General features: G+C 58.1%; 56 protein-coding genes, 1 tRNA gene and 1 pseudogene (2 of these 58 only partly in view). 23 read left to right on the top strand and 35 right to left on the bottom strand.

The features are described from left to right. The 12 genes from NQ490_RS08170 to NQ490_RS08115 all read left to right on the top strand — a co-directional run. Positions 1-67: the 3' end of a hypothetical protein gene (locus NQ490_RS08170; protein WP_007047919.1), read on the top strand. Its footprint begins 197 nt before the window's first position; 67 of the gene's 264 nt are visible here — the last part of the coding sequence; the start codon falls outside the window, past its left edge; it ends in the stop codon at positions 65-67. A 70-nt stretch (positions 68-137) separates the two neighbouring features. Then, on the top strand, positions 138-506 hold the full coding sequence (locus NQ490_RS08165) for a hypothetical protein (protein WP_007047920.1): 369 nt from the start codon (positions 138-140) through the stop codon (positions 504-506). 620 nt (positions 507-1,126) lie between these two features. Further along, positions 1,127-1,744, top strand: a complete 618-nt coding sequence (locus NQ490_RS08160) for a helix-turn-helix domain-containing protein (protein ID WP_050764731.1) — start codon at positions 1,127-1,129, stop codon at positions 1,742-1,744. Positions 1,745-2,229: 485 nt separating this feature from the next. After that, positions 2,230-2,676, top strand: a complete 447-nt coding sequence (locus NQ490_RS08155) for a restriction endonuclease subunit S domain-containing protein (protein WP_242655012.1) — start codon at positions 2,230-2,232, stop codon at positions 2,674-2,676. Then, positions 2,673-4,202, top strand: coding sequence for a type I restriction-modification system subunit M (locus tag NQ490_RS08150; RefSeq protein ID WP_007047924.1), 1,530 nt, complete (start codon positions 2,673-2,675; stop codon positions 4,200-4,202). Before NQ490_RS08155 ends, NQ490_RS08150 begins: the two co-directional genes overlap by 4 nt. After that, the gene (locus NQ490_RS08145; protein WP_007047925.1) at positions 4,199-5,194 is read left to right on the top strand and encodes a virulence RhuM family protein; all 996 of its coding nucleotides are present in this window, start codon (positions 4,199-4,201) and stop codon (positions 5,192-5,194) included. Before NQ490_RS08150 ends, NQ490_RS08145 begins: the two co-directional genes overlap by 4 nt. Positions 5,195-5,210: 16 nt before the next feature. After that, complete coding sequence (locus NQ490_RS08140; RefSeq protein ID WP_007047926.1) at positions 5,211-5,801, top strand: DUF6680 family protein; 591 nt, start codon at positions 5,211-5,213, stop codon at positions 5,799-5,801. Next, positions 5,798-7,048 (top strand): restriction endonuclease subunit S, encoded by a 1,251-nt coding sequence (locus NQ490_RS08135; protein ID WP_084759161.1) that lies wholly within the window; start codon positions 5,798-5,800, stop codon positions 7,046-7,048. Before NQ490_RS08140 ends, NQ490_RS08135 begins: the two co-directional genes overlap by 4 nt. Position 7,049: 1 nt before the next feature. Further along, entirely contained in the window at positions 7,050-7,709 is a 660-nt protein-coding gene (locus NQ490_RS08130; protein WP_007047929.1) for a DUF6338 family protein, read from the top strand. Then, positions 7,706-7,864, top strand: coding sequence for a hypothetical protein (locus NQ490_RS08125; RefSeq protein WP_007047930.1), 159 nt, complete (start codon positions 7,706-7,708; stop codon positions 7,862-7,864). The genes NQ490_RS08130 and NQ490_RS08125 overlap by 4 nt, the downstream gene beginning before the upstream one ends. A 26-nt stretch (positions 7,865-7,890) precedes the next feature. Next, complete coding sequence (locus tag NQ490_RS08120) at positions 7,891-10,980, top strand: type I restriction endonuclease subunit R (RefSeq protein WP_259951058.1); 3,090 nt, start codon at positions 7,891-7,893, stop codon at positions 10,978-10,980. A gap of 5 nt (positions 10,981-10,985) precedes the next feature. Continuing rightward, positions 10,986-11,717, top strand: coding sequence for a M48 family metallopeptidase (locus NQ490_RS08115; RefSeq protein WP_007047933.1), 732 nt, complete (start codon positions 10,986-10,988; stop codon positions 11,715-11,717). A gap of 330 nt (positions 11,718-12,047) precedes the next feature. On the opposite strand, the gene NQ490_RS08110 is transcribed toward NQ490_RS08115, so the two are convergent. The 4 genes from NQ490_RS08110 to NQ490_RS08095 all read right to left on the bottom strand — a co-directional run bounded on the left by NQ490_RS08110 (position 12,048) and on the right by NQ490_RS08095 (position 14,525). Beyond that, the gene (locus NQ490_RS08110) at positions 12,048-12,620 is read right to left on the bottom strand and encodes a hypothetical protein (protein WP_007047934.1); all 573 of its coding nucleotides are present in this window, start codon (positions 12,618-12,620) and stop codon (positions 12,048-12,050) included. 433 nt (positions 12,621-13,053) lie between these two features. After that, positions 13,054-13,326, bottom strand: coding sequence for a helix-turn-helix domain-containing protein (locus NQ490_RS08105; RefSeq protein WP_007047935.1), 273 nt, complete (start codon positions 13,324-13,326; stop codon positions 13,054-13,056). Between the two features lie 277 nt (positions 13,327-13,603). Then, positions 13,604-13,957, bottom strand: coding sequence for a type II toxin-antitoxin system RelE/ParE family toxin (locus NQ490_RS08100; RefSeq protein WP_007047937.1), 354 nt, complete (start codon positions 13,955-13,957; stop codon positions 13,604-13,606). 61 nt (positions 13,958-14,018) lie between these two features. Then, positions 14,019-14,525 (bottom strand): SLOG family protein, encoded by a 507-nt coding sequence (locus NQ490_RS08095; RefSeq protein WP_007047938.1) that lies wholly within the window; start codon positions 14,523-14,525, stop codon positions 14,019-14,021. A 131-nt stretch (positions 14,526-14,656) separates the two neighbouring features. Between NQ490_RS08095 and NQ490_RS08090 the strand changes: the two genes are divergently transcribed. Then, positions 14,657-14,968: a helix-turn-helix domain-containing protein gene (locus tag NQ490_RS08090; protein WP_007047939.1), complete on the top strand. Its 312-nt coding sequence runs from the start codon at positions 14,657-14,659 to the stop codon at positions 14,966-14,968. Between the two features lie 67 nt (positions 14,969-15,035). Here NQ490_RS08090 and NQ490_RS08085 read toward each other — a convergent pair whose 3' ends face one another. Beyond that, positions 15,036-15,617 (bottom strand): helix-turn-helix domain-containing protein, encoded by a 582-nt coding sequence (locus tag NQ490_RS08085; RefSeq protein ID WP_040918389.1) that lies wholly within the window; start codon positions 15,615-15,617, stop codon positions 15,036-15,038. A 232-nt stretch (positions 15,618-15,849) separates the two neighbouring features. Between NQ490_RS08085 and NQ490_RS08080 the strand changes: the two genes are divergently transcribed. From NQ490_RS08080 to NQ490_RS08065, 4 genes are all read left to right on the top strand, one after another. Continuing rightward, positions 15,850-16,122 carry a helix-turn-helix domain-containing protein gene (locus NQ490_RS08080; RefSeq protein WP_050764732.1) on the top strand — a complete coding sequence of 91 codons (273 nt, stop codon included), beginning with the start codon at positions 15,850-15,852 and terminating at the stop codon, positions 16,120-16,122. Positions 16,123-16,391: 269 nt separating this feature from the next. Beyond that, positions 16,392-17,606, top strand: coding sequence for an AAA family ATPase (locus NQ490_RS08075; protein WP_050764733.1), 1,215 nt, complete (start codon positions 16,392-16,394; stop codon positions 17,604-17,606). Then, a complete protein-coding gene (locus NQ490_RS08070) occupies positions 17,603-17,872 on the top strand; it encodes a plasmid mobilization protein (RefSeq protein ID WP_007047944.1) in 270 nt (89 codons plus the stop codon). The genes NQ490_RS08075 and NQ490_RS08070 overlap by 4 nt, the downstream gene beginning before the upstream one ends. A gap of 27 nt (positions 17,873-17,899) precedes the next feature. Beyond that, positions 17,900-19,255 (top strand): relaxase/mobilization nuclease domain-containing protein, encoded by a 1,356-nt coding sequence (locus NQ490_RS08065; RefSeq protein ID WP_007047945.1) that lies wholly within the window; start codon positions 17,900-17,902, stop codon positions 19,253-19,255. A 178-nt stretch (positions 19,256-19,433) separates the two neighbouring features. On the opposite strand, the gene NQ490_RS08060 is transcribed toward NQ490_RS08065, so the two are convergent. Both NQ490_RS08060 and NQ490_RS08055 read right to left on the bottom strand, forming a co-directional pair. Beyond that, complete coding sequence (locus NQ490_RS08060) at positions 19,434-20,321, bottom strand: ParB/RepB/Spo0J family partition protein (protein WP_050764734.1); 888 nt, start codon at positions 20,319-20,321, stop codon at positions 19,434-19,436. Beyond that, the gene (locus NQ490_RS08055; RefSeq protein WP_040918390.1) at positions 20,278-21,099 is read right to left on the bottom strand and encodes a ParA family protein; all 822 of its coding nucleotides are present in this window, start codon (positions 21,097-21,099) and stop codon (positions 20,278-20,280) included. The genes NQ490_RS08060 and NQ490_RS08055 overlap by 44 nt, the downstream gene beginning before the upstream one ends. 301 nt (positions 21,100-21,400) lie before the next feature. Here NQ490_RS08055 and NQ490_RS08050 point away from each other — a divergent pair. Then, positions 21,401-21,592: pseudogene (locus tag NQ490_RS08050) on the top strand (tyrosine-type recombinase/integrase); the annotation flags it as partial. A gap of 12 nt (positions 21,593-21,604) precedes the next feature. On the opposite strand, the gene NQ490_RS08045 reads toward NQ490_RS08050, so the two are convergent. The 3 genes from NQ490_RS08045 to NQ490_RS08035 all read right to left on the bottom strand — a co-directional run bounded on the left by NQ490_RS08045 (position 21,605) and on the right by NQ490_RS08035 (position 23,111). Next, positions 21,605-22,165 carry a zeta toxin family protein gene (locus NQ490_RS08045; protein ID WP_007047949.1) on the bottom strand — a complete coding sequence of 187 codons (561 nt, stop codon included), beginning with the start codon at positions 22,163-22,165 and terminating at the stop codon, positions 21,605-21,607. 76 nt (positions 22,166-22,241) lie between these two features. Beyond that, positions 22,242-22,333 (bottom strand) — tRNA-Ser (locus NQ490_RS08040). A gap of 259 nt (positions 22,334-22,592) precedes the next feature. Continuing rightward, positions 22,593-23,111 (bottom strand): hypothetical protein, encoded by a 519-nt coding sequence (locus tag NQ490_RS08035; RefSeq protein WP_007047950.1) that lies wholly within the window; start codon positions 23,109-23,111, stop codon positions 22,593-22,595. Between the two features lie 251 nt (positions 23,112-23,362). On the opposite strand from NQ490_RS08035, the gene NQ490_RS08030 reads away from it, so the two are divergent. Beyond that, entirely contained in the window at positions 23,363-24,544 is a 1,182-nt protein-coding gene (locus NQ490_RS08030) for an IS110 family RNA-guided transposase (protein WP_040917863.1), read from the top strand. 238 nt (positions 24,545-24,782) lie between these two features. On the opposite strand, the gene NQ490_RS08025 is transcribed toward NQ490_RS08030, so the two are convergent. From NQ490_RS08025 to NQ490_RS07935, 19 genes are all read right to left on the bottom strand, one after another. Further along, on the bottom strand, positions 24,783-25,334 hold the full coding sequence (locus tag NQ490_RS08025) for an ECF transporter S component (RefSeq protein WP_007047951.1): 552 nt from the start codon (positions 25,332-25,334) through the stop codon (positions 24,783-24,785). Between the two features lie 94 nt (positions 25,335-25,428). Then, complete coding sequence (locus NQ490_RS08020) at positions 25,429-26,025, bottom strand: uridine kinase family protein (protein ID WP_007047952.1); 597 nt, start codon at positions 26,023-26,025, stop codon at positions 25,429-25,431. Next, positions 26,022-26,447: a DUF3842 family protein gene (locus NQ490_RS08015; RefSeq protein WP_007047953.1), complete on the bottom strand. Its 426-nt coding sequence runs from the start codon at positions 26,445-26,447 to the stop codon at positions 26,022-26,024. The genes NQ490_RS08020 and NQ490_RS08015 overlap by 4 nt, the downstream gene beginning before the upstream one ends. A 370-nt stretch (positions 26,448-26,817) precedes the next feature. Beyond that, positions 26,818-26,985 carry a DUF362 domain-containing protein gene (locus NQ490_RS08010; RefSeq protein WP_040918392.1) on the bottom strand — a complete coding sequence of 56 codons (168 nt, stop codon included), beginning with the start codon at positions 26,983-26,985 and terminating at the stop codon, positions 26,818-26,820. Positions 26,986-27,160: 175 nt separating this feature from the next. Then, complete coding sequence (locus NQ490_RS08005) at positions 27,161-28,000, bottom strand: PSP1 domain-containing protein (protein ID WP_007047955.1); 840 nt, start codon at positions 27,998-28,000, stop codon at positions 27,161-27,163. Between the two features lie 18 nt (positions 28,001-28,018). Continuing rightward, positions 28,019-28,933, bottom strand: coding sequence for a hypothetical protein (locus tag NQ490_RS08000; protein WP_259951049.1), 915 nt, complete (start codon positions 28,931-28,933; stop codon positions 28,019-28,021). Continuing rightward, positions 28,933-29,256, bottom strand: coding sequence for a cyclic-di-AMP receptor (locus NQ490_RS07995; RefSeq protein WP_007047957.1), 324 nt, complete (start codon positions 29,254-29,256; stop codon positions 28,933-28,935). The genes NQ490_RS08000 and NQ490_RS07995 overlap by 1 nt, the downstream gene beginning before the upstream one ends. 35 nt (positions 29,257-29,291) lie before the next feature. Continuing rightward, positions 29,292-29,951, bottom strand: a complete 660-nt coding sequence (locus tag NQ490_RS07990) for a rhomboid family intramembrane serine protease (protein WP_007047958.1) — start codon at positions 29,949-29,951, stop codon at positions 29,292-29,294. A 93-nt stretch (positions 29,952-30,044) separates the two neighbouring features. Further along, a complete protein-coding gene (locus NQ490_RS07985; RefSeq protein ID WP_259951048.1) occupies positions 30,045-31,442 on the bottom strand; it encodes an aminotransferase class I/II-fold pyridoxal phosphate-dependent enzyme in 1,398 nt (465 codons plus the stop codon). A 468-nt stretch (positions 31,443-31,910) separates the two neighbouring features. Next, a complete protein-coding gene (locus NQ490_RS07980; RefSeq protein WP_259951046.1) occupies positions 31,911-34,406 on the bottom strand; it encodes an AAA family ATPase in 2,496 nt (831 codons plus the stop codon). Next, entirely contained in the window at positions 34,403-35,533 is a 1,131-nt protein-coding gene (locus NQ490_RS07975) for an exonuclease SbcCD subunit D (protein ID WP_007047964.1), read from the bottom strand. The genes NQ490_RS07980 and NQ490_RS07975 overlap by 4 nt, the downstream gene beginning before the upstream one ends. 4 nt (positions 35,534-35,537) lie before the next feature. Next, complete coding sequence (locus NQ490_RS07970) at positions 35,538-36,038, bottom strand: GNAT family N-acetyltransferase (RefSeq protein WP_007047965.1); 501 nt, start codon at positions 36,036-36,038, stop codon at positions 35,538-35,540. A gap of 16 nt (positions 36,039-36,054) precedes the next feature. Beyond that, on the bottom strand, positions 36,055-36,405 hold the full coding sequence (locus NQ490_RS07965) for a NusG domain II-containing protein (protein ID WP_007047966.1): 351 nt from the start codon (positions 36,403-36,405) through the stop codon (positions 36,055-36,057). Further along, entirely contained in the window at positions 36,402-37,307 is a 906-nt protein-coding gene (locus tag NQ490_RS07960) for a ribonuclease Z (RefSeq protein WP_259951043.1), read from the bottom strand. Before NQ490_RS07960 ends, NQ490_RS07965 begins: the two co-directional genes overlap by 4 nt. A 381-nt stretch (positions 37,308-37,688) precedes the next feature. After that, the gene (locus tag NQ490_RS07955) at positions 37,689-38,060 is read right to left on the bottom strand and encodes a RidA family protein (RefSeq protein WP_007047970.1); all 372 of its coding nucleotides are present in this window, start codon (positions 38,058-38,060) and stop codon (positions 37,689-37,691) included. Between the two features lie 70 nt (positions 38,061-38,130). Further along, positions 38,131-39,126 carry a 2-hydroxyacid dehydrogenase gene (locus NQ490_RS07950; RefSeq protein ID WP_007047971.1) on the bottom strand — a complete coding sequence of 332 codons (996 nt, stop codon included), beginning with the start codon at positions 39,124-39,126 and terminating at the stop codon, positions 38,131-38,133. Between the two features lie 175 nt (positions 39,127-39,301). Next, on the bottom strand, positions 39,302-41,767 hold the full coding sequence (locus NQ490_RS07945; protein WP_040918394.1) for an LPXTG cell wall anchor domain-containing protein: 2,466 nt from the start codon (positions 41,765-41,767) through the stop codon (positions 39,302-39,304). Positions 41,768-42,509: 742 nt separating this feature from the next. Then, positions 42,510-43,316 (bottom strand): tyrosine-type recombinase/integrase, encoded by an 807-nt coding sequence (locus NQ490_RS07940; RefSeq protein ID WP_040918397.1) that lies wholly within the window; start codon positions 43,314-43,316, stop codon positions 42,510-42,512. 336 nt (positions 43,317-43,652) lie between these two features. After that, positions 43,653-44,399: a tyrosine-type recombinase/integrase gene (locus NQ490_RS07935; RefSeq protein ID WP_007047974.1), complete on the bottom strand. Its 747-nt coding sequence runs from the start codon at positions 44,397-44,399 to the stop codon at positions 43,653-43,655. 332 nt (positions 44,400-44,731) lie between these two features. On the opposite strand from NQ490_RS07935, the gene NQ490_RS07930 reads away from it, so the two are divergent. Further along, positions 44,732-45,913 (top strand): IS110 family RNA-guided transposase, encoded by a 1,182-nt coding sequence (locus NQ490_RS07930; protein WP_040917863.1) that lies wholly within the window; start codon positions 44,732-44,734, stop codon positions 45,911-45,913. A gap of 232 nt (positions 45,914-46,145) precedes the next feature. On the opposite strand, the gene NQ490_RS07925 is transcribed toward NQ490_RS07930, so the two are convergent. From NQ490_RS07925 to NQ490_RS07910, 4 genes are all read right to left on the bottom strand, one after another. After that, positions 46,146-47,267, bottom strand: a complete 1,122-nt coding sequence (locus tag NQ490_RS07925) for a metallophosphoesterase (protein ID WP_007047975.1) — start codon at positions 47,265-47,267, stop codon at positions 46,146-46,148. A gap of 84 nt (positions 47,268-47,351) precedes the next feature. Continuing rightward, complete coding sequence (gene gltA, locus NQ490_RS07920; RefSeq protein ID WP_040918399.1) at positions 47,352-48,749, bottom strand: NADPH-dependent glutamate synthase; 1,398 nt, start codon at positions 48,747-48,749, stop codon at positions 47,352-47,354. Positions 48,750-48,751: 2 nt separating this feature from the next. Next, on the bottom strand, positions 48,752-49,594 hold the full coding sequence (locus tag NQ490_RS07915) for a sulfide/dihydroorotate dehydrogenase-like FAD/NAD-binding protein (protein WP_040918401.1): 843 nt from the start codon (positions 49,592-49,594) through the stop codon (positions 48,752-48,754). A 102-nt stretch (positions 49,595-49,696) separates the two neighbouring features. Further along, on the bottom strand, positions 49,697-51,472 hold the full coding sequence (locus NQ490_RS07910; protein ID WP_007047978.1) for a hypothetical protein: 1,776 nt from the start codon (positions 51,470-51,472) through the stop codon (positions 49,697-49,699). A 153-nt stretch (positions 51,473-51,625) separates the two neighbouring features. On the opposite strand from NQ490_RS07910, the gene NQ490_RS07905 reads away from it, so the two are divergent. The 3 genes from NQ490_RS07905 (at position 51,626) to scfB (ending at position 55,036) form a co-directional block, all read left to right on the top strand. Beyond that, positions 51,626-52,810, top strand: coding sequence for a hypothetical protein (locus NQ490_RS07905; RefSeq protein WP_040918402.1), 1,185 nt, complete (start codon positions 51,626-51,628; stop codon positions 52,808-52,810). A 542-nt stretch (positions 52,811-53,352) separates the two neighbouring features. Continuing rightward, entirely contained in the window at positions 53,353-53,499 is a 147-nt protein-coding gene (gene scfA, locus NQ490_RS07900; RefSeq protein WP_007047982.1) for a six-cysteine ranthipeptide SCIFF, read from the top strand. An 82-nt stretch (positions 53,500-53,581) separates the two neighbouring features. Beyond that, a complete protein-coding gene (gene scfB / locus NQ490_RS07895) occupies positions 53,582-55,036 on the top strand; it encodes a thioether cross-link-forming SCIFF peptide maturase (protein ID WP_007047983.1) in 1,455 nt (484 codons plus the stop codon). A gap of 219 nt (positions 55,037-55,255) precedes the next feature. Here scfB and NQ490_RS07890 read toward each other — a convergent pair whose 3' ends face one another. Next, positions 55,256-56,233: a TIGR03943 family putative permease subunit gene (locus NQ490_RS07890; RefSeq protein ID WP_040918404.1), complete on the bottom strand. Its 978-nt coding sequence runs from the start codon at positions 56,231-56,233 to the stop codon at positions 55,256-55,258. Positions 56,234-56,552: 319 nt separating this feature from the next. Then, positions 56,553-57,005, bottom strand: the 3' end of a protein-coding gene (locus tag NQ490_RS07885; RefSeq protein ID WP_040918406.1) for a CobW family GTP-binding protein. It continues 867 nt past the right edge of the window; only the last 453 of its 1,320 coding nucleotides appear in the window; the start codon falls outside the window, past its right edge; the stop codon is at positions 56,553-56,555.

The following is a 57,005-nucleotide window of genomic DNA, read 5'->3' as shown; positions in this document are numbered from 1 at the left end:
CGCCTTTGTGGACGCCTTTCTGGAGAAGGAGGAGGACCGGGACGCCGGGCAGCACCGCCAAAAGTGACCGGCTTTTGGAGCAATTCAAACATTCCCGGGCGGCCCCGCCGCCGGGACCCTTACAGGAGGTATGGATCATGAAAAAGAAAGATTTTGTCACGCTGATCATGAGCACGATCGGCGGTATTCTGTTCGCATTGGGTATGTGTATGGCACTTTTGCCGGAGTGGGGGGTGTTCAACCAGGGCGTCGTGATCGGAGCCGTCGGCGCAGTCGTTCTGTTGGCGATGCTTCTTGTGCGGCGCAGGATGGACGGCAAGCCCGTCATCGTCTGGAGCGCCAAAACCGTCGGCATCACTCTGCTGAGTGTGATCGGAGCCCTGGTACTGGGGCTGGGCATGTGCATGACAATGCTCTGGAATCTGCTGGTGCCCGGCATCCTGGTGGGTCTTGTGGGCATTGTGCTGCTGCTCTGCCTGATCCCGGTGGTCAAAGGTCTGGCGTAAACCAAAACACGCAGGCGGCCCTTGCGGCCTTGCCTGCGTGTTTTTTGTCTGTAAGAATACAGGCGGCAAGGACCTCCCATGCTTGCGCCCAGCTGGCGGACCAGCTTTCTTCCGGCGCCCAAGGTTCTTGCTCTTCCCGAAAGTATTCTTATCCTGCCGTCCGGCACCAGTAAAAAAGGACGTCCTGTCATATCTGACAGGACGTCCTTCTGGCGGAGCATCAGAGATTTGAACTCTGGCGGCGCTGTTAACGCCCTATCGCATTTCGAGTTTTGTGTCCCGAATGTCGTCTGTGCTCCCCCAGGGTCAAAACAGGCCGTTTCGTCCCGCCCATTTTGGCCACACCACGCGGATTTCCAGCGCATCCGCCCACAAAACCGCGTGGGTACAAGTAAAAGTATACTACCACCCTTTGGGGCGAAAAGCAACGCCTTCCGGGAAAAATGCAAGATACCGTGCAAGATAACCGGCAGGGCATTTGGTCCGCCGGGGCGGGTTCTGGCCGGTTTGCCCCAGCGCAGAATTTCCCCGCAGGCGAGAAAATCTCCCCGAAATTCAAGAATCTTGTCGTACAGATACGGTTTCTCCGGGTCCGAATTTCATCAAAGGAGAATCCGACCATGAACGAACAAACCATTACGAAAGACCGGCTGGCAAAGGAGATTGACGCGCTGCTGGCGCCCTATCCCGATCCCATGAGCCGCAACGACTTCCGCATCGCCTGCCACATCGGCACCCGCACTTCACTCTACCTGCTGCAGAGCGGGCTGGTGCCCTGCATCCACACCGGCAAGCGCACCCGCTGCTACAAGATTGCCAAGGCAGACGTGGCCGCCTACCTGCGCCGCCGTATGACCGAACCGGAGCATTACGCTCCTCCCAGCGGGTGGTATAAGAACGATCCCCAGCGCAAGCCGCCCGCCGTATCCCTGACCCGTACTCTCGATTACGAGATCGTCAGCCGCCTGCTCCTCCGCCGCCACTTGGAACAGCAACTGGCCGACGCCCCCGACGTGCTGACCGTAGAGCAGATCGCCCGCTTCACCGGCTACACGCCCCACACCGTCTCCCGCTGGTGCACCGAGGGCCGCCTGCGCACCATCCAGCGCCGCCCACGATTCATGGTGCCGAAAACATGGCTGCTGGACTATCTGGTTTCGGATGATTATAACAGGATCACGAGGAAGAGCGGGAAACATTATGGGATGATACGGGAGATTGCTGACATGAAAAGGTGACTGATACCGAAAAATCTCGTATTTTCCAAAGGGGCACCTTCACACTGTAGAGGTGCTTCTTTATCTTTGTTCAAGTTCCATCCAACAGAAGTGATGCGCGCTTTCTGTTGTCCCCCCCTTCACACACTCAAAACGATGCACACATCTATATTCAGAAGCTCTCATCCTATCTTCCCTCTTGATATATAGGTGTGATTTGTGTAGGTTCCTTTCGTTATTTTTAATCCATGACACAATTTTCCTTGACAAACCCTGTCCCACCCTTTATACTCTTGAGTGCAGAGGTTGAGTTGTTCTCTGTACGCGTTATTTTTACTTCATGACATTTCAGAGGTGAGCCTATGCATTTAGGGGAACTTGCTTCCGTACGAAGCGGGCTTGTGCTAGCGCGCAAAGAGTCCCGAGAGCCCACACCGTACTGCTATAACCTTCTTACACTTCGTTCCATTCACCCCGATGGCAGTATCGCCCAGGAGGACCTCAGCGTGTTTCATGCGTCGGATCCTCTCAAGACGGAATATCTGACCCAGCCCGGCGACATTATCGTCCGCTTGACCACACCATACACTGCCGCACTCATTGATTCCACAACCACTGGTCTGGTGGTCTCCTCCAATTTCATGATCATCCGAACGGAAAGCAACACTCTGTTGCCGGACTACCTCTTTTGGTTGCTGAATACCCCGGCTGTTAAGCGTCGGATCTATACAAGCACTACGAGTAATGTACTCAGCGCCGTGAAAGCCTCTTTCTTCACGCAGTTCCAATTTCATGTTCCTTCGATTGCTCAGCAGGAACGAATCGGACAAATTCACAAACTGGCCCGGCGCGAAACGGCCTTGCTGCATCAACTGGCAGAGGAAAAAGAAAAATACTACGCCGCGATTCTTGCGCGGGAAGATTCATCTATGAAACGAGGTACTTCTGTATGACAACCCGAAACGACATTGAACAAGTTTTGTGGAGCGCCTGCGACAGCTTCCGCGGCAAAATCGACAGTTCCCGGTACAAGGACTACATTCTGTCCATGCTGTTTGTAAAATATCTCAGCGATGTTTCCAAGGAGAAACGCCAGGAGTACATCCAACAGTATGAGGGTGATATGCGCCGTGTGGAGCGCGCCATGAGCCGTGAGCGCTTTGCCATGGATGAAGAGTCCACCTTTGATTATCTGTACGATCACCGCAGTGAGTCGCAGATCGGCCAGATGATCAATGTAGCACTGTCCCGCATTGAAGAGTACAACAGCGGAAAGCTGCGCAACGTGTTCCGGGCCATTGACTTCAATTCCCAAGTGGATTTCGGGGAAGTGAAGGAGAAAAACGCCACGCTTCGCAATCTGCTGGAAGATTTCCACAAGCTGGATCTTCGTCCCAGCCAGTTGGGCTCCGCTGACATCATCGGCGACGCCTATGAGTATATGATCGCCATGTTCGCGTCGGACGCCGGCAAAAAGGGTGGTGAGTTCTTCACTCCCAGCCAGGTATCCGAACTGGTGGCTTCCCTGGTGAAGCCCAAAGAGAATGACCGTATCTACGACCCCACCTGCGGCAGCGGCGGCCTGTTGCTGAAAGCCTATAAAAAGGTGCCCAGCGGCAAGGTCGCCATCTACGGCCAGGAACTCAACGCTCAGACCTGGGCTTTGTGCACGATGAATATGTTCCTGCACGGGGTGGATGACGCCCGCATCTGGCAGGGGGATACCCTATCCAACCCGCAGAACATCGAAAATGACAAGTTGATGAAGTTCCAGGTGGTTGTTGCGAATCCGCCCTTCAGCCTGGACAAGTGGGACAGCGGCTTTCTGACGGATGTGGAGGCGGACAGCAAAGGCAAGAAAAAAATGACGGCCGAACTGGACCCTTACCACCGATTCGATTGGGGTGTCCCGCCCACTTCCAAGGGTGATTACGCATTTGTGTTGCATATGCTGGCCAGCCTGGATGCAGAAAATGGCCGCATGGCCATCGTGCTGCCCCATGGCGTCCTCTTCCGTGGTGCCAGTGAAGGGAAAATTCGCCGCCAGTTGGTGGAGATGAATCTTTTGGATGCCGTGATTGGACTGCCCGCCAATCTGTTTTATGGTACCGGCATTCCGGCCTGCATTCTGGTGTTCAAGAAAAACCGTCCGCAGCGGGATGTGTTGTTTATCGATGCTTCCGGGGAGGGCAATTTTGAGAAGGGCAAGAACCAGAATATTCTGCGCGACACCGACATTGCCCGGATCGTCTCCACCTACGAGAAGTGGGAGACCGTGGACAAATACAGTTATCTTGCCTCTTTGGATGAAATCCGGGAGAACGACTTCAACCTGAATATTCCCCGCTACGTGGATACTTTTGAGGAGGAAGAACTGGTTGACATCGACAAGGTGCAGCGCAACATTGCCAATATCGAAGCGGAACTGGCGCAGGTACAGGCACAGATGAAACAGTATCTGGAGGAACTGGGGTTATGAATGAAAACCGCACAGAACTCATGATGTATCAGACTGAAGACGGCCAAACCAAGATTGATGTCCGTATGGAAAACGAGACAGCCTGGCTGTCCTTAGACCAAATGGCAGAGCTTTTCCAGCGGGATAAATCTACGATTTCCCGCCATATCCGAAACATCTTTGCCGAAGACGAACTGGATCGGGAGGCAGTTGTTGCAAAATTTGCAACAACTGCCTCGGACGGAAAAACATATCAGGTAGACTACTACAATCTGGATGTCATTATCTCTGTCGGTTACCGCGTCCATTCTCTGCGCGGCACACAGTTCCGCATCTGGGCCAATTCGGTTCTGAAGGAATATCTGATCAAAGGCTTTGCCATGAACGACGACCGTTTGAAAGAGGCCGGCGGCGGAGATTATTTTGACGAACTGTTGGAGCGTGTCCGGGATATTCGTTCCTCCGAAAAGGTATTCTGGCGCAAAGTTCTGGACATCTATGCCACCAGTGCTGACTATTCTGCCAACGCACGGGAAAGCACGCTTTTCTTTCAGACAGTACAGAACAAGATGCTCTATGCTGCCACCGGCATGACTGCAGCGGAGCTGATCGCCAACCGTGCCGATGCGCTCAAGCCCATGATGGGAATGACCGTAGTAAAGGGGAGCCGTCCCACCCTGGCGGAGGCCAAAACCGCAAAGAACTATCTGTACGAGGACGAACTAAAAACATTAAATCGTCTGGTATCTGCCTATCTGGATCTTGCGGAACTGCAGGCGCTTCGCAGAAAGCCCATGTTCATGAAAGACTGGATTGCCCGTCTGGACGACTACCTCCAGATGACGGACAGTGAGGTACTGCAGAACGCAGGCAGCGTAAGTCACGCCCTGGCTGAACAGAAGGCCAAAGCCGAGTACGACAAATACAAGCGTATACACCGGGATGACGTCACCCCGGTAGAGGTCGCCTTCTTGGACAGCGTAGAGCAGCAGGCCAAGCGACTGAAAAAATAAAAGGAGCTAAAATACTATGGCAGATATTATTTTGGTGATTGTCACAGCTTTGATTTCCGGTCTGTTGGCCACCGTAGTTACGATCCTCTGGCAGAGAAACGCCCAAATCAAGCAGAGCAAGATGCATGTATTTGAAACGCTTATGGCTTATCGCTATATGATTGCCTCAGAAGAAAGTGTAAAAGCACTGAATTCGATCGACGTAATTTTCTATAAAGACAATGCCGTTCGGGCTGCCTATAAAGACTTTTTGAATGAAGCAGATAAACGGCCTGAACTTAATCCCAATACCGCAGACAAACATTTAAAACTTCTGGAAGAGATGTCAAAGGCGCTAAAACTCGGAGACATACATTGGGACGATATCAAACGCGCGTATTATCCAGCCGGACTATCCGAAAAAATGCAAGAAGAAACCCTTTTAAGAAAGATGCAGATTCAAAGCGCTGCAGCCACAATTCAGCACAGCGCAGCCCAATCAAACACACCATCTGATGACCAATTCAGCCAGCAGCGCTTTGCGCAGATTCTTCCCGGATTGATGGGCAATCCGGAATTCCGAAAGGAGCTCTTGGATGTTGTCGAAAAATACGGGGGCCAAAAATGACATCAGAAATCAAGCAGAAAATTGAGCAGATCCGCCGAGGCGAGGTGCCGGAGGGGTATAGAAAAGTAAAAGACGGCATCTTTCCGGCAGATTGGCATGTCCTGAAAATGAATCAATGGCTGAAATTGGTCGAACGCCCCGTCCTTCTTAAAGATGATGAGCTTTATCGTTTGGTTACTGTCCGCCGTGGATTTGGAGGAGTCCATCTACGTGGAAAGTATCTAGGAAAGAATATTCTTGTAAAGAGTTATTTTTTAATTCAAAAAGGTGACTTTCTTATTTCCAAAAGACAGATTGCACATGGCGCTTGCGGAGTGGTTCCAAAGTCTTTGGATCGTGCAGTAGTATCTAATGAATATAACGTATTTGTTCCCAATCAAGGTACAAATATTGAAATGTTCAATCTTATGATGCAGCTTCCCCACTATGCAAAACTCTTTTATCTAATGAGTGATGGGGTACATATTGAAAAATTACTCTTCAAAACAAACGATTGGCTTGAGCGGAAATTAGCGATGCCCCCTATTGGTGAGCAAAAAAGGATTGCCGCTATCCTAACCTCGCAAGACAAATTCATCGACCTAAAAGAAAAACGTCTTGCAGAAAAACAGCGCCAGAAAAAATATCTCGTTCAGCAATTGATAACCGGCAAGAAACGCCTTCCTGGATTCCAGGGGGAATGGCAACTGCAGCCTCTACGCAGCGTCTTGAAGGAAAGGAAATCATACTCTCCTAAGGGGCTCGAATATCCACACGTTACACTATCTACGGAAGGCATTTTCCCGAAAAGCGAGCGATATGACCGCGACCATCTCGTAAAAAACGAAGATAAAGAATATAAAATAACGCATCTCGGAGACATTTGTTATAATCCTGCAAACCTGAAATTTGGCGTTATTTGTGAAAACACATTTGGTGACGCCATCTTTTCCCCAATTTATGTAACCTTCGAAGTAAGTGACAAGGTTTGCAAAGAGTATTTGGCTAATTATTTGATGCGTTGGGACTTTATCAATGCGGTAAGGAAGTACGAAGAAGGTACCGTTTATGAGCGTATGGCCGTTAAACCGGAGGATTTTTTGAAATATGTAATAAGACTTCCTTCTCTTGACGAACAAAATGCCATCGCCAAAGTCTTATCCACTGCTGACCGGGAAATCGACCTGCTCCGTCAGGATATCGAACAGGAAAAGCAAAAGAAAAAGGCCCTGATGCAGCTTCTGCTGACAGGGATTGTGAGGGTTTAAAATGGATTTTTTTGAGTTTCTCCAAAAGTTCTTTTTGCTCCTCTTGCCCGGAACATTAGGTACATACCTGTTTAACCTATTAAATATTCACAAAGAGGAGCACTACTATTTTGAGTTTTTAAAAATTGTCATTTTCTCATTCACCTCTTACTTATTATCGGATTTTCTGATTTCCATCATCAAACTCTTTGTCCCATCCTTTATTTGTTCACCTATTGACATCATCCATCAAATAGCTTCTGCCAACACGACTATACCAACTTCAAATGTTGTCTGGGCTATCGTTGTGTCGCTCCTCTTAGCTTGCCTTTTTACAAAAGCCATTTACCAAAACTGGCTGTTCAAACTTGCAAATTTTCTGAATTTGACTGGTCGAATCGATAACCAGACGGTATGGGAACACTTTTTTGATGACAACGACATTGTAATACTGAGGGATTCAGTTACAAAAAACACCTATTACGGAAAAGTATACTCATATTCTGATAATAGTCCTAATCGAGAAATATGTTTTTCAGATGTCTATGTTTATGATCAGTACTCTGAATTTCTTTATCACGCTCAAAAGCTTTATTTATCCCGTGCACACAATAAGTTTACCATAGAAATGCAGGATGAAAACGATACCACCAATCAAAATAAAGGAGTTATAAAATCATGAGTTCCAATAACAGTTCAAAATCCGATTATAGTCGCCGTCCTTCACCGTCTAAGCGCTCTCAAAAGCCTACCGCCTCTCAAAGTTCAAAAGGCTCATCTGACAATAATCCTAACCCAAGCTATATCCCTCCTGCTTCAGTTAAAAAGCAAAAATAATCTTCCCCTTCCGAAAGGAGTTCCCTATGGACCAATCTGTCTACCTGGAAAAAAATATCAGTCAGCAACCTGCGCTCGATCTGTTGCAGTCCATGGGGTATACCTATATTTCGCCGCAGGACTGCGAAGCGCAGCGCGGCAGCCGGTATCATGTGCTGCTGAAAGACATTCTGCGCGGACAGCTGCGCCGTCTGAACCGGTACGCCTTTGCCGGTGCGGAAAATGAATTTTCCGCTGCCAACATTGAACGTGCCATGGACGACCTGGACGAACCTCTCACAGATGGTCTGGTGCGCGCCAGTGAAAAGATCTACGATGCGCTGCTTTTGGGCAAAAGCTACCCAGAGACCGTGGGCGAAGGGAAAATTCTCAGCTTCAACCTGCGGTATATCGACTGGGAGCATCCTGAAAACAATCTGTTCCATGTAACCGAAGAATTCGCCGTTGACAGCCGTGATAAGCTGCACAACGCCCGGCCGGATCTGGTTCTATTTATCAATGGCATTCCCTTTGCCGTCATCGAGTGCAAGGCACCGCAGATCAGCGTAGAGCAGGCTGTGGAACAGAACATCCGTAACCAGCAGAAAGAATACATTCCCCAGCTGTACAAGTTTGCCCAGATTGTACTGGCCACCAACAAAAACAGCGTAAAATATGCCACCGCAGGCACACCCAAAAAATTCTGGACCGTGTGGAAAGAGCAGGATACTGACTTTCTGAAAGATGCCCTCGCCCGGTATATCCATGACCGCATTCCCACCGAGCAGGACCGCAACCTGATTTCCCTTTTCACCCCTGCCCGTGTGATGGAGCTGATCCGCTACTTTGTGCTGTTTGATGCCAACGTGAAAAAAATCTGCCGCTACCAGCAGTATTTTGCCATCCAGGAGATTATCAAAACTATCCAGAAACCCGATGAAAAAGGTAACCGGCAAAGCGGCGTCATCTGGCATACGCAAGGCAGCGGCAAGAGCCTGACGATGGTCATGCTGGCCAAATATCTGCTGATGGAACTTTCCGCCTGCCATCCCCGGGTCATCATCGTTACTGACCGCAAAGAGCTAGATCGTCAGATTGCCGCCACCTTCTCTCACACCCGTCTGAATCCGGCTCGGGCCACCAGCGGACGCAATCTGGTGGACCTGTTGCAGGATGGCCGTGCCGATGTGATCACCACCATTATCAACAAGTTCAACACGGCAGAAAAGCTGGAACACAAGAATCTGTCCCGGGATGTCTTTCTCCTGGTGGACGAAAGTCATCGTTCCAACTATGGATTGCTGGCCACTCGCATGCGCACGGTCTTCCCCAATGCCTGCTACATCGGTTTTACCGGCACGCCTCTCATGAAAAAAGAGAAAAACACCGTGGCCAAATTTGGAAAGCTGATTCACAAATACACCATTCAGGATGGTGTGGACGACGGTGCGATTGTTCCGCTGATCTATGAAGGCCGTTTTGTGGATCAGAACGTGGATGAGGAAAACATCGACCTTTGGTTCCAACAGACTACTAAGAGGCTCACCGAAGCCCAGCGGGATGATCTTTCCCGTAAATGGAGCAGCATCCGCCGTCTTACCTCCACCAATGCCCGTATCAAGCGCATCGCGTTGGATATCAACAATCACTTCATCGAAGGATTCAAAGCCACCGGTTTCAAAGCCATGCTGGCCACCAATTATAAGCGGGATGCTGTGCGTTATCTGGAATGTTTTGAACAATTCGGGGATTTGAACTGTGCTGTTGTGATTTCCCCGCCGGATATGCGGGAAAGCGTCGACGATGCAGATGAGGGTACCGACGACAAAGTGCTGGCTTACTGGAATAAGATGATGAATCGGTATGGCGATGCCGACACCTACGAAGAGTCTATGAAGAACCAGTTCTGCGCCGGTGACATCGACATTCTGATCGTCTGCAGCAAATTGCTGACAGGGTTTGACGCCCCTATCTGCCAGGTTTTGTACATCGATAAGGAGTTGAAGGAGCACGGCCTATTACAGGCCATTGCCCGCACCAACCGTTTGTGTGAAGGAAAAGACTACGGTTTGATCGTGGATTATCGTGGTCTTATCGAAAAGCTGGATACCGCTATGGATCTGTACAGCGGTGCCGGTCTTGAAAACTTCGACAGCGGCGATCTCAAAGGTGTCGTGGTGGATGTCATGTCGTCCATCGGGTCGCTGCGGGAGGCCTACACGCAACTCACGGAACTATTTGCTTCCTTGGAGAATCCGCAGGATTCTGAAGCCGTGGAAGTTTCACTGGCAGATGATAAACGCCGCGAGACCTTCTACAACCGTCTGTGCGCCTTTGGCCGCGCCCTTAACTTGGTATTAAATGCAGAGCAGGCCTACGAAGCGCTTCCAAAACCGGAGCTGAAACGCTATCAATCTGCTTTTGCCTTTTTCTCCAAGGTGCGCCGCAGTGTGAAAATCCGCTATTGTGATGCCATCGACAACCGGGAATATGAACCCTTAATGCAGAACTTGCTGGATACACATCTTTCGGTAGCCGGTCTCAAGCAGATCACCAGCCCCATTGACATCTTGAACAAGGATGATTTTGAGCGCGAACTGGAAAGTCTGGGCTCCGCCCGTTCCAAAGCAGATGCCATTACCAGCAAGCTGACCAAAAGCATCAGCGCCAAATATCAGGAAAACCCTGCCTACTATGACAGTTTTTCCAAGCGTATCAAAACCGCGTTGGAGCAATATAAAGAAAAGGTTATTACAGAAGCTGAGTATCTGGCAAAGATGCGCGCCATCATGGAAGATTATCATGCCGGAAAAAGCACCATCGCCTACCCGGAGTCCATCAAGAACAATGTACACGCCCAGGCTTTTTATGGCGTCCTGTCTGCCATCTTCGATGAAGCGCAAGAAGCAGAGGTTTCGTCTGATTTTGCTGCCGAAATGTCCATTGCAATTACCCAAATCGTCGCAGCTCACAGCCAGGTTGACTGGACCAACAACAAAACCATTCACGACCGTATTTCCCAAGATATCGATGACTTGTTCTACCACTACGAGAAGGAGCGTGGTTTGAAACTCTCCTTTGATACCATAGATAAGATCATTGAAAACGTAAAAACAGTCGCACTGCGGAGGTTTTAACAAAGATGGCATCTGAGATGATGCGCCATGTGCGCTGTGAAAACCGGGAGATTTCCTATCTTTTGGAACAAAAGCCTGTTAAAAATCTGAATCTGCGAATTCACAAGGATGGCCGTGTATTTCTTTCTGCCAATTCCGATGTTCCCACTTCAGAGATTGATGCGTTTATTCTGAGCAAAGCCTCCTATATCTTTGCCGCACAGGATAAGTTTGCTGAAATTGCTCGATATTCTCCCCAGCCCAAACAGTATGTCAGCGGGGAAACCTTCTATTTTCTGGGGCGTGGTTTGCGCCTGAAAGTTGCTTCTGCCGCAAAAGAAACCGTATATACGGATGGCTTTTATCTGTTTCTGAACGTCAAAGACACCTCAGACTTCAGCAAAAAGCAACGGTTGATTACCCGATACTTGGACCGTCAATGTGAAGCGACCTTTCGTGAAGTTTTAGATCAGGCCTATCCGCCTTTTCAAAAATATGGTGTGGCAAAACCGCAGCTTCGTTTCCGTTCCATGGAAACCCGTTGGGGTTCCTGCCTTCCCAAAAAGCAGATCATTACACTGAATAAGCAATTGTTGGAAGCCCCCAGAAACTGTATTGAGTATGTGGTTGTTCATGAGTTATGCCACCTGGTTCATCCCAATCACTCCAAACAGTTCTACGCCTTTCTTACCATGTTCATGCCGGACTGGAAAGAGCGAAAAATTGAGCTTGAAAAGAATTGCGTTTTGTGGCTCTAAGTGGCACCGTGCTATTAGAAGAAAACTCAGAATGTTCAAATTATACAAAAGCGGAAGGCAGTCCATACCTTCCGCTTTTTGTTTATAAATTTTTTATCGGGATTTTTGTAACTGATAAGCTACAGTTGGCTTCCGGGAATTTTGGGGCACCGCAAACACTACCAAGTCTGTTTTGGGGACATGAGAAAAAGCACCATAAAAACCATCTTGCTAATCATGATTCTAATAATCATAATTAGCAAATTATTAGATTGGCCGCTGCATCCACTATGTTCATCTGTTTACCTAGGCCGACCTTTTCACGTGTCGTTTTCTCTGCTCACCTCACACTTACCGTTGTGTGCCTTTTTCTTTACTTGCCGTAAAGGCCACAATGGCATCCACATTATCCACAATAAAATGCTGGGCATCCTCGCTATATAAAACCACCTGATAGGGGCCATATTGTCCTACCCGGTTGTCCACCGAGATTCCCAACTTTTCCCCGCTATCGGTAGGACGGCGGCGCTGAGTACCCGTCGTATTTTCCACCAGCTTGAGCATCCCTACTTCCACCAGCCAATCGGTGATCTGGCGATAGCTGATCTTCTTGCAGTCCTGTGCGCCAACAGCATCGTTCATCCGCCGGGCCAGCTCGCTGGCAGGAATGGGTTGGGAAGAAAACTCCACTCGTTCCCGTTCCTCCAGACTCAACCGGAAAGCCTGCTTTTTACCGGTTTTCTTGGCCGTTGTTCCTTGCATCTGCTCCTGCAGAAACGCGGATGCCAAAAACAGGCTCCGTGACACCCGCACATCGTTGACAATATCTTCCGCTGGCAAAGGCTGTCCGGTAAAAGGGTTCAGTCCTTCCGCCAGGCTATCAATACACTGTTTGACCTTGCGAAGTTTTTCCACGTCTGCCATGAGGGGTGCCTCCTCGTTTTTCTTTTACTTACAGTATAAACGTGCCGGTCCTTCGTTGCAACGTCCAAATGCCGTTTTTCCCTCGCCAACAAACTCAACTTCTTATAGTTTGGTACTTCATTTTTTGTAATAAAAGCAGAATTTTACAGCTTATGTGAAGAACGAGAAACCGGTGTCAAAGTCTTACCAACTTATAAACGGATCTTTATTTTTCAAGAGAACGCTTGATAATATCATGGTTTTATTCGTAGTTAACATCTAAGAAGCATTCGCATAGGAATTTTTATATCAACATTTATTGTCTACATAAAATGATTACATCGGCACGCAATTGTGGGGCCGAAGTGATTTATTATATACCGAACAAAAATCCTACCGCCAGAGGCCCCAGCTAAAACAAGGAGCGAAAGCTGATGCTTTCGCTCCTTGTTTCCTATTCCATAGAGATTTTTAAAGTTTTTCCCAAACTCTGCGCCATTTTCTGCAAAAAAGCCAAAGAGGGATTATAATTACCACTTTCAAACCGAGAAATGTTAGCTTGCGCCGTTCCCATTCGCTCTGCCAATTCTTTCTGGGTTATTCCAAGTGCTTTACGGCATTTAATTTCAGCGCAGATAATTTCATACTGAGGGCCAAGAGCCTCATACTCCTCCTTGACATCCGGACGCTCCGAAAAAATTTTGGCCTTGTAATCATTGAAATTCATTTTAAATATACCTCATAGTCATTCGCAATAGTATTGTTTTTATCGCTCAGACATTATTATGCACTAACTCATTTATTGATAATATAAGTCATGCATCTGTACTTTTATATAAACTATCGCTTGTGTAGCAATAGTAATTTTCATGTTTTATGTATGCTATTGCATTTTCAGCAACAGCATTTTCATGAGTTTTATCAACAGTATCAATTAGGTCGTCTGTATTAGCAACTATGATGTCATACTAGCATTTTCTAGACTGTGTTTTTGTTGGAACCTGTCATCTATCCTTTTGTGATCTTCTTTTTTCTAACTCTGCCCACCTACTTTTCGCGATTTCAATTTCTGTACGCGGCGTTTTTTGGGTTTTCTTCATGAAGCCATGAAGCAATACTACCGTATTTTCATCGCAGACAACATACAGAATACGATAGGCATTTGTAGAGAATTTAATACGCAGTTCCCAGATTGGACCTTCCAAGTGCTTTACATTTGGTTCACGAAGTTCCAATCCCATCTGTTTCAGTAGTTCGATTCCTCGAAGCGCCTTCGCCAAATCCTTGTCCGGCAATGACGATAAAAATTCTCCGACGACCTCATCACCTGCCGGTGTACTGTAAAACTCAACTTCCATATTTTTCAGACCCCCTTTCTCATGAAAGCAAGAACATTATATCATATATGATATGCGTCTGTCAACCGTTGCTTTCCCCCAAAATGTTTCTCACCTCCACGCCACATCGTTCAGCAAAGTCCATGGTGTTTCTTGTTCCCCCTGGCTGGCCATTATAAGCCGCGATCACGAGCATTGAATGCCGTACCATCCACTCATTTCGTTTCTGAAAGCATCCCCTGTAATACCTGTCACTAATAGCCACCCGGAGATCGGCTTCTCTCGCAATTTTAGAGTATAGCAGGCGCCACTTTTCTTGCCAGCTCCGTTCAAAACCTGGAAATGGCGTCGCACAAATCAAATGTATTTGCTTATATCTTTCCTTTTTCTGCAGTACCATTTCTGCCGCCCATAAATCAAATCCACGTGCCATTCCGGTAATAAACGTGGAAATTCCTCCTTCTATAGCATCATCCACTGCAGAGGACAGCAACATCTTTACCTTCTCTTCTGTAACTCCCAGTTTTTCTGGCCGATGCCCTGTGAAGCAGCATCTATAGCGCCGCATTTCGTTTTCTGTGTAGTTCATGTCCTGGCCGCCTTTCTACCCGCTATCTATCGGGTAAATACAGTTTAACATAACGGTATTTACCCGACAACTTGCAGGTATTTTCCACCCATATAATCAGGTACACTGTTGTTAAGAAAGGCGGTACCGGGATGGATGTGTTGGAAAGACTTCGTAAGCTATTGCAAGAACGCGGATGGTCGGAATACCGTCTTGCGCAGGTATCCGGGCTGAACGAATCCACTATCTCCAATATTTACCGACGCAACACGCTGCCCACGATTCCCACATTAGAGGCTATTTGCAAGGCATTCGGTATCACACTTTCCCAATTTTTTGCGGAAAGCGACATGGTTGAGATGACACCGGATGTGAAGGAATTGTTGGATACCTGGGTATCCTTAACACCGGAGCAGAAACGCATTGTACTGCAAGTTGCGAAATCCTACCACCAAGACATATAAAAAGAGCGACGAACGCAAATCCTGCGTTCGCCGCTCTTTCTTTTAGAGCAATTATTCTTTTTCCTTCTTATTCTTCCGCTTTTTCGCTCTTCCTCCACTGCCGTCTGGGTTCTCGCAATCCAGCCAGGTCTGATGATTCCGGCCACTGCAGGAGCCACTCCAAATATTCCTCCTGAGTGATTTCCTGAGTGGCAAGTTCCTGCTTACGAATGGACCATTCCCGCAGGTAGGCATCAACGCCATACTGATCCGACCACAGCACGGTAGCGGGCCGGATATCCTGCTGAACCATCTTAACAATAGCATTTCCGCTAAGTTTTACATCAATATTATCATTTTCAGATTGTTGACTTTCTGTGTTTTCAGTAGTATTTGTCAGGCGAAACACATTGGGATGTTCCCAGTCGAACCAAAACATAATGCGTAAAATATCAGGGATATAATCATCGTTCAAGAAGAAATTCTCCACCGGGACATCCAGGACATCCGCAATCTTCCGCAAAAGTTCATCTTTGGGCACGCGATACCCCATTTCGTACTGTGCAACGCGATTTGCGCCACCCTCGCCCAGGCCCAATCTGTCTCCCAGCTCCCTTTGAGTCAGGTGCCGGTGCCGCCGCACGAGCCTGATCTTTTGTCCGACTTTCATACTCATGTCCTCTCTTGTCCATCTTTTCTCTTATTGTACCGTTTTGTCCCAAGTTTGTAAACAGTATCTGAACTTTTGTCTCCGCCCATTGAATTTCGCCTACTTGCAATGTATAGTGTATTTTATTACTTCATAAGTGAATTAATTGGCAATGGCAAAATTGCAAAAAATTACAGAAAGGAGATTTGCCTATGATTATCCAATTCGTATATTTCCATTCTATGAGGGTCGCATGTCTGCGAAACGCCTCATCCCGGAAAAAGAGCTGAAAGCCTGCTATGGCCTGCTGTTTGCCGACTATCCCGATGTGGTGACGGTTCGGCAACTGCAAACTATGTTGGGCATCAGCCGTCATGCGGCGTATGATCTGCTGGGAGAAGGCGAAATCGGAGCCCTCAAACTGGGCAACGCCTACAAGATTCCCAAAATCAACGTCATCCGCTATCTGCTAACCAATGCACAAGGGGCGGGTTTTGCCGGGCAAGACCTGCAAAGTGAATCATAGCATGATTCACTGGAAATCCGCCGCAGGAAAGTGAATCATAGCATGATTCACTTTCTGCTGTATTGCGGCCAAAGGTATCTTAACAAGATTCACGCAAGCGATTTTCCCGGAAAAGTGAATCTTATTAAGATTCACTCTGTACCTCCGCCCAAATCCGCGCCGTGTCGCGCGCCGCCGGGCGGCGGGCACCGTTACCCGCATTGTCGCAAAGGTCGCGCCACAGGACCCCGTTGGGCGGCCTGTGGCCCAGCAAGAAGGAGGCGTATGCCATGCAGAGAAACGAACCTATTGACGCTGAAACTCTACTTTCCACCCCGCTGCCGCCGGTGCGGTGGCTGATTCCCGGCCTGCTGCCCGCCGGGCTTTCCTTATTGGCCGGTGCCAGCAAGGCAGGCAAAAGTTGGCTGTGTCTGTGGCTTTGCCTGCAGCTGGCCCGGGGCGGCGAGATCTGGGGCCGCACCACCCAGCCACAGACCGTACTGTACCTCTGTCTGGAGGACACCTACGCCCGCATCCAGGGGCGTTTGTTCCGCCTGACCGAGGATTCCGTTCCCAGCCGGTTGTACTTCCAGACCGGAAGCTGCGCCATCGGGGACGGGCTGGAACTCCAGATCGAGAAATTCCTGTCCCAGCACCCCGAAACTGGTCTGGTGGTCATCGACACCTTGCAGAAGGTCCGCGCCGCCGACCCGAACAACGGTGCTTACGCCAGCGATTACCAGGATATGAGCGCGCTGAAATCCCTGGCGGATCGCCGCGGCATCGGGTTGCTGCTGGTGCATCATCTGCGCAAACAGGGCGCGTCCGACCCGTTCCAGCAGATTTCCGGGTCCAACGGCCTGATGGGTGCCGCCGACACCATCTGGCTGCTGCAGCGTCAGCGGATGAGCGACACGGCCCGTCTGCTGGTGACGGGCCGTGACATGGACAGCTGCACCCTCCACCTGCAGACCCGGGATTGTATCTGGCAGTTGTTGGAGGAGGAAACCGCCGAGGAGCAGGTCCGGAAGGCCGTTCCGGACTACCTGTGGCGGGCGGCGGACTTTATCCGGCGCGCCGGCAGCTGGACGGGCACCGCCACCGAACTGCTGACCGCCGCGGCTATCACCGGGGTACAGCCCAACCAGTTCACACGCAAACTGGTGGAGCACTTCTACACGGTGTTTACCCCGCAGGGCATCCGCTACCAGTCCCGGCGCACCTCCAACACCCGGCTGCTGTGCTTCACCTGTGACAGGAATGACGGTCATGACGGTAGTGACGATGATACCGGCAGATCCCCTTTACCGTCTGGTACGGTACCGGCTGGTGAAGAGGGTGCGGCCCCCGTACCGTCATCATCGTCATCACCGTCACCGGGGCCGCATCACGGTAGCGAGCATGGGCTTTGTGTTGCCGACGGGCAACCCTTCGCCGCGGCGGACACCGCCGCTCCTACGGGGACGTCCCCGAGCCCCGCAATCTCACGGGAGGCGGCCTCGTGAGAAACCGCACCGTGGGCATCAACGTGCGGGTGACACCGGCTGAAAAGCGCCGGATGGCATCCGCCGCCCAGCGCTGCGGTCTGACGCTGTCGGAATATCTCCGGCAGCGGGCACTGGGGTACACACCGCAGTTTCATCCGCCTGCGTCTTTGTTTTCCGCTCTGGAAGAACTAGACACGCTGGCGGGCCGTCTGCCGCCCGGGGACGCGCTCCCCTGCCGGGCGGCCACAGACCAGATCCGGGATGCCCTGCTGCCGAAGGAGTAATCCCTGGCCGTCACCAAGATCTGGCCGGTGCGGGACAACCTGCGCCGGGTGGTGGACTACGCCGCCAACCCCGAGAAAACCGAATACGGCGCCCTGTCCCAGGCGCTGCACTACGCTGGGAACGACGCCAAGACCACCTTACCGGAAAGCGCCAAGCTGGTATCGGGCATTCATTGCCGCCCCGAGACCGCCTGGGTGGATATGCGGGCGGTACAGCGGAAGTTCGGCAAGACCGAGGGCGTGGTGGCGATGCACGCCTACCAGAGTTTCCAGCCCGGCGAGGTAACCCCGGAACAGTGCCACGCCATCGGGGTAGAACTGGCCCGGCAGGTGTGGGGCGGGCGTTTCCAGGTGCTGGTGGCCACCCACATGAACACCCACTGCCTGCACAACCACTTTGTCATCAACGCGGTGTCTTATGTGGATGGCAAAAAGTACGAGCAGCGCCGCAGCCAGTACCGGGAACTGCGCCGCGCTTCCGACGCCCTCTGCCGGGCACAGGGATTGTCGGTGGTACAGCCCCAAGGCAAAAGCGCACCGCGTCCCCTCTACGAAGCGGAACGCCGGGGCGAACCCACCCGGTACAACCGGATGCGGGAGGCACTGCGCTCCGCCCTCCAGCAGACCAGCACCGAGGAGGACTTTGCCCTGGCCCTGCGTCGGATGGGCTACCTGTGGCGGCGGGAGGAGGGCCGCAAGTACGCCACGCTTCGCTCGGTGGACGGCGGCCGCCCGGTGCGGGTGCATCGCCTGGGCCCGGAGTTCGACTGGCCCGCACTGGCCCGGGTGCTGGACGCCCACTACTACCAGTTCGGCCCTCACTATTACAGCCTGTTCGGCGGGTATGACCGTCCCGGGCGTCCAGTCTGCCGTTCCTGGGCCAAGGTGCGGTACAAGGGGCTGCTGGACGAACTCTTTGGAAAGCCCCACCTGGGCCGGCAGTATCTCTACTTCCGGTACAAGGTACAGGCCAAGCCGAATCCCCGGGCGTCCATCAACTGGCCGGAGATCGAAGCGATCTGGCGCAACGTGGAACGCACGCTGGAGGAGATGCGCCTCTGCTTTGACCGGGATTTCCACACCACCGACGAGGTGGAGGCCCGCCGCCGGGAACTGGCGGCGCAGATCGACGCTCTCTGCAAGGAGCGTGCCGACTGTGCCCGGCTGCTGCGGCACAAGGCCCCGCCGCCCGGCACCGCCGAGCGCCGGGCCGGACTGACCCGCCAGATCAAGGCGCTGCGGCACGAGGATGAAGTCTGTGACAGGATTCTCCGAAGGGTACGAGCCACCACCGCCTGCCGCAAGGTGTTGGCGGAACAGGCCCGCCAGCGGGCCGAGGAAAAAGCCCACCACCGCAAGCGCCGCCGCGATCTGGAGCGCTGAACCACAACCATACCAAAAGCCCGCGCCGGGAAGTTCCCGGCGCGGGCGCTTTGGTAGATTTGTACCCAAAACAAGGGCGTATCCTTGTGTAGATTTGTGACTAGCTTTTGTCAGGGATTCCGGGTATTGTTGTGTCGGACCCGGAAAACCGTACAAACGAGTGTGAAAGGAGAAATGCCTATGGTATGGTCTCCTGCATCCGCTGGGGTGTGTAGCTCTTGGGAAAATACTTCCGCAGGATGTCGGCAGAAAGGGTCACTTTGTCGAGATCGCTTTTCTTTTCCTCGCCCATGATGATGCGCATCATATCGAGGGTCAAATGCCCCTCCTGACTGTATTTCTTGAGCCGCTGGGCCTGGGAAAGAGAGGGGGTAGCCTGTTCGCTGTCCATCGCGTCCAGCAAGTCCCGCTGTTCCTCTTTTTTGAGGAAAGACAGCTCGTAGGCCGGATTGAGCGCGATTTTCTTTTCATCCACCATATCCAGCAGTTCAGGGATCAGCTCCGTCAGGCGAATATAGCGTTGAATTTGATTTCGGCTCTGACCAACTTGCTCGGCCAAAATATCCCGCGACTTCTTTCCATCTGACTTGTGCCCAACTTGGGCACAAGTTAAATCGGACCGTTCCCCCTGGTGCTTCATGGCCTCCAGCTTCATCTTGTAAGCAAAGGCCCTCTCGCTGGGAAGCAGGCTTTCCCTCTGCAAGTTGCTGTCCACCATGATGATGGTGGCGGCATCATCGTCCAGGTCCCGGACAATGACCGGCATGGTTTCTTTCTCGGCCAGCTCACTGGCCCGGTGCCGCCTGTGACCGGCAACCAGCTCATAGCCGCCCTCCGGGTCCGGGCGGGCAATCGCCGGAACCAGAATACCATACTGCCGAACGCTGTCGGCGGTCTCCATCATGGCCTCGTCATCCTTGACTTTGAAGGGGTGGTTCTTGAAAGGATGCAGCTCAGACAGCGGGATTTCCCGTACTTTTTCCAGCTTGGCATCCTGGCGGCTTTCCTCGGTGGAAAACAAGTCATCGTATGGAGCCAGCTCTACTTTTTTCGCGCTGCTTTTCAAGTTTTATCACCTCCTGGGTCAGATTTTTGTACCCCTCGGCCACCTTGCCATTGGGGTCATGGGCGAAAATGCTCTTGCCCTCGGCGCTGATTTCCTTTGCCCGGACAGAATGGGGAATCTCGGTGCCGAATACCTTGATTTTGCTGCCGTAGGTCTCCCGCAGCAGGGCGGCAATCTCCTTGGCAAAGTTGGTGCGGTTATCCACCATCGTCAGCAATATGCCGTCGATCTGGAGCTTGGGATTGATCTGCCGCTTCACCTTGTTTACGGTCTGGAGCAGCTGTTCCAGGCCCTTGGCGGGCAGGTACTCGGCCTGGACGGGGATTATGACCCTGTTGGCGGCTGCCAGGGCATTGACCGTGAGCATACCCAGAGAAGGCTGGCAGTCAATCAGGATATGGGAATACTGTCCCTTGAGCGTGTCCAGATACTGCCGCAGGATGGTCTCACGGCTCATGGCGTTCACCAGAGAGACCTCCATGCCGGAGAGCTGGATGTCGGCGGGCATCAGGTCAACGCCCTCCGGGTGGTGCAGGATACCTTCGCCGGGGCGTAGCAGCTCGTCCATCAGGATATGGCCCATTGCGTCGGACAGGGTAAAGGGCAGCTTGTCCGGCTGGGGATGGCCCAGGCTGATGGTCAGGCTCCCTTGCGGGTCCCCGTCGATCAGCAGCACTTTCTTCCCGGCCTGCGCCAACCCGATCCCCAAGTTCGCGCAGGTGGTTGTCTTGCCAACGCCGCCTTTCTGGTTGGCGATGGCGATGATTTGCGTGTTCAATGACTTCACCTCATTTCTGATTGGTGTTGTCATGTGCCTGCACAGCAGTCCTGGAAATGACAAAAGCCGCCACTTGAAACAAGTGACGGCTTAGCCTAAATCCAATATTCTACTGTGCTTGAAATCAAAAGGCTTTGAGTTCCTTTCTGCTATTCATTTGTCGTTAATGAAACACCCCCTATAATTCGACTTATTTCAGCGTGATTTTTCGGTTTGGAAAAGGATGAAAAACCAGACTGAAAACCTCAAAACCCTTGATTCTACGGGGCTTTTCCGGTTTGTCGTAATTATACCGTAAGGGCACTCCTGCGCCAGCCTGCTGCTCAAGCAGGGCGTGCCCATGAAGCAGATCCAGGAATGGCTGGGCCACAGCGACATCTCTACCACGGCCAACATCTACGCCCACCTGGATTCTCAGTCAAAACAGCTGAGCGCCACCACGATGGAACGGGCGCTGCCGCTGCCGGAGGAGCTGCCGGAAAACCGGTGGTAATCCTACATTGGTTCAGAGCGCGAGCTCCCGACGCAGGTCGGTGAGCCAGACGGGCGGCGTATCGGTGGCGGGCAGCAGTTCCCCGTTGCGGTAGAAAGCCACCACCCGGAAGCCGTTGTCGTTGTCATAGAAGGTTGCCTCGTTGCACAACGGCAGCAGCTTGCCCAGGTCCCGGAAACGCCGGGCAAACCGGCGCTCCACGTCCTGGGTCGGGATGTCGTGGCCGCCGCGGGCCACCCGGTTGGCGATCCGCCGGACCGATTCCTCGGCAGTATCCAGGCCCACATAGTACAGTCGTACGGTGTAGCCCTTGTCCCGGGCCGCGCGGGCCATTTTGCGGGAGAAGCTGCCCGAAAGGGTGCTTTCCTCGGTGAAGTCAATGCCCTGGGCAAGGCAGTCCTGCAGTTTGGCAACGGCAGCCTGACCCCCGGCATACTCATCGCCGCCGTGCTGGGCGGTCAGTCTGTCGGGGTCCACGATAACGCCCAAGTCGTCCAAACAATCCTTCAGCACACCGGACAGGCTGCTCTTGCCTGCCCCGTTGACCCCGCCCACGATGGTAAATGTCGGCATAGCGCTTCCTCCCAAACGGCAAGGGGTTCTTGCCGTGAAAATACAAAAATACCCTCAGGAAGATTCCTGAGGGATTTGGCGGAGATGGTGGGAGTCGAACCCACGCGCCTCTCTCGAGACCTAAAGCATTTCGAGTGCTCCCTCTTACGACCTCTTGAGTACATCTCCATATTTAATTTTTCCAGCACCGCCTTGCAACCCTTTCGGAAAAATGCAAGATTTCGATGCAAGATAAGCGGATAATAACCGGATGCATACCCCGGGAAAATCCCGCCGTCACGCCATTCGCGGCGGACGAATCGGCCAGCGGGCTGCAAACTTTCGAGTGCGACCTCTTCGACCTCTTGAGTAATGCTCCATCTTCGCCGTTTCGCACGGCGTACAGTTCATTATAGCAAATACACGGCCCACTGTCAACGTTTGCCCCTCAGAACAGCCGCTGTTTCTGGGTGGGCTGGGGGTTGAAGGGGGTATCTTCGTGGTGGCGGCGGATGAAGACCTGCTTGGTCTTTTCCACGACGGTGCGGCCGTTGTGTTTGGGCACGGTGTAGAAGGTGCGGCTGATGTTGTAGTAGCCGCGCAGCCGCTGGACCAGGTACTGGGCCACGGCGGGCAGACAGTCGGTGTCCTCGATATTCTCGTAGTTGTAGTCGCCGTAGAGGAAGGGGATCTCGTCGTTGCCGGCGTAGAGGGTGATGCCCGCCTCATCCAGCACCACTTCCCGGATGACGCTCTGGTGCAGCCCGGCGGTGCCGCATTCGGCGGCCAGCTTGGCGGCGCGGGGGCGCTGGGCCAGGGGCACGCTCTGGGGGTCCAGTTTTTCGGTGCCGCGCTGGCCGATCTCCAGCAGGATATCCCGCATCATGCGGCTTTCCAGCAGGGGGCGGATGCGCTCGCGGGCGCGGGCTTGTTCGGTCTTGTTCTGAATGGCAGAGATCAGGCCCATACGGGCGCCTCCTTGTATTATAGAGTAGTAGTTATTAGAGCCCCTCTCCAAGGGCTGTGCTACACTGTAAGGGATGCTGTGGATTGGTTGGCGGCTCCTACCACAAGATGGTTCACGAAAGGTTCCAACCACAGCCCCTTACAATTTTGTTAATCAGTTAAATACCGCCAGACGGTTTATGTGGAACAAGGCTACAAAAGTAAGGTGTACTGTGGATGCAGCATCACATATTTTCTCTGGAGGTATTTGTTATGGTAGTTTCTGTTGGCATTGATGTCTCAAAAAACAAGCATGATTGCTTCATTGTAAGCTCAGAGGGTGAAGTCCTGGCGGATGTTTTTACTATCCCTAACAACATGGACGGTTTTTATGCTCTACTGGAAAAAATTCGAGCTTGTACTACACCGCAGGACAAAATAAAAGTAGGGCTTGAGGCAACCGGGCATTACAGCTACAACATTCTTGGGTTTCTTCTGGACAACGGTCTGGCCACCTATGTCTTGAATCCCTTACGCACGAATCTCTACCGGAAAAGTCTCAGCCTGCGAAAGACCAAGACCGACCGTGTAGATGCTCGAACCATTGCTGCTATGCTGTTATCCGATGTGGGCCTCAAACCCTACACGAATACAGCATATCACAACGAGGAACTAAAGTCACTCACCAGATACCGTTTTGACAAGGTGAAAGAACGAGCAAAGCTGAAAAGCTCAATTTCCAGACTGGTTTGCATTCTCTTCCCTGAACTGGAGAAGCTGGTGTCCTCTCTCCATTTGGCGACTGTCTACGCTCTGCTGGAAGAGTTTCCAGGTTCCAAACAGATTGCCAAGGCACACCTGACAAGGCTCAAAACCCTTTTGGGGAACGCCTCCAAAGGTCGCTACGGTCGGGATATGGCTGTTACTATCCGGAGCGCTGCTCAGAATTCTGTTGGGTCCTGTATGCCTGCCAAATCCCTGGAATTGCAACATACCATCCGGCTTATCCGTGAATTGGATGCTGAGATCGCTGAAATCGAGGCTGAAATTGAGACAATGATGGACAAGATACAGTCTCCCATTACAACTATCCCTGGCATGGGCTTTCGTATGGCTGCCATGATTCTTGCTGAAATCGGCGACTTCTCTCGGTTTGAGTCACCGGACAAATTATTGGCCTACGCCGGAATGTCGCCTTCTACTTACCAGTCCGGGCAGCTCAAAAATTGCTATCCCCACATGGAGAAGCGTGGCTCTCGATACTTACGCTACGCTCTTTACAACGCAGCCAAGTATGTATGTCACTGGGACCCAACCTTTGCTGCTTACCTTGCTAAGAAAAGAGATGAAGGCAAACACTACAATGTCGCACTTTCTCATGCCACCAAAAAGTTAGTTCGTCTGCTGTTTGCCCTGGAAAGATCCAGACAGCCTTATTGCAGCTTGGCGGCCTAATTCCATCTTGTTAGCCTACGCCGGGGTCCCTACGGACCTCTGCTTTGCTATACCTTTCTTGAACTATCTCTTTTCACCACCACCATTCATTTTTGGGGTTGACTTTTAATAGTTAATCTTTCGTTGGTGACAATTTGATTACAGTATACCACATTGGTAGCGGAAATAACAAGTCTGGCGCCCACAAAAAATGCCGCGCTTCCTGCGCGGCTGTTGTGGAAATTGGTCAGGGTTTTCCTTACCCTTCGGCGTGCTGGAAGCGGACGACGCCGGTACGGTCGAGGCCGACCATGACGGCGGGGATGAGCACCAGCTGGAGGATGATGCCGGGCACGGCGGTGAGCAGCGCGCCGGACAGGAAGGCCTGCAGGGTGAAGGCGTTGCCGGCCATACCCAGCAGGACGACTTCGGCCAGGCCCCAGACGAGGCGGCCGCCGACCATAGCCGCCAGCAGGCTGGCGTAGAGGGCTGCGAGGCCGCGCTTGTGGATGAGGGCGTAGACCAGGCCGATGATGAGGCCGTAGGCAGCCAGTTCAAAGGCCATGGCCAGGGCGACGGGGTACATGGGGGGCATGCCGAAGAGTACCGAGCGCAGCAGGGGGGCGACGAAGCCTACGACGAGGCCGTACTGCCAGCCGCAGATGAGGCCGCAGAACAGCACGGGGATGTGCATGGGCAGGAGCATGTTGCCGATGGCCGGGATGCCGCCGGTGACGATGGGCAGCACGAGGCAGAGGGCAAGGAACAGAGCCGACAGCACCAATTTGTGGGTTTTTGCGTGGGTATTCATAGAGGGGATCTCTCCTTATCAAAAAGTGTTCCGGCGCCGCCCTTCTGGGCAGCCGATGCCTTCCTGGCTTTTCTCAAAGGAACCTTTTTTTATTTTACACCGTCATGGCGGTGGTGTCCAGCACAAAATCGCAGTTTTTTTCGGGGTGACAGGCGGCCAAGTATCCTTCTTCCAGGGGGATCCAGCGTTTCTGGAAGTCGGCGAAGTGGGCGCCTTCCCGGGATTGCAGACGTTGGCGCTGGCAGTCCGGCGTGCAGGTGAGGAACACCCGGCAGGCGAAGGGGACGTTCAGGTGGGGATGGAGGGCGTAGCTGCCTTCCAGGATGGTGAGGGGCCGGGGCGGAAGGATGGCGGCGGTTTCCTGCAGAGCGCCCAGGCGGCAGACGTAGGGCCGGTACTGCGCCGTACGGCCGGCCAGCAGCGGGTCCAGCACTTCCTGGCGCAGGCGGGCGAAGTCCATATTGGCGCCGGGGTGGTCCATCCAGTCGGGGCGGCGGCGGGCGGGAGGCAGGTAGAAGTCGTCCATATGGAGGACGGTGCAGCCCAGTTCCCGGCCCAGAAAAGCAGCCAGGGTGGATTTGCCGCTGCCGCAGCGGCCGTCGATGGCCAGCAGGGCGGGCCGGTCGGAGGACTGCAGGGTCCGGGCGGCGGCCAGCACGGGGGCGGCCGCGGCGAAGAGGGCGGCGCTCATGATTCCAGGGCCCGCAGGGCCAGGGTCACGGCGCTTTGCAGGTATTCTTCCAGGCGGCAGTCCTGGGTACCGGCGATCTGGACGCCGCAGTGGGAGGACGGGACGAGGATCTTTTCGGCCTCCGACCCCGAGACCGCCGACGCCATCCGGGGCGATACCTCGCCCATGATGCCGTTGGCCAGGATCATCCCGATGGGACCCAGGATGAGGTCCGCCCGGGAGGCGTTGTACACCACGGCGTTTTCGCCGGTGGCGCCGCGGCGGGCGCCGGCTTTGAGCATGGCGTTGGTGGCCAGCACGTTGGTGCCCACGGCCAGCAGGTCACAGTCGGCGGGCAGCACGGGCGCCAGCATCTTGATGAGCTGGGTGCCCATGCCGCCCCCCTGCCCGTCCAGGACCAGTACGATTCTCTTGGAATTCATCCTCTATCTCCTTTTCTCTTCTTTCTTTAGAAAGAAAGAAGCAAAGAAATTTCAATATTTTCCCCGGGGATGGGTTCTCCCCCGGATCAGCACAATACCCGTGGATTCCGCGTCCCCGCCATCTTTCTCTTTAGAAAGAAAGAAGCAAAGAAATTTCAATATTTTCCCCGGGGATGGGTTCTTCCCCGGACCAGCACAATACCCGTGGTTTCCGCGTCCCCGCCTCCCCTGTCCCCGTATTCCGGTGGGAGTTTCTTCGGTTCCTTCTTTGCAAAGAAGGAACAAAACAAAGAAGGAACAAAAGCAAAGAAGGGACAAAACAAAGAAAAAGCGCGGCCCTTGTCAGGCCGCGCAGAGTGTGCAATATTGCTTATTCAGCCTGGATTGCACCGGTGGGGCAAACGCCCTCGCAAGCGCCGCAATCGATGCAGGAACCAGCATCGACCACCGCCTTGTCCTCCATGCTGATCGCACCGACGGGGCAGGTGTCAACACATGCACCGCAAGCAACGCACTCGCTGGAAACGGTATGAGCCATCGTGAACTCCTTATCTCCGTGCTGATTGATGTCCCGTACCGGCCCTGCACGGCTGCTTCCCGGTATGGTGCCACGGCGGGTACAAGCCCCGCCGCGTTACAGATAGTGTAACACATTGCATAAAAATTCGCAAGGGCTGCGGTCTGAAAAATTTCTCCAAAAAAGGGGAAAATGCTCAGTCCTGTTCAGGGTCGGGAGCCTTGGGGACGCGCTTGCCGCCCCGCAGATAGACGCATTCTTCCCGCTTGTAGACGCGGGGTGCGAGGATCTCCACATTGGAGCGGACCTTCAGCGTTCCGGCCACCACGTTGACTTCCAGGACGGTGCCCTCGCCGTCGGGGGTGCGGACGATGCTGCCCGGGGTGGGGGTGATGGAATTGAGGTACTCATAGCTCTTCTGTTCGTAGGCCAGGCAGCACATGAGGCGGCCGCAGGCGCCGCTGATCTTGGCGGGGTTGAGGCTGAGGCCCTGTTCCTTGGCCATCTTGATGGAGACGGGCTGGAAATTCTTCAGAAAGCGGCTGCAGCAGAAAGGCTGACCGCACAGGCCCAGCCCGCCCAGCATCTTGCTTTCGTCCCGCACGCCGATCTGGCGCAGTTCGATGCGGGTGTGGAACTGGGCGGCCAGGTCCTTGACCAGCTCCCGGAAATCCACCCGGTTGTCGGCGGTGAAGTAAAAGACCAGCTTGCTGCGGTCCAGGGTATATTCGGCGTCCACCAGTTTCATCTTGAGGTCGTGGGCGGCGATGCGCTGTTCGCAGATCTGGAACGCCCGCTGCACGTCGGCGCGGTTCTGGCGCATGCGGCGCACATCCACGGCGTCGGCCACCCGGATCACCGGTTTGACCTCCCGGGAGAAGCCCGGCACCTCGTGGGGGCCGCGGACCACCTCGCCGCACTCGGTGCCGCGGGCGGTGGTGACGATGACGAAGTCCCCTTCCTTCACCTGAAATTCGCCGGGATCAAAGTAGTAGGCCCGGCCGTTCTCTTTGAATTTTACGGAAATCACTTTCATTGGCATAGTCCTTTGTTGTTAGGCGATGCGGGCGGCCAGCAGCGCCACCGCCAGCCGCAGATTGCCGTTGGCGGTGACGGCGCGGCGGGTCTCGGCGCCGGCGCGCAGGATGTCGGCGGCGGCCTGGGGGCGTATGCCGCCGCAGGAGGCACCGTATTCCGGGCGGCGCAGCACGGCGCTGCACAGCTGGTCCAGCTGCCACAAGAGCGCCAGGAATCCTTCCCGGTCGCGCTCGTATTTCGTCACCAGGGCCAGGGCGCGGTAGGTATCGTTCTGGGCCGCATAGCCGCACAGTTCCTTGGCCTGGGCCAGGGCGGTGCGGGCGTCGGCCTCCCGCCAGGCCCGCAGGGCGGTGCCGATGTGTCCCTCGTAGACGAAGGCCAGCTCGTCGGCCAGGGGGGCGGGCATGCCGCGGTCCCGCAGCAGGGCGGCGCACTCGGCGGCGGGCACCGGGGCGATGGTGTAGGCGGCGCAGCGGCTGCGGATGGTGGGCAGCACGGTAGCGGCGCTGGTGGCGGTGAGCAGGAAGAGGACCCCCTCGGGGGGTTCCTCGATGATCTTCAGCATGGCGTTGGCGGAGGACCCGTTGAGGTTCTGGGCGCCGTAGATGAAGAGCACGCGGCCCGCCGCGTCGGTGGAGAGGGCGGAATGCTGGATGGCCTCCCGCATTTCCCGCACCCGCTTGACGGGGATCTGGCCGCTGGCGCCCTCCCCCTGCAGGACGAGGCACTCGGTGTCCTCCTGTTTGAGGACGGCCTCGGCGTGGGGGCCGCCCTGGGGGTAGAGGTAGTCGGCGGCCAGACACCGGGCGGCGAACCCGGCGCCGCAGCCCGCCTCACCGATGAGCAGCACGGCATGCGGCAGCCGGCCGGTGCGCAGCGCGGCGCCCAGCTCGGCTTTGAGGGCGGTATTGCCGGCCAGACGGTCCAGCATCACAGCTTTTCGAACCGCTCCACGTTGGTGACGATGACGGTGGCGCCGCCCACGGTGACTTCCATGGGCATGGCGCTCTCGATGCCCAGGCCCAGGGTGGCGGTGCCGGGGACGATCTCGGTGCGCTGCTTGCAGAACTGGGAGATGATGCCGATGCACTCATCCACCTTTTCATCCTCGGTGCAGATGAGCAGGGTCATGTTGCCGGCCATGAGGAATCCGCCGGTGGTAGCCAGGCGGGTGACGTAGAACTTGTGTTTGAGCAGTTCGTTGCAGACGGCGCGGGAATCTTCCTTATTGACGATCGCGGTGATGAGTTTCATACAAAAAACCTCCTTATGTCGCGCGATTTTATACCTTACCAGCGGTTGTTGCGGTTATTGCGGTTGTTCCAGTCCCGGCGGCGCTTCCAGCTGAAGACGGTCTCCTTGCACCAGGAGAACACCTCGGGGCCGAGGAAGGCCACGAAACCGGCCATACCCAGCACGAGGCTGACGCGGTTGGCGAAATTGCTGGTGATAAACTGCAGCAGCCACAGGGCCAGTTCAAACCAGCCCAGGTACTTCATTTTGAGGGGGATGATGCCCCAGAGCAGGACTTCCTGGTTGGGCCACATCCAGCAGTAGGCGAAGAGCATGCTGAGGTAGACGCCGCTGGGGCCGCCGGCGCCGGTGAGGAAGGCGCCGATCCAGGTGCCCACGGTGCCCAGCAGCAGATAGAGGGTGATGCGGAAATCGCCCCAGTAGCGGGTCAGGGAGTTGCCGATCCAGAAATAGAAGAAGAGGTTGAGGATGCCCAGCAGGCTGCCCAGCCAGATGGGCTGGAACAGGAAGGTGACGAGGCGCCAGACCTGGCCGTGGAGGACGGCATCCCGGTCCAGGGAGATGGCCGTTCCCAGCCGCCAGTTGATGATGAGGATGAAGAGCCCCACGGCCAGCTGTCCCACGATGAGGGCGTTGACGAGATACGGGATCCCGTACCGGCCGAAGCGGCGTTCCAGGGTATCGATCCAGTGCATGGGCAGGTCCTCCTGAACGTTTGGAATAGTTCTGTTTATTGTACCATTTTTGGGCGGGAAGTGCAACTGTTCCCTGTCGAAGGAGGGCGGCGTTCAGCCCAGCACGGCAAGGTTTTGGGCATCTCCGGCGCCGGTGTGGTGCAAAGCGGTGCCGTCGGCGGCCAGGGCCGCGGCGGCCTCCAGAAAGGCGGGGGTGACTTCCTCGCCGGGGGCCAGCAGCGGCACCCCGGGGGGATAGGCCCAGACGTACTCGGCGGCGGTTTTTCCCGCGGCGTCGGCCAGGGGGCAGCGCACCGCCGGGCGGTCCAGGGCCTCGGCGATGGTGCAGCGGGCGGCGCCGGGGGCGGGCAGCAGGGCCCCCGCCCGGGGCGGCGGCGGGGCGGTCTCGTCCCGCCGGGTGAGGAAATCCGCCAGCCGGTCGAGAGCGTCCGCGTCGTCGCAGGGGCTCGACATGGCCAGCACGTTGGGGCCGCAGACCATCTCCGGCTCGAAGCCGGCCCCCCGCAGGTCGGCGGCTCCCGCCGCGCCGATGCGCAGCAAAATCTTGCCGTCGTCATAGCCGTAAAAGTCCTGCCGTTCGGCCCCGAGGCCCAGCACCGGGGTGTGGTGCCATGGCCGGGCCGCGGCGGCGAACCGGTCCAGCCGCTGCCGCCAGGCGGCGAAGGCGGCGGGGCCTTCGGTGGCCAGCCAGCCGGTGCAGCCGTCCAGGCTGACGAGGAGCGGATAGCTGGGGGAGCTGGTCTCGAAGACGTCCAGCTGCCGTTCCACGGCGGCGGGGTCGATGCGGGTACCGTTGAGATGCAGCCAGGCGGTCTGGGTCAGGCTGGGCAGCGTCTTGTGGGCGCTCTGCACGACGAGGTCGGCCCCGGCCGCCACGGCGCCGCCCCGCCAGCCGCAGGGTTCGGCCAGAGGCAGATAGTGGGCGCCGTGGGCCTCGTCCACGAGGAGGGGCACGCCCCGGGCGTGGCAGAGGTCCGCGATGGCCTTGAGGTCGCTCTGGACGCCCTCGTAGGTGGGGCTGGTCAAAATGACGCACCGCACGGCGGGGTGGGCGTCCAGGGCGGCGGCCACCGCGGCGGGGGGCACGCTGCCGTAGACGCCGAAGTCCGGCACCACGGGGGGCGTCAGATAGTGGGCGGTGAGGCGGCCCAGCTCGAGGGCGTGGTAGACGGCCTTGTGGCAGTTGCGGGCCACCAGGACCTCGCTGCCGAAGGGGGCGGCGGCGCGGATGCCCGCCAGCAGCCCCACGGTGGAGCCGCCCACCAGGTACCAGCACCGGGCGGAGCCGTAGAGGGCGGCGGTGCGGCTCATGGCGTCGGCCAGGATACCGTCGGCGTCGTGGAGGTCGTCGGCGCCCTGGATCTCGGTGAGGTCGAAGGCGTAACATCCCAGCCCCGGCGCAGGAGCCGTCCGCCGCTTGTGCCCCGGCATGTGCAAGGGATACCGCGCCGCGGCCAGCGCTTCACATTGTTGTTGTAAGATAGATTGCATAGTCTTTGTTCCTTTTTTGCAAACCTACTTTCTTTGCAAAGAAAGTAGGCAAAGAAACTCCCATATCATAATCCGGGAATCCCGCACCACCATCCGGCGGGGATAAATCCCCGCCCTACAGACAAACCAAAATGGGATGCGCCGGGGTGCGGTGGGAAATTTCCCGTTCCCGGTCAGGGCCCGTCCGCGAAGGCGGGCGGGGTTTCAGAACGCGGAGACCGGATGAGCTTGCACCGCAGCCACGGGCGGGCCGGGTCGGTGAGCTTGCACCGCCGTGATAAATCAAATCGTCTCGGGCGACATCCCCAGACCTCCGGGGTTTCTTAAGGGGCCCGCAGGCCCCTTGAGCCGTGCCCCGCGCCTCGGAAGTAGCGGCGACTTTTTCGGTTCCTTTTTGGTCGCTCAAAAAGGAACACAGAAAGGAAGCGCGAGCCTCCTGTGTTGCCGCTCTTCTTCGCAAAGAAATTCTTATTCCAGCACAATCTCCGCCTTGCTGCCGGCGCGGGTCTTGGTGACCCGGATCTGCCGCGTCAGGCGGGACTGCAGCGCCTCCACGTGGGAGATGACCCCGATGAGCTTATCACCGCCGGCGAGGCCCGCCAACGTGTCCACCGCCTTTTCCAGGCTGTCGGAATCCAGGGTACCGAAGCCCTCGTCGATGAAGAGGGTCTCGATGGTGACGCCCCCGGCGTTCTGCTGGATGGTGTCGCTGATGCCCAGCGCCAGGCAGAGGGCGGCCATGAAGCTCTCCCCTCCCGACAGACTGCCCACCGGGCGGGTCTTGCCGGTGTAGGCGTCGAAGACGTCCAGGTCCAGGGCGGTCTTGCCGCCCACCGCCTCGCTCTTGCGGCGGAGCAGCCGGTACTGGCCGTCGGTCATCCGGGTGAAGCGCAGATTCGCCGCCTCCACCACGCCGTCGAAGTAGAAGGCCTGGACGTACTGTTCAAAGGGCAGCTTGACCTTGCCGGCCAGGTTGCCGTTGATGGTCTTGGACAGATTGTCCCACATGGCCCGTTTGTCCCGGGCGGCGGAGAGGGCCCGCAGCGTCTTTTCCATGCCCTCCAGGGCGGCGCGGTTGGTGTGCAGCCGGTGGACGGCGGCGTCCCGGGCGTTGGTGGCGGCGGCGCGGTCGGCCCGCAGCCGGGCCAGGGCCTGCTGGAGCTTGGCCAGGGCGTCGGATTCCTCCTTGCCGGGCACCGTCTCCTGCATCTGCTGCACCCGGGCGGCCGCCGCAGCGTGGCCCGCCTTGGCGTTGGCCGCCTTGCGGGAGGCCGCAAAGGCCTGCTTTTCCAGCCCTTTCAGCTGGTTGTTCAGGTTGTCCAGCTGGTCGGACAGCGCCCGGGCCTTGTCGCTCTGGCGCTTGTATTCGTCGTGCTGGGCCCGCAGGCCTTTCAGCCCCTCGGCCAGACTGGTCTTCTGTTCCTCCAGGGCGGCGCGCAGCTCCGCCGGGGAGAGTTCCTCCGCCGGTTTGCCGGTGTACCGCCCGGCGCGGCGGGCAAAAAAGGAGGCCGCGTCCCGGGTCAGGGCGGCCCGCAGCTCGGCCGCCCGGGCGGCCGCATCCCCTGCCGTGCGGGAGGAGGCCGCCGTGTCCCGCCGCTGGGCGGTGAGGGCCTGTTCCCGCTCCTCCAGGGCCTGTTCGGTCACATGGTCCCCCGGCAGCTGGGCCGGGCAGGGGTGTTCGGTGGAACCGCAGACCGGGCAGGGCTGCCCCGGCTGCAATTGCTGGGCCAGCAGGCCCGCCCGGTTGGCGTTGAGCTGCCGCTGCAGCGCGGCGTACTGAGCCTCGGCCTCGTCCAGCGCGGCCTGGGCCTTTACGTAGTCCTGCTGGCGGGCGGCGGCCGTTTCGGCGGCCTGATCCGCCGCCGTCAGGCTGCGCAGCAGGGTTTCGCAGGTGGCGGTCAGGTTCTCCGCCAGTTCGATGTGGTGTTCCAGCCGCACCTGCTCGGTGTCGGTCTTGCCCAGGGCGTCCCGGGCGGCCTCGGTGTCGGCGATGGTCTGTTTCAGCGCGTCGCTGCGGGTCTGCAGCTCGGTCTGCAGCGCCTCGGTCTGGCGCTGCACCTCCGCCGTGCGGGCTTCCTCCGCCACCAGCCCCGCCAGCTGACGCCGCCGGGCTACCCGTTCCTCGGCCAGCTTGACCCCGGCGTCTCCCCGGGCGATCTTCTCGTCCAGGTCGGCCATGACCTCGTTCTGCCGGGCCTCGATGGCCTCGTCAAATTCCAGCAGCCGTTTGGCCAGGTCCACCGCCCCCGCCGCCCCGAAGGCGTCCCGGGCGTCCTGGATCTTCTGCAGTTCGGCGGCGGTCTCCTCGTCGGCCCCGGCGCCCAGCAGGCTGCCCACATGCATGAGCAGCACCTCCTCCAGACGGCGGCAGGCCTCGTCGGCCTCCCGGGCGTGGCGGATGGCCGCCTGTCCCAGCCGCTGGTGGTCGGCGGTGTCAAAGATCTGGCGCAGGATGTCGGCGCGGTCGGCGGACGGCGCGTTGAGCAGCCGGGTGAAGTCGTTCTGGGCCAGCATGGACACCTGGGCAAACTGCTTGGCGTCGATGCCCAGCAACTTGACCACCGCCGCCGTCACGGCCTGGGCGCCCGAGACCGGGGCTTCCGGTTCCCGGATCAGTTCCGCCCGGGGCGGGCTTTTCACGATGCCGCTGCCCCGCTTGGCGGCGCGCTGCTGCTCCGGCCAGCGGCGCACCACGTAGGTGCGGCCCCGGTGGGCGAAGGTCAGCTCCACGAAGGTCTCGGCGTCGGGGGCGGCGAAATCGCTGCGCAGCATGGTGGTCTTGCGGTTTTCGCCGGTGGTCTCGCCGTAGAGGGCAAAGGTGATGGCGTCAAACAGGGCGGTCTTGCCGGCGCCGGTGTCGCCGCCGATCAGGAACAGGCCGCTGCCGCCGAATTTGGCAAAATCCAGCTCGGTGCGCCCGGCATAGGGCCCGAAGGCACACAGGGTCAGGTACAGGGGTTTCATGCTTTGGCGGCCTCCTCTCGCAGCTGCTTCACGGCCCGGGCCTCCTCGATGGTCAGGGGGCGGCCGTTCATCTGGGTGAAAAAGTCCTGGAACAGCTCGGCAAAGGGCTTGCCCCGCACGGCCAGGGCCGCGTCGGCAGGACCGGCGGCGCTGCCCCGGGGCTGGTAGTCCAGCCGCATGGCGTTGGGGTAGGCAGCCCGCAGGGCGGCCATGGCGTCGGGCAGCGGCGTGGGGTCGGTCAGCGTAGCCCAGATGTAATCCCCCGTGTCGGTGGGATGTTCGGTGAGTTTGGCCAGCGGTCCCGTCAGGTGGCGCATGGCGCGGCGGGGGATCAGGGGCAGCAGCTGGATGTCCTCCACGCCGCGGCGGCCCAGGTCCACCAGCGTCACGGATTTTTCCGTGCCGCACTCGTCCAGGTGATAGCACAGCGGCGCCCCGGCGTACCGCACGGTGTCGCTGCCCACCCGCTGGGCCCGGTGGATGTGCCCCAGGGCCGCATAGGCAAAGCCGTCAAACCGGGAAGCGTCGATGGAATCCACCGTGCCCACCGTCAGGGGTGCCGTCTCGCTGCCGGACAGCTGGGGCGGGCAGACCCCCGCCACCACCATCTGGTGGGCCAGCAGCACCCGCCGGGGCGCTGCCGGCTGGCAGGCTCCCAGGGCCGCGGCCACGGCGCTGTCGTAGTCGGGCAGGTCGGCGTCGGGCAGAAAATGGCGCACGGTGGCCGCCCGCACAAAGGGCAGCAGGGTGAACTCCACCGGGCCGTGGCGGTCGTTGAGCACGATCTGGCGCGGTGCGCCGGTGAACCGTCCGGCCAGGTGTACCCCCTGGGCCGCCAGCAGTCCCGCCGCAAAATCCAGCCGCTCGGCGCTGTCGTGGTTGCCCGCGATGGCCAGCACCGGGATGCGCCGCCCCGCCAGCTGGGTCAGGAACCAGTCCAGCAGGGTGCAGGCCGACGCCGGCGGCACCGGGGCGTCGTAGATGTCCCCCGCCAGCAGCACGGCCTCCACGTCGTGTTCGTCACACAGGGCCAGCACCTGTTCCAGGATGAAACGCTGGTCCTCCAGCAGATCGAACCCGTTCACCCGTTTGCCCAGGTGCAGGTCCGCCAGATGCAGAAATTTCATGCAGTCATCTCCAAAGTTTTTCCCAGGTGGTGATGTCCAGCGTCACGCCGGGCAGCACCTCCACGGGCACCGTCTCCGCCTTGCGGAACCGGCATTTCTTGCAGAACATCTCGGCTTTCAGGTCCCGGGCCCACACCTGCATGTACAGGCGGCTGCGGCCGTCGCCCTCGGCCAGCTTCTGGGCGTAGGCCACCACGCTGCGGCCGATGCCCTGACCCCGGGCCTTCTCTTTCAGGAACAGACGGCTGAGACACAGCGCCCCCGCAGGCCCTAAGTCCATGGCAAAATAGCCCACCGGCTCGCTGCCCAGATAGATCAGAAAATAGTTGATGACCCCGCTGTGGATCTCGTCGTCGGTGAGCACGTCGCTCTGGTATTTGTCGGCCAGGGCGGCGGCCACCTTGGGGGTGAGCTTCGTGTAATGCTGCACGAAGATCTCCTTGGCCAGCTCGCTCACCAGCTCCACGTAGCGGGTCTTGGTCACTTGTTTGAAGGTCGGTTTCATGGGTACACTCCTTTGTTCAGGGGCTTTCTTCGATGGTCAGGCTGGCTTGGGCGGGCAGGCAGGCGGCCCAGTCGCCCACATTGCGCAGTACGCCGAAGCCCTCGCAGGTGTGGTCGGGACAGGGACTGTCCACGAAGGCGATGCCGCCCTCCGCCACCTGCAGATGGATGGTATACACCCCGGTGTCGATGTCGTACCGGGCGTCCTTGGTCAGGTCGATGATCTGTTCGGTCTGGGGGTCGCCGTACCGCAGCACAGCCACCGTCCCGGCGCCGCCGGGATGGGTGAAGCGGAACAGCACCCCCGCCAGCACCAGCAGTACCGCCGTAAACAGCAGGTCCTTGCGGTGTTTTTGCAAAAATGTCACGTCGGTTCGTCCTCTTTGTCAAAATCCAGTTCCAGCCGCAGTCCGTCGGTACCGGCCACGGCGCCGGGGTATTGGCTGCGGGCCGCCGCCAGCCCCGGTTCCAGGTCGGTGACGGCGGCGGAATAGTGGGTCAGCCAGAGCCGCCGCACCCCGGCTTCGGCGGCCAGGGCGCCGGTTTCCCGGCAGGTGGCGTGGCCGTAGAGCCGGGCCTTGTCCCGGTCGGCGTCGTCGGGGTAGGTGGCGTCCATGCAGAGCAGGTCGGCGTCCCGGGCGGCTTCCAGCAGCGCCGGGCAGGGGCTGGTGTCGGTGGCGTAGACCACGGTCAGCCCCCGCCGGGGCGGGCCGAGCACCTGGTCGGGGGTGAAGCCGCCCACGGCCTCCCCTGCCTGCAGCCGTCCCCACAGGGAGACCGGCACCCCCGCCGCCAGCGCCCGGGCGGTGTCGAACCGTCCGGCCCGGGGCAGATGCAGCGCATAGCCGCAGCAGGGCACCCGGTGCTGCAGGGGCACCGGCGTCACGGTGAGAGGTCCCGCCCCGAAGGGCTGGTCCCCCGCCTCCTGCCAGTGCACGGCAAAGGGCAGCGGTCCCGCCAGGGCAGCGATGGGCGCCGCCACGGCGTCCAGCCCCGCCGGGCCGGTGATGGTCAGCGGCCCGGTGCGGCCCAGGCTGGACAGGGTCTGCAGCAGGCCCGGCAGGCCCAGGATGTGGTCCCCGTGGTAGTGGGTGAGCAGGATGTGGGTCAGCCGGTAGGCGCTGACGCCCCAGCGGCGCAGGGCGGTCTGGGTACCCTCGCCGCAGTCCAGCAATACGGCGGCGCCCCCCACGCTGACGGTGAGGGCGGACAGCGCCCGGTGGGGCAGCGGCTGGGTGCCGCCGCAGCCCAGCAACGTCACGGTAAGCATGGCAAAATCCCCCTTTCCCAACAGTACCCCAATATACAGAGTACATTATAGCACATTTTGCAACCCCTGCGGAAGCGAACTATGTTCTTTTCTTGCAAGAAAAGAACCAAAAGAACTCTAATGAAAAATAGCCCAAGGGGTAACACCCCTCGGGCTATTTTTGTTTGGAATTTCTTCGGTTCCTTCTTTGCAAAGAAGGAACACAATCTCATCGTCCTCGGCGGACATGTGCCGACGAGGGCGATACCCTGAGAGCGTCCGGACCCGTACGAGTCGCCGCAAGCGGCATGAGGACGGGGCTGGACGCGACGGTGGGTGTCCAAGAGGGAGGTGCAGGAGACGCGGCGCAGCCGCTGAATCCGAACCTCCCTTTTGAGATTCTCACCGCACGGCGATGCACTCGATCTCCACCAGCGCGCCTTTGGGCAGGGCGGCGATCTGGACGCAGCTGCGGGCGGGGACGGTCTCGCCGAACAGTTCGGCGTAGACCTCGTTCACGGTGCCGAAATCGGCCAGATCCTGCACGAACACGGTGGTCTTGACCACATGGGCCAGAGTCAGCCCCGCTTCCGCCAGAACGGCCCGGAGGTTCTGCAGGGACTGCCGGGTCTGGGCGGCCACGCCGTCGGCCAGGGTGTTGGTGGCGGGATCCAGGCCCAGCTGGCCGCTGCAATAGACGGTGGTGCCGTCATCCACGGCCTGCACATAGGGGCCCAGGGCGGCGGGGGCCTTGTCGGTGACGATGCGTTTCATACAAAACAACTCCTTTTACGGTAGATTGCTTTCATTGTACCGCATCGCGGCGCAAAAGGCCAGTCCCCTTTTACGCCTTCACCTCGTTGACCAGCTTTTCGCCCCGGGCATAGGCGCGGGCGTTCTCCATGGTGATGATGGCGATGCTCTGCAGAGCGGTCCGGGTGAAGAAGGCCTGATGGCTGGTGATGACCACGTTGGGGAAGCTGAGCAGGATGGGCACCACCTCGTTTTCCAGCACGGTGTCGGAGAAATCCTCGAACACCTGGCCGTCCTCGTCCTCGTAGACGTCCAGGCCCACGCCTGCGAACTTGCGGTTGCGCAGGGCGGCAATGAGGGCGTCGGTGTCGATGAGGCCGCCCCGGCTGGTATTCACCAGGATGGCGTTGTCCCGCATCTTGGCGATGGTCTCGGCGTTGATGAGGTGATGGGTCTCGGCGGTCAGGGGGCAGTGCAGGCTGATGAGGTCCGCCGCCCGGAGCAGCTCATCCAGCTCCACGTAGCGGACGATGCCCTCCAGATCGGGGTTGTGGTACTGGTCGTAGGCCAGCACCGTCATGCCGTAACCGTGGCAGATGCGGGCCATGGCGGCGCCGATGCGTCCCGTGCCGATGATGCCCGCGCAGGAACCGTAGAGGTTGTAGCCCAGCAGACCGTCCAGGGCAAAGTTGTTGTTGCGCACCTTGATATAGGCCTTGCAGATGCGGCGGTTGGCCGCCTGGGCCAGGGCCATGGCGTGTTCGGCCACGGCCTCGGGGCTGTAGCCCGGCACCCGCAGCACCGTGATGCCCAGCCGCTTGGCGGCGTCCAGGTCCACGTTGTTGAAGCCCGCACACCGCATGAGCAGCAGCCGGATGCCCGCCTTGGCCAGGGCTTCCAGCACCGGGGCGGAGCAGTCCGAGTTCACAAAGGCGCAGACAGCGTCGCCGCCCTCAGCCAGCGGGGCGGTGTCCACGTCCAGATTGGCGGCCAGGAATTTGATGGAGCAGCCGTATTCGGGGTCGGCGGCCAGCAGTTCAAAGTACAGGCGGTCGTAGTCCCGCGTACCGTAAAAGATGATCTTCATAACAGGGGGGTTCCTCCTTTTGCGGTAGTATGTGTTTTCAGACACTTAACTATACCGGATTCCCGTCCGGTTGTATGTTGTCCCGGCAACATTTTGGTGATGGAGCCAAACAAAAACGCCGGGGCTCCCGAAGGAGCCCCGGCGCATGATGCGTTTACAGGGTCACAGACTGCGATCAGTCATTGTGCTTGCGCTTGCGCAGCACGAAGAGTGCCGCGAAGGCTGCCGCCGCAACAACCGCCACACCGCCCAGCAGGCCAACGGGCATTGCGTCGCCGGTCTGCGGGATGGCCGCCGTGGCCGCAGGCGCTGCCGCTGCCGCGTTATTGTTCACGCTGACATTGGTGGTGCTGGTATTGTTGTTGTTGGTGGTAGTAGCGTTGTTGTTGTCGTTATTGTTATCGTCGTCGTTATCGTCATCCGGCGTGGTGGGCTGGGTCTTGGTGGTATCCCACACCAGCACGTAGGGCGAGAAATCACTGGCCTCGAAATAAACACCGTACTGGTCGGCAGCCACTTTGGTAACCGTCGGCACCTTGCTCTCTACCGCAGCTTCCATAGCATCCACAGAGGTGTTGCGGTCAAGGCCATCAAAGTGCGCCAGATAGAAGGTTGTGTTGGCGTCGGTTTCCTTGGGGAAGGGCAGATAGATGGTAACATCCTGCTCGGTGGTCACCCAGGCGTTGCCGTTGGTGGCATCCACCAAGTCCAGATACTGTGCCTGGCTTTGCAGGTTGGCTTCCTTCAACTGGAACTTCGAGGCCACTTCCTTGCCGGCTTTTGACTTCAGAGTTTCTTCGAAGGTGGTGCCGACCGTATCCGCAATGGCATCAGCCAGCAGCGAGACATCCGATGCCGCCACCTGGACATTGCTCTCATTGACCATGAAGTCATCCACGGCAGGCTGCGTACCGTTGCTGCGGATCACATAGGCCTTTTTCAGCGCATCCTGATTGGGATCATCCACCTCGGAAGCATGCACAATGGTGTCATAGGACGGGGTCACCACGGCATCCTGAGCACCCACCACATAGCGGACCGTCAGGGTAGCCGGCGTGTCAGATCCCTTGACACCGATGGTCTGTTCCTCCCCGTTGATTTCGATGGTCGCTTTCAGGGTAGCGGCATCCACGCGGTCGCCGTAGATTTCCATCTGGTAGGTTTCCGAAAGAGAATCCGTCAGGGCAAAATTATCGCTGTTCACATAGTTTTTCTGGCCTGTCGTCTCCGTTTCGGTATAGAAAGACACCTTCAGTTTCGTTCCGCTTCCGGGGGTTTCCGGAACGATCTTGTAGATATACCGTCCGTTTTTGCTTTCCACCGTGGAGCTGGATCCGTTGCCGTCGCTGTATTTTTCCAGTTTCCAGGAAAGGGTCTCGCCGGAGCTGCCCTGCACATCGGCCGTAAGAGTAACGAGATCGGATAGGTTCAGCACCTCATCCTCCGGCACATTCAGTTTGCTGCGCAGCTCGGCGTTCAATTCATCCGACAGTTCCAGATAGAAGCCGATCTCCGGCAGAGAACCGTCCGCATTGGTGATGGGATTTCCGTCGGCCCCCACAATTTCCACATTGCTGTCGGTGGTGTTTGTTTCGCCACCTTTGTAGATGACCATGCTGGCGGGCGTCACCACGATATCCGGGCAGGTCACATAGATCGTGGCGGTGTTGTCCTCCGGATTCAGCTTCCAGGCGCCGCCTTCATAAATGAGGCCCAGCACCAGGTCAGACCCCTCATCCAAGACATGGCCGGGATAGGCCTTGTTGTATGTAGTAAGATAAACGCCGGTATTCTGAATGGTGATGGTTGCCGTAGCGGCGTCGGGTTCGTGGGTAATGATGTAGTCCTTGGGTGCGGCACCGCGCAGCCCGCTGGTGACGGGCTCATGGGCGCTGTTGTTGGTGCACTCGATGCTGACGATGTTGCCTGCCCCATTCAGCGCATCCCGTACATCCTCATTCGTGGGATCGGGAATGTTGGACGGCACAGTGCACTGGACGTATACCGTAGCGGTGTTGTTATTGGGATCCAGAACCCAGTTGCCTCCGTCATAGACGAGGCCGATGGTCAGATCGGAGTTCTCCCCCAAGGTATGTCCGGCATACTCCTCGTTATACTTTGCCACATAAGGATCGGTTACGGTGATGGTAACGGTGGCCGTATTGCCGGACTGTGTCACGGTATAGTCGGTATCCTTATCCCCCAACAGTCCCGTGACAATGGGGTCATGCCCACTGTTTTCGGTGGCACACTCCACTTTAATGGCATTTCCCAGAATGCTTTTCAGGATTTCGCCATCGGGCAGCGGAGGTGTGACAGGCGTAGTCGTACATTTGACATACACTGTAGCTGTACCGTTGTCAGAAGCCACCGTCCACTGTTTCGTATCGTCGTCATACACGAGACCTATGGTCAAATCTGCGGTAGTATCATTGTCCAGCGTATGGTCTACATACGTCTCGTTATATTTTGCCACATAAAGGTCCGCATTGATGATGGTAACTGTGGCCGTGGCCGCATTTTCTTCATGTGTGATAGTATAGTCTATATCTTTACTGCCGATCACTTCGCTGGTGATCGTGGGATGCTGAGCAGTGTTGGTGGTACAGATAATATTGACGATTTCACCCAGATTGTCCAAATCATCCGGCGTTGGGTCCGGGATAGCGGGAGCCGAGGGCCCTTTTTGCTGGAAGATATAGGTTCTCCATTCCGTGCCGGATGCCACACCTAACGGGTACGAATTTCTCTCAAAAAGGAAGGACGAGTCTACATCGTCAGAATAAGCGACCTCTGTAGAATAGGAGTTCTTACCGATTCCCATAAACTGAAGCTCATCGGTATCATAATTCCATAAGGAGGTGGGATACTTCAAGTTTCCCCACACATTAGCATGGGAGTCAAACTGACCTGTTAAAGTATACCCTCCATCCTGCGCCGTCCATTGCCAGGAACCGGAACTTCCAGCGTCTCCGGAAGATCCTCCCGCAGTGGTCCCATTGAAAAATTTGCTGGGCAGGGCATTTGTACTAACCCAACCGCCGGATTCGTCGCGGATAACCGCCTGTACAATAACCTTATAATTTCCCAGGTTTCTTGGTGTTCCACCAAGTAATTCTACTCCGGCGGAGGGAGGGATTTCCCCCGGTGTTTTCTCCGTCGTCGCGGAACCCGTTGAACCGGACCCGTCATTTTCTGGATCCTCTGCAAAAGCCGCAAAGGGCAGCATGCCAGCGCACAATGCCAGTGCGCATATCATTGCGATGATGCGGCGAAAGCCTGTTCTGACTGTTCGCATTTTGATAATTCCTCCTTTAAAATAATAACGACTCTATATCGGCACATCCGTTAAGTTCGAATGTTCCAGTAAAATAACGGGGCGTTCAGGCTCCGGCAAGCCAGCCGACGGATTCCTGTTCCGCCTGCAGCAGCATATCGTACACCTGCTGCAGCTGCTGTTCCAGACTGGCATACAGATTGTCCTGGGTGGCGCGGCAGAGATTGCGCAGGCAGCGGGGGCTGCCCTTTTCCTCCGGGACACCTGCCTCCCGGCAGAGTTCCTGCATTTTGCGGCAGAGGTTGGAGCGGTTGATGGGTTTTCCGCTCCGGGTGACGAAGACCGGTCCGGCGGTGATGGCGTTTTCCGCGATATAGTCCAGCAGTTCCCGGCGCAGGGATTCCGGCAGCCTGAAGGAGAAGCGGCCGCTGCGCCAGGGAAGCAGTGCGCTGCCCGCCTGGACGATCTGCGGGGTGACCTGGTCAAGGCACTGCAGCGGCAGCCCGGTCACGGCGAACAGCTTGACCAGGAGGTACAGCTGATGCCAGCCGTGTTTTCTGGCCGCGCGCAGCAGGCGGAGATATTCCGCCCGGGTCAGTTCCGGTGTGGGGGCTGCAGGTTCGCTCTGGTGGTGCATGAGCAGATCATACCGTCCGCACCAGCGGAAATAGTTGTTGGCCGCCGAGATGCGGATGTTGATACTTTGCTGGCGATAGCCGGCGTCGCGCAGATTCTGCTGCCAGCGCCGGAGCGCCGCCGCATCGGCCGGTCCATCGGATTCCAGGTAGGCCTGCAGTTCATACAGGATGCGCCGGTAGCTGGCACGTGTTTCTGCATTCCAGTCGGTTTCTTTTTTTTCCTGCAGGTATTGTTCAATCGGGTAGCCTGGCAAAATTTCCTTTTTGTCTTCCACGGTTACTCCCTTTCTGCCTGCCTCCAACAAAAGTACGGTTCTGTTGCAAAGGCCCGCTCTTCTGGCGGGCGAAACCGAATGGCTCTGCCTGTCCGGCAAAAAACCACGTATCTATGGTAGCACAAGCCCCTCCAAAATGCAAGGAGTCGTGCACCATTTTGTCGGTTTTACCAAAAATGGACACACGAAATCAGTCGAGCAACCAGCAAGGACGCTCGACAGATTTCGTGTGTCTTTTCTTATGTAACTTCCCTGAAATTTAAAAAAAGCTTTTTTTCGCTGTTTTTTGCCGAAACGCAGCAAAGCCTTTGCAACAGAACCGTACTTTTGTAGTATTTACAGTAAAAGGTGCATCTGTTCCAGCAGGCGCTGGTGTTCGGCGCCGGATTCCATGATATAGATGCGCGTCGTCTCGATGCTGGAGTGGCCCAGCAGGTCCGCCAGTTTGGAGAGATTTTTTTCGATATGATAGAAGGTCCTGGCAAACAGGTGCCGCAGGTTGTGGGGGAAGACCTTTTCCCGCGCCACACCGGCCCGTTTGCACAGGGCCTTCATTTCTTTCCAGACGGTGACGCGGTCCAGGGGGCGGCCGGTGCGGGTGACGAAGACGGGGCCCGCATGGATATGGCGGCGGGCGCACCAGCGTTCCAGGCGTTTGCAGAGCTGGGCGGGCAGCAGGATGTCCCGGCACTTGCCCTTGCAGCGGATGGAGGCCCGGCGGCGGTGGACGGCCTCAGCGGTGATATAGGCCAGTTCCGACACCCGGATGCCGGTGGCGCAGAGGGTCTGCAGCACCAGCAGGGTGCGTTTGCGGCCGGTTTCCCGGGCAGCCTGAAGCAGGCGGAAATATTCGGCGCGGCTCAGTTCCCGCCCGGCGTCGGAGAAGACCCGGTGCTGGCACTTGAGAGGCTTGGCCTTGCCCTGGGGATTGCCGCAGCATTCCTGGTAGCCGTTGACGGCCGCCAGCATGGCGTTGACGCTGGAGGCCGAATACCCCCGTTTCACCAGACTGTCCCGCCAGTCGGCGACGGTCTGTTTGTCGGGCAGCGGTGCGGCGTGGGTCTCGTGAAAGAACCGCCTCACATCGCGGATATATTTTTCGATGGTCCCGGCGCTGTACTCCCGGGCCTACATCCAGTCGGAATAGGCTTGCAAAGTCATGGACAGGGGTGCTCCTTGTATTATAGAGTAGTAGTTATTAGAGCCCCTCTCCAAGGGCTGTGCTACACTGTAAGGGATGCTGTGGATTGGTTGGCGGCTCCTACCACAAGATGGTTCACGAAAGGTTCCAACCACAGCCCCTTACAATTTTGTTAATCAGTTAAATACCGCCAGACGGTTTATGTGGAACAAGGCTACAAAAGTAAGGTGTACTGTGGATGCAGCATCACATATTTTCTCTGGAGGTATTTGTTATGGTAGTTTCTGTTGGCATTGATGTCTCAAAAAACAAGCATGATTGCTTCATTGTAAGCTCAGAGGGTGAAGTCCTGGCGGATGTTTTTACTATCCCTAACAACATGGACGGTTTTTATGCTCTACTGGAAAAAATTCGAGCTTGTACTACACCGCAGGACAAAATAAAAGTAGGGCTTGAGGCAACCGGGCATTACAGCTACAACATTCTTGGGTTTCTTCTGGACAACGGTCTGGCCACCTATGTCTTGAATCCCTTACGCACGAATCTCTACCGGAAAAGTCTCAGCCTGCGAAAGACCAAGACCGACCGTGTAGATGCTCGAACCATTGCTGCTATGCTGTTATCCGATGTGGGCCTCAAACCCTACACGAATACAGCATATCACAACGAGGAACTAAAGTCACTCACCAGATACCGTTTTGACAAGGTGAAAGAACGAGCAAAGCTGAAAAGCTCAATTTCCAGACTGGTTTGCATTCTCTTCCCTGAACTGGAGAAGCTGGTGTCCTCTCTCCATTTGGCGACTGTCTACGCTCTGCTGGAAGAGTTTCCAGGTTCCAAACAGATTGCCAAGGCACACCTGACAAGGCTCAAAACCCTTTTGGGGAACGCCTCCAAAGGTCGCTACGGTCGGGATATGGCTGTTACTATCCGGAGCGCTGCTCAGAATTCTGTTGGGTCCTGTATGCCTGCCAAATCCCTGGAATTGCAACATACCATCCGGCTTATCCGTGAATTGGATGCTGAGATCGCTGAAATCGAGGCTGAAATTGAGACAATGATGGACAAGATACAGTCTCCCATTACAACTATCCCTGGCATGGGCTTTCGTATGGCTGCCATGATTCTTGCTGAAATCGGCGACTTCTCTCGGTTTGAGTCACCGGACAAATTATTGGCCTACGCCGGAATGTCGCCTTCTACTTACCAGTCCGGGCAGCTCAAAAATTGCTATCCCCACATGGAGAAGCGTGGCTCTCGATACTTACGCTACGCTCTTTACAACGCAGCCAAGTATGTATGTCACTGGGACCCAACCTTTGCTGCTTACCTTGCTAAGAAAAGAGATGAAGGCAAACACTACAATGTCGCACTTTCTCATGCCACCAAAAAGTTAGTTCGTCTGCTGTTTGCCCTGGAAAGATCCAGACAGCCTTATTGCAGCTTGGCGGCCTAATTCCATCTTGTTAGCCTACGCCGGGGTCCCTACGGACCTCTGCTTTGCTATACCTTTCTTGAACTATCTCTTTTCACCACCACCATTCATTTTTGGGGTTGACTTTTAATAGTTAATCTTTCGTAAAGTGCTATTTAGTGTACCCGGTTTCCGGGGAAAAATGAACACCCCATCCCCTTTTGCAAAATAAAAAAAACGCCTGCGTCCCGAAAGACGCGGGCGTTTGCCGTTTTTATGCCTGTTCCACCTTGACGCAGACGATCTCGGTCCTGCCCTGGGTGCGCAGCCGGTAGCCCCAGGTGCCGGTGCCGCCGCTGACGATGGCCGTGCAGCGGCCGCTCACCCGTTTTTTGCCGTAGTTTCGCTCGTTTTTGGCCACCATGCCCGCCGCCCCCGCGGGCCAGATCTGCCCGCCGTGGGTGTGGCCGCTGAGGATCAGGTCCGCCCCCGCCGCCGCGGCGTTTTTGAAATCCCGGGGTTCGTGGTCCAGCCAGACCGTGTAGTGGCCGTCGGGGCCGCCGGGGAGCAGCTGGGCGGCGGTGAACCGGCGCCCGCCGGTGTAGAGGTAGTCCTTGCGGCCCAGGATGCGCACCCCCTTCACCAGCACGGCGGTGTCCTCCAGGATGCGCACCCCGGCCCGGGCCATGGCCTGTTCCAGGGCGGCGCGGTCAAAGCTGGGTTCCCGCCAGTGGTGGAAGAGGTCGTGGTTGCCCAGCACGTAGTATTTGCCCAGGGGCGCTTTCAGTTCCCCGAAGAGGTCGCAGAACGCCGCGAATTCCTCCGGTTCGGTGTATTCGTCGAAGATGTCCCCGGTGAACACCAGCAGATCGGGGTGGCAGGCCTCAATGGCGGCCCGCAGCTCGGGGATGCGGCCCCGGTGCATGGCGGCCCGGGGGTTGGGGTGGATGTCGCTGATCTGGACGATGGTAAGGTGGCCGCCGGGCAGGGGTTTGGAGGTGGTCAGGCGGTAGCGGGTGGTGCACAGCCGCACCGCGCGGCGGTTGCCCCGCCACCAGACAAGCCCGGTGAGCAGCCAGGGGGTGACGCCCTCCAGCCAGAGGATCTGCCAGAGGGTCCAGACCGGACCGCCCGCCAGCCGGGCGGCGAGGCCTGTGAGGTTGCCCAGGCAGTAGAAGGCGGTGAGGTAGCCCGCCAGCACGATGCCGATGCCCAGGGGATCCCGGGCGAACCAGGCCAGCAGGGCCACCAGGAGCAGGGGCAGGCCGTAGCAGAGCAGCGGCCAGGGGGCGAGCCAGGCCAGCGGCGGCAGCTGGAGGAAGTTCAGGTAGAGCAGCACAGCCAGGGCGGCCTGCCCCACCCGGGGCAGCACGAACTGAAAAAAGGGAGGATACATGGCACGCCCCCTCCTGCGGGGCAAAAGCGTCAGCGCATCGTCAAAAAAATCCCGCACCTCTCAGTGCGGGATGGAGCTCACGTTTTACTGTTCCTTTTCTTTGATGGCCTTGTCGATGGCCTTGGCGGCTTCCTTGCCGGCGCCCATGGCCAGGATGACGGTGGCCGCACCGGTGACGGCGTCACCGCCGGCGTAGACGAAGGGGCGGCTGGTGAGGCCGTCGGGGCCGTTGGTGATGAGGCAGCCGTGACGGTCGGCGTCCAGACCCGGGGTGGTGGAACGGATCAGCGGGTTGGGGCTGGTGCCCAGGGCCATGATCATGGTATCCACGTCCAGCTCGAACTCGCTGCCCTCCTTGACGATGGGGCGGCGGCGGCCGGATTCATCAGGCTCGCCCAGTTCCATCTCCACGCAGGTCATCCCCTTGACCCAGCCGTTCTCGTCGCCCAGGACCTCCACGGGGTTGGTCAGCGTCTTGAAGATGATACCTTCCTCCTCGGCGTGTTCCACTTCCTCCTTGCGGGCGGGCAGCTCGGCCATGCCGCGGCGGTAGACGATGTAGACGGTCTCAGCCCCCAGACGCTTGGCGCAGCGGGCGGCGTCCATGGCCACGTTGCCGCCGCCTACCACGGCCACGGCGCGGGACTTCATGATGGGGGTGTGGGACTCCGGCAGGTAGGCCTTCATCAGGTTGACGCGGGTCAGGTACTCGTTGGCGGAGTAGACGCCGTTGAGGCTCTCGCCGGGGATGCCCATGAACCGGGGCAGACCGGCGCCGGAGGCGATGTAGACCGCCTCGAAGCCGTAGTCGTTCATCAGTTCGTCGATGGTCAGCACCTTGCCGATGACCATGTTGCACTCGATGTCCACGCCCAGTTCCTTGAGGCCTTCCACCTCGTGCTGGACGATGTCCTTGGGCAGACGGAACTCGGGGATGCCGTACATCAGCACGCCGCCCGCCACATGGAGGGCCTCATACACGGTGACCTGATAGCCCATCTTGGCCAGGTCGCCGGCCACCGTCAGGCCGGAGGGACCGGCGCCGATGACCGCCACCTTGTGGCCGTTGGGGGTGGGTTTTTCGGGCTTGGTATGTACGTTTTCCCGGTACCAGTCGGCCACGAACCGCTCCAGACGGCCGATGCCCACCGGCTCGCCCTTGATGCCCCGGACGCACTTGCCCTCGCACTGGTTCTCCTGGGGGCAGACGCGGCCGCAGACGGCGGGCAGGGCGCTGGACTGGGCGATGACCTTGTAGGCCTCCTCGAACTCGCCCTTGGCCACATGGGCGATGAAGCCGGGAATATCAATATCCACCGGGCAGCCCGAGCGGCAGGGGTGGTTCTTGCACTGCAGGCAGCGCTGGGCCTCGTTGACCGCCATCTCGGCGGTGTAGCCCAGGGCCACCTCTTTGAAGTTCTTGTTCCGGACGTTGGGGTCCTGGCTGGGCATGGGGCACTTTTTCGGGTCCATGTTCGGCATGATCACTGCACCTCCTGTTTCAGCAGATTGCACTCTTCCTCGCGGGCGTGGCCCTCAAAAGGCTTGTACATGGTGCCGCGGTGCATAGCTTCGTCAAAATCCACTTCAAAACCGTCAAAGTCGGGGCCGTCCACGCAGGCGAACTTGGTCTTGCCGCCCACCGTCAGGCGGCAGCCGCCGCACATGCCGGTGCCGTCCACCATGATGGGGTTCATGGACACCACCGTCTTGACGCCATGGGGCTTGGTGGTCTTGACCACGAATTTCATCATGATCAGCGGGCCGATGGCGATGACCTCGTCAAAGTTGGCGCCCTCGTTGATCTTGGCTTCCAGAGGCGCGGTGACCACGCCCTTCTCGCCGTAGGAGCCGTCGTCGGTCATGATGATGAAATCATCACAGCAGGCGCGGAACTCCTCCTCCAGGATGACCAGGTCCTTGTTGCGGAAGCCCACGATACCGGTCACCCGGGTGCCCTGGGCGTGGAGTGCCTGGGCCACCGGCAGGGCGATGGCACAGCCCACGCCGCCGCCCACCACGCAGACGTTCTTCAGGCCTTCGATCTCGGTGGCTTTGCCCAGGGGGCCTACAAAGTCATGGACCGCTTCGCCCTCCTTCAGGGTGTTCAGTTCCATCGTACCGGCGCCCACCACCTGGAAGATGATGGAGACAGTGCCGGCTTCCCGGTCATACCCCGCAATGGTCAGGGGGATGCGCTCGGAGTCCTCCTTGGGGCGCACGATGATGAACTGCCCGGCCTTCGCCTTTTTGGCGATGAGCGGCGCATGGATCCACAGTTCGGTGACGGTGGGGTTCAGTTCCCGCCGTTTCATGATGGTGAACAAAGCGATCTCTCCTTCTCTTTGTTTTTTTGGTGATTTTATTGTAGCGTATTTGAGCGGCCTTGTAAAGCACGAAGCCGCGGCAAAACTTTGCAAATCCTGTGTTTATCCCCCAAAGGCCACCCGTTCCGGCGTGGGATTGCGCCACAGCGTATAGCCCGCCGGGCAGGCGATGCCGGAGGGTTCCAGGGCCGAAGTGTCCAGGGGCACCCCGTCGGACACGAGGATCCAGTCGGCGCCTGTCAGGTCCTCGTAGGGGCGGCCGGGATATTCGGAGCCGGGGGCCTCGGTGGTCAGATCCAGCACGCCGTCGTCCAGGAATCCCGCGGCCGCCAGCGTCTCATACTCGCAGAGGTAAACGTCCCGGTCCAGGTAGGTGTCCATGAGCTGGCTGTCCCGCTGGCGCACGCCCTGGGGGATAAACAGCACGGTGCCCTCCAGAGTCTTGAGGGAATCGTTGAGGGCGCTGGCGGCCCGGACGGTGTCCTCGTCCACGCCGTAGGTCCAGCGGTTGATGCGCCATTCCCCGGCGTAGCAGAGCACGCAGAGGACCAGGGCCGCCGCGGCCATCGGCCTGCGGGCCCTGCGCCGTACCAGGGCCGTCCCCAGCGCGGCGGCGCCCGCCACGATGACGACCCGCCACACCAGCAGCCAGCCGTCAGAGCCCAGCACCGGCAGACGGTCCAGCCGGTCGGCCACGAAGTCGAACCACTGCAGGAAGGTGTTGTCCCCGGCGCCGGGGCCGATGTCCCGGCAAAAGACCAGAAAGCCCACGCCCCACAGGGCGGTGAGCCCCGCCAGCAGACGGCGGCGCACCGGGGTCAGGGCGCCGTCCAGGGCGTCCATCGTCACCAGCAGCAGCGGAATCAGCAGGGGTTCCAGGTAGCGCATGTGCTGCCGGGGGGAGGCGGAGCCCAGGTCCTCCCGCACGGTGATGCTCCAGGCCACCACGCCCACGCCCAGCCCCAAGGCCAGCAGTACCAGCAGGGGCAGCTGGGTGCGGCGGGGGTCGGTGCCGGGGCGGGGGCGGCGCAGGGCGCACAGGGGCACCAGCACCGGAAAGACCCCGAAGGCCAGCACGGTGAAGAGGACGTCGCAGACCACGGCGAAGGGCAGGAAGGCCCACTGTTCGGCGGTGAGCCAGCCGGTCTGGTTGTAGGAGTTGCCCAGCCCCGCAAAGAGGGTGAGCTTGGACCCCGCGAAGCAGAGGAGGAAGGCGCCCAGCAGGGCAGCCACCCCGGCCAGTTCGGCGGGCCAGCTGCGAGGATCGTGAGCGGTGACCCAGAGGCGGAGCAGCACCCAGGCGATGAGGTAATAGAGGGCCACTTCTTTATTTAAATAGAGCAGCCAGCACCAGGCCCCGGCCAGAGCGCTCCAGGCGATGCGGGGGCGGGGGGCGGCGGCCATGGCGCGCCACAGGAAGTAGACCTGCCACAACGAGAGGGGCAGGAAGACCGTCTCGCTCATAAAGGTGGCGCAGGCGGACAGGGTGGGCAGCACCGCCGTGATGCCCACCAGGAAGGCGGTGCGGCGGCGATTCTGGCCGGTGGCCCGGGCCAGGGCGTAGGCCGGGAAGACCGCACTGGACGCCCAGGCGGCGTTCAGCCAGCCGATGGCGGTGATCTGGGCGGCGGTGGTCTTTAGAAGGAGGGCGGGCAGGATGCACAGGGGGTAGAGGATCTTCTGGTAATCGCTGGGCATGTTGCGCACCCGCAGGCCGCGGCCCTGCCAGAGACTGCGGGCGATGTCCAGATAGCGGACCTCGTCGCTGTAGACGGCCAGTTCCCGGGGATAACTGCTGAGCAGGCCGTACACCACGGTGCACACCGCGAAGAGCGCCAGCACCCAGAGCCAGCCCTGGTATTTTTTACCCCTTGTCATGGTGGGAATCCTCCGTTATGATTGTTACAGCCATTATACGGCAGGGCGGCCCGCAAGTAAAGGGGGCGTCAGTTTCACAAAAATTTCGTGACAAAACGCCGGCTTTTGTGGTATACTGTAAAGGTTACAATTCGGAAACAATGATGGAGGTGCTTGACCACGTATTCCCACACGATCCGTCTGCCCCGGCTGGTGGTACTGCTGGGGCTGATGGCGGCCCTGTTTTTCTGGGTCGCCCCGCGCGCTGCGGCGGCGGACTATGACGAAACGCTGGACCGCCTGGGCCGTCTGCAGGACCTGGCGGTAAGTTATGCGGCGGAGCACGACGCCGACCCCATCCTGCTGACGCTGGGCTACACCCGCACCGGGGACTACAACACCACGATGTGGCAGCTGACCGCCGGCGCCCGGGACACGGAATTTGAGAGCTATGTCTCCCAGAACGACAGCGACCTTTCGGCGCTGCAGGGGATGAACACGGTAACGCTGCCCAGCGGCCAGGCCATCGACTTCGGGCATCTGCTGGCGTCGATGAACCTGGTGTACAACGGCATTCCCATCACGGGCAGCTGGGGCGGCGACTGCATGGAGCTGGCCCAGGCCTACTACGGCCAGGCCAGCGACGCTGCGGGCTACGCCGAAGCCATGCGGGCCACCTTCAACATCGATGACGACGGTTCCACCAGCAAGTTCGGCGACCAGGACCTGCGGGCGGATCTGGACTCGGTGGTGGTGGGCTCCCAGCTGACCAAGGACACCGACATTGCCGACGCCCTGCGCAGCTACTACGACGGCCTCACCGACTATGACCGGGCCTACCAGTTCATCTCGCTGAGTTTCGGCACGGTGGACACCTCCTCCACGGGCTTTGCGGACACCATCTATAATGCGGTGGTTTCGGATTCCGGCATGCAGCTGCTGTTCTACATGAACGGCATGTGGACGGTGGACGGCTGGACCATCGACGAGAGCTACGCCCCCGCAGTGCGGGGCGCCACCGACCTGCTGGCGGAGTATCTGTCGGGGGCGGTGAACGGCGAGAAGGTCAAGAGCGAGACCAACAACCGGCTGGTGGCCATGGGCGGCCAGGCGCTGGCGGATGCGCTGACGGCCCTGGGGGACAGCGATGCGGCCTCGGCGGCACTGGCAGCGGCGGAGAGCGGCGCGTCCAGCACGGTGAGCAGCACCAGCGCGGCCATCGAGGACGCCACCCAGACGCTGCAGAGCCACTTCAACGTGAAGATTTTCGAGCTGCTGCTCCTCATCGTGGCGGCGCTGGCGGTCTTCTTCCTGATCATGAGCTGCGCGCTGTTTGTCTCCCACCGGCGCAGACATTAAAACCCTTACAGCCTCCGTTCCGGAGGCTTTTTTCTTTTGGGATGCACTTTTTAACCCCATCGCGGCCGGCGGACATGCTGCCGCCCCCCAAAGGTATGCCCCCCTTGCCCGCAGCGTTCCGGTACTTATGTTTGGCATTTCTTCGGTTCCTTCTTTGCAAAGAAGATCTTCCCCCGCTGCCGCGCAAAGGCGTGGAACCCTTTCTCCCCCGTCCGCAGCGTTCCGGTACCCATGTTTGGAGTTTCTTCGGTTCCTTCTTTGCAAAGAAGGAACCAAACATTCCGTATATTTCCAGCCGGTTATCCACTGTGTAAAGGGGTTATCCACGTTGAAATTGTGGAAAACTCTGTGGAAAGGGTGGAAAACTCCCCGGTTTTTTCTGTTGAAAATGTGGAAAACCCGGTGGAAAGCCCTGTCCGGCGGGTTTTGGGGGAAAAGTTTTCCACAAGGCTCTCGTGGAGGCGGGGCGGGCTGCTTGACAAGGGTCCGGGATACGTGTACAATAAGAACAATCCAAACTTGTGCAAAGGAGTGACTGTTGTATGAAGCACATTCAGACTCTCGAAACCCGCGATATGGTCAAGAGCCTCCAGAACGGCGGCTGCGGCGAATGCCAGACCTCCTGCCAGAGCGCCTGCAAGACCAGCTGCGGCATCGCGAACCAGCCCTGCGAGAAGGCTGAGGACTGATTTTTCACCCATCTGGCAATCGTGCCGGGCAGCCCGTGCGGCGCCCGGCATTTTCTATGGTTATTTTACAAGGAGTTTTTCCATGATCCATCAGTACAAACTGGGCGGGTACAACATCGTGCTGGACGTGTTCAGCGGCAGCGTGCACGCCGTGGACGACGTGGCCTATGACGCCATCGCCCTCATCGACGGGGGCAAGACCCGGGAGGAAGCCGCCGACGCCCTGGCGAAGAAGTACGCAGGCCGTGACGACGTGACCGCCGGCGACATTCAGGACTGCCTGGACGACATCGACGAGCTGACGAAGGAGGGCAAGCTGTTTGCCCCCGACGCCTACGCCGACCATGCCTTTGACTTCAAGAACCGTTCCAACGTGGTGAAGGCGCTCTGCCTGCACGTGGCGCACACCTGCAACCTGAACTGCAGCTACTGTTTTGCGGCCCAGGGCAAGTTCCACGGCGAGGCGGGGCTGATGAGCTTTGAAACCGGCAAGCAGGCGCTGGATTTCCTGGTCGCCCATTCGGGCACCCGGCGCAACCTGGAAGTGGACTTTTTCGGCGGCGAACCGCTGATGAACTTTGAGGTATGCAAGCAGCTGGTGGCCTACGCCCGCAGCATCGAGAAGGCGGCGGGCAAGAATTTCCGGTTCACCCTGACCACCAACGGCATCGGCCTCACCGACGAGGTCATCCAGTGGGCCAACCAGGAGTGCTACAACGTGGTGCTCTCGCTGGACGGCCGCAAGGAGGTCAACGACCGGTTCCGTGTGGACCTGGCGGGCAACGGCAGCTATGACCGCATCGTGCCGAAGTTCCAGAAGCTGGTCAAGGCCCGCGGCGGCAAAGGCTACTACATGCGGGGCACTTTTACGCATCACAACGTGGATTTCACCAACGATCTGTTCCACATGGCGGACGATCTGGGCTTCACGGAACTGTCCATGGAGCCGGTGGTGGCCCCCGCCGATTCCCCCGAAGCCCTCACCGAGGAGGACCTGCCCAAGCTGTTCGACCAGTACGAGCTGCTGGCCAAGGACATGCTCCGCCGCCAGAAGGCGGGCAAGCCCATCACCTTCTATCACTACATTCTGGACCTGAAGCACGGCCCCTGCATCTACAAGCGGATCTCGGGCTGCGGGTCTGGCACCGAGTACATGGCGGTGACGCCCTGGGGCGATCTGTATCCCTGCCACCAGTTCGTGGGTGACCCGGACTACAAGCTGGGCAACGTGTGGGACGGCGTGACCAACACCGCCCTGCGGGATGAGTTCAAGCTCTGCAACGTCTACGCCCGCCCCGACTGCAAGGATTGCTGGGCGCGGCTGTACTGCGCGGGCGGCTGCGCGGCCAACGCCCTGCACGCCACCGGCGATATCCACGGCACCTACGAGTACGGATGCAAGGTGTTCCGCAAGCGGATGGAGTGCGCCCTGATGATCCAGGTGGCCCAGCGCCTGGACCCGGAACTGGCCCGCAACGCCGTGCAGTATGAAAGCGACTGCGACGGCTGCGGCGAAACCAAAGACGGCTGCGAGTGACCTACTTTCTTTGCAAAGAAAGTAGGCAAAGAAACTCCAACCTTTTACCCATGAATGTGTACTCCCCCGCTGTTACAGGTCGGCACCGTGGGCTGTCCTTTTTGCGAGGAAGAGCCGAAAAAATCCCAACAAAAATATCCCGCAGGGAAAATCCCTGCGGGATATTTTTTATGAGAGTTCTTTTGGTTCTTTTCTTGCAAGAAAAGAACGGTCCCCTGTTCAGCTGAACATGACCACGTCGTCCTTGGGCTTTTCGCCGGGTTCGACTTTGAGGGCCGTCAGCACCGGGCCGGTGGAATCGGGGGTCTGGCCCTGGTAGATGGGATGGTACTTCACGTTGACCTTGGCGGTCAGGGTGATCCAGCTGCGCTGTTCCAGGTTCTTGTAGTCGTCGTACTTGCAGGGGAAGCCCACAAACTGGATGTCCTGCACGCAGCAGGTCATGGCGAACCGGCCGGGCACAAAGCTGTTCTTGCCCGCGCGGTTGGTCTGGCAGACCTGGGCCAGGAATTTCACCGTCTTACCGTCGTATTTCTTGGCGTCGTCCATGCAGTCCATATACCAGATGCCGAAGAATTCCTCGGGGATCTCGATGACCGGGGCGTTCACGTCGAAGGGCAGCGGGTCGGGGATGTCGTCGTAGGCCACGCTGCCGTCGGCGAACTCGTAGGCGATGTCGCAGCGGCGGCTGGCCTGGCGCACCAGCTTGTGGATGAGCTGGCGGCTCTCGTCGTCGTTGACATGCTCGGCGCGGTTCACCACCAGCAGCTCACTGCCCCGCAGCTTGTCCAGCAAGAGGGACCGCATGGCGTTGTCCCCCGCGTAGGTCTTGATGGTGGTGCCGTCCGCCGTGGCCAGGCACTGATACACCAGCCAGTTGTCCGGCAGGGCGTCGTACAGGTCCTGGATCAGCCACATGCCGTTGTACTCGATGATGACACGGCCGCAGCCGGATTTTTTCTCCAGCGCTTCCAGGTTTTCTTTGTTCAGCTCGCTCTTGTCCTCCAGCTGGGCCACATGCACCCCGCCGAAAGCGAAGCGGTCGGGATCGTACTCTTCCTCGCCCTCCTCGCAGACCAGCAGCAGCGTCTTGTCGCCGGAATCGAACTGGGGGTCCTCCATCGTCTCCTGGATGAACTTGGTCTTGCCGCTCTCCAGCTGGCCTACAAACAGGTAGACCGGAATCTGTCTTGCCATAGTAGTATCCTTTCTGTTGAAACCGTCACCGCCGGCGGACATGCGCCGACGGCGGCGACACCGACAGGGAAATTTTGCTCAAAATTGTGTGCGAGGAGCCCGCGACGAGTGCGCGGTTTTGGGCAAAATTTTGTCGAGGGCTGTGAAGACGCGCGCTGCCTGCGGCAGAATTAGCGCGGCGGAACAGGGGCCGCGGTCGCAGAGTGCAAACGCCGCCCCAAGGCGTGCTGCACGATGCGGGCACCGCAACCCGTATATCCAAAGGGGGGAATAGGCCCGTCAGGCGGCAACCTGCGGGACTGTTCCCCTCTTTGAGGGCTTAAAGGCCAAACAGTTCTGCAATAGCGCCCTCTTGCAGTTTGGAGCCGATGACGCAGAGCTTGCCGGTGACGTCGGGGGTGCTGGGACGGATCTCGTGCTCGCCGGGGACCATGTCGAACTCCAGCCAGCCGTCGGCGCCGCCGTCCACGATGCCCTTGGCCCGCAGGATCATGCCGTAATCGCCGCCGTCCAGCTTGGTGAGGGCCTCGTCCAGCACCGCGCGGCTGAACTTGTGGGCCGTCTCCCGGCCCCAGCTGGTGAATACCTCGTCGGCGTCGTGGTCGTGGTGATGATGCCCGCAGCTGCAGACGCCGTGCTCGTCGTAGTGGTGCTCGTGATGGTCATGATCGTGATGATGGCAGCACTCGCCCTCCTCATGGTCATGATCGTGATGGTGGCAGCACTCATGCTCCTCATCCTCGTCATGATGGTGGTGGCAGCACTCATGCTC

It is taken from the genome of Subdoligranulum variabile, from assembly GCF_025152575.1.
In the GTDB taxonomy this organism is placed as follows: Bacteria; Bacillota; Clostridia; order Oscillospirales; family Ruminococcaceae; genus Gemmiger; species Gemmiger variabilis.
This window is presented reverse-complemented; position numbering and strand designations above follow the sequence as displayed.

Excerpts from the sequence above, each read along its gene's own strand:
- NQ490_RS08165 (WP_007047920.1), top strand. The coding sequence starts at position 138 with ATGAAAAAGAAAGATTTTGTCACGCTGATCATGAGCACGATCGGCGGT.
- NQ490_RS08160 (WP_050764731.1), top strand. The coding sequence starts at position 1,127 with ATGAACGAACAAACCATTACGAAAGACCGGCTGGCAAAGGAGATTGAC.
- NQ490_RS08150 (WP_007047924.1), top strand. The coding sequence starts at position 2,673 with ATGACAACCCGAAACGACATTGAACAAGTTTTGTGGAGCGCCTGCGAC.
- NQ490_RS08145 (WP_007047925.1), top strand. The coding sequence starts at position 4,199 with ATGAATGAAAACCGCACAGAACTCATGATGTATCAGACTGAAGACGGC.
- NQ490_RS08140 (WP_007047926.1), top strand. The coding sequence starts at position 5,211 with ATGGCAGATATTATTTTGGTGATTGTCACAGCTTTGATTTCCGGTCTG.
- NQ490_RS08135 (WP_084759161.1), top strand. The coding sequence starts at position 5,798 with ATGACATCAGAAATCAAGCAGAAAATTGAGCAGATCCGCCGAGGCGAG.
- NQ490_RS08130 (WP_007047929.1), top strand. The coding sequence starts at position 7,050 with ATGGATTTTTTTGAGTTTCTCCAAAAGTTCTTTTTGCTCCTCTTGCCC.
- NQ490_RS08125 (WP_007047930.1), top strand. The coding sequence starts at position 7,706 with ATGAGTTCCAATAACAGTTCAAAATCCGATTATAGTCGCCGTCCTTCA.
- NQ490_RS08120 (WP_259951058.1), top strand. The coding sequence starts at position 7,891 with ATGGACCAATCTGTCTACCTGGAAAAAAATATCAGTCAGCAACCTGCG.
- NQ490_RS08115 (WP_007047933.1), top strand. The coding sequence starts at position 10,986 with ATGGCATCTGAGATGATGCGCCATGTGCGCTGTGAAAACCGGGAGATT.
- NQ490_RS08110 (WP_007047934.1), bottom strand. The coding sequence starts at position 12,620 with ATGGCAGACGTGGAAAAACTTCGCAAGGTCAAACAGTGTATTGATAGC.
- NQ490_RS08105 (WP_007047935.1), bottom strand. The coding sequence starts at position 13,326 with ATGAATTTCAATGATTACAAGGCCAAAATTTTTTCGGAGCGTCCGGAT.
- NQ490_RS08100 (WP_007047937.1), bottom strand. The coding sequence starts at position 13,957 with ATGGAAGTTGAGTTTTACAGTACACCGGCAGGTGATGAGGTCGTCGGA.
- NQ490_RS08095 (WP_007047938.1), bottom strand. The coding sequence starts at position 14,525 with ATGAACTACACAGAAAACGAAATGCGGCGCTATAGATGCTGCTTCACA.
- NQ490_RS08090 (WP_007047939.1), top strand. The coding sequence starts at position 14,657 with ATGGATGTGTTGGAAAGACTTCGTAAGCTATTGCAAGAACGCGGATGG.
- NQ490_RS08085 (WP_040918389.1), bottom strand. The coding sequence starts at position 15,617 with ATGAAAGTCGGACAAAAGATCAGGCTCGTGCGGCGGCACCGGCACCTG.
- NQ490_RS08080 (WP_050764732.1), top strand. The coding sequence starts at position 15,850 with ATGTCTGCGAAACGCCTCATCCCGGAAAAAGAGCTGAAAGCCTGCTAT.
- NQ490_RS08075 (WP_050764733.1), top strand. The coding sequence starts at position 16,392 with ATGCAGAGAAACGAACCTATTGACGCTGAAACTCTACTTTCCACCCCG.
- NQ490_RS08045 (WP_007047949.1), bottom strand. The coding sequence starts at position 22,165 with ATGCCGACATTTACCATCGTGGGCGGGGTCAACGGGGCAGGCAAGAGC.
- NQ490_RS08035 (WP_007047950.1), bottom strand. The coding sequence starts at position 23,111 with ATGGGCCTGATCTCTGCCATTCAGAACAAGACCGAACAAGCCCGCGCC.
- NQ490_RS08030 (WP_040917863.1), top strand. The coding sequence starts at position 23,363 with ATGGTAGTTTCTGTTGGCATTGATGTCTCAAAAAACAAGCATGATTGC.
- NQ490_RS08025 (WP_007047951.1), bottom strand. The coding sequence starts at position 25,334 with ATGAATACCCACGCAAAAACCCACAAATTGGTGCTGTCGGCTCTGTTC.
- NQ490_RS08020 (WP_007047952.1), bottom strand. The coding sequence starts at position 26,025 with ATGAGCGCCGCCCTCTTCGCCGCGGCCGCCCCCGTGCTGGCCGCCGCC.
- NQ490_RS08015 (WP_007047953.1), bottom strand. The coding sequence starts at position 26,447 with ATGAATTCCAAGAGAATCGTACTGGTCCTGGACGGGCAGGGGGGCGGC.
- NQ490_RS08010 (WP_040918392.1), bottom strand. The coding sequence starts at position 26,985 with ATGGCTCATACCGTTTCCAGCGAGTGCGTTGCTTGCGGTGCATGTGTT.
- NQ490_RS08005 (WP_007047955.1), bottom strand. The coding sequence starts at position 28,000 with ATGAAAGTGATTTCCGTAAAATTCAAAGAGAACGGCCGGGCCTACTAC.
- NQ490_RS08000 (WP_259951049.1), bottom strand. The coding sequence starts at position 28,933 with ATGCTGGACCGTCTGGCCGGCAATACCGCCCTCAAAGCCGAGCTGGGC.
- NQ490_RS07995 (WP_007047957.1), bottom strand. The coding sequence starts at position 29,256 with ATGAAACTCATCACCGCGATCGTCAATAAGGAAGATTCCCGCGCCGTC.
- NQ490_RS07990 (WP_007047958.1), bottom strand. The coding sequence starts at position 29,951 with ATGCACTGGATCGATACCCTGGAACGCCGCTTCGGCCGGTACGGGATC.
- NQ490_RS07985 (WP_259951048.1), bottom strand. The coding sequence starts at position 31,442 with ATGCAATCTATCTTACAACAACAATGTGAAGCGCTGGCCGCGGCGCGG.
- NQ490_RS07980 (WP_259951046.1), bottom strand. The coding sequence starts at position 34,406 with ATGAAACCCCTGTACCTGACCCTGTGTGCCTTCGGGCCCTATGCCGGG.
- NQ490_RS07975 (WP_007047964.1), bottom strand. The coding sequence starts at position 35,533 with ATGAAATTTCTGCATCTGGCGGACCTGCACCTGGGCAAACGGGTGAAC.
- NQ490_RS07970 (WP_007047965.1), bottom strand. The coding sequence starts at position 36,038 with ATGAAACCGACCTTCAAACAAGTGACCAAGACCCGCTACGTGGAGCTG.
- NQ490_RS07960 (WP_259951043.1), bottom strand. The coding sequence starts at position 37,307 with ATGCTTACCGTGACGTTGCTGGGCTGCGGCGGCACCCAGCCGCTGCCC.
- NQ490_RS07955 (WP_007047970.1), bottom strand. The coding sequence starts at position 38,060 with ATGAAACGCATCGTCACCGACAAGGCCCCCGCCGCCCTGGGCCCCTAT.
- NQ490_RS07950 (WP_007047971.1), bottom strand. The coding sequence starts at position 39,126 with ATGAAGATCATCTTTTACGGTACGCGGGACTACGACCGCCTGTACTTT.
- NQ490_RS07930 (WP_040917863.1), top strand. The coding sequence starts at position 44,732 with ATGGTAGTTTCTGTTGGCATTGATGTCTCAAAAAACAAGCATGATTGC.
- NQ490_RS07925 (WP_007047975.1), bottom strand. The coding sequence starts at position 47,267 with ATGTATCCTCCCTTTTTTCAGTTCGTGCTGCCCCGGGTGGGGCAGGCC.
- gltA (WP_040918399.1), bottom strand. The coding sequence starts at position 48,749 with ATGCCGAACATGGACCCGAAAAAGTGCCCCATGCCCAGCCAGGACCCC.
- NQ490_RS07910 (WP_007047978.1), bottom strand. The coding sequence starts at position 51,472 with ATGACAAGGGGTAAAAAATACCAGGGCTGGCTCTGGGTGCTGGCGCTC.
- scfA (WP_007047982.1), top strand. The coding sequence starts at position 53,353 with ATGAAGCACATTCAGACTCTCGAAACCCGCGATATGGTCAAGAGCCTC.
- scfB (WP_007047983.1), top strand. The coding sequence starts at position 53,582 with ATGATCCATCAGTACAAACTGGGCGGGTACAACATCGTGCTGGACGTG.
- NQ490_RS07890 (WP_040918404.1), bottom strand. The coding sequence starts at position 56,233 with ATGGCAAGACAGATTCCGGTCTACCTGTTTGTAGGCCAGCTGGAGAGC.